General features: G+C 64.1%; 51 protein-coding genes, 1 pseudogene and 1 riboswitch. Of the genes and pseudogenes, 21 read left to right on the top strand and 31 right to left on the bottom strand.

From position 1 onward, the window contains the following. The coding region (locus EN990_RS17395; protein ID WP_164766120.1) for a DMT family transporter at window positions 1–869 on the bottom strand (869 nt) is incomplete at its 3' end. Between the two features lie 92 nt (window positions 870–961). On the opposite strand from EN990_RS17395, the gene EN990_RS17390 reads away from it, so the two are divergent. Further along, complete coding sequence (locus EN990_RS17390) at window positions 962–1,888, top strand: LysR family transcriptional regulator (RefSeq protein WP_127385314.1); 927 nt, start codon at window positions 962–964, stop codon at window positions 1,886–1,888. 39 nt (window positions 1,889–1,927) lie between these two features. Here EN990_RS17390 and EN990_RS17385 read toward each other — a convergent pair whose 3' ends face one another. Next, window positions 1,928–2,470, bottom strand: a complete 543-nt coding sequence (locus EN990_RS17385; RefSeq protein ID WP_245469190.1) for a hypothetical protein — start codon at window positions 2,468–2,470, stop codon at window positions 1,928–1,930. 170 nt (window positions 2,471–2,640) lie between these two features. On the opposite strand from EN990_RS17385, the gene EN990_RS17380 reads away from it, so the two are divergent. Then, window positions 2,641–2,874: a DUF2093 domain-containing protein gene (locus tag EN990_RS17380; protein ID WP_013532341.1), complete on the top strand. Its 234-nt coding sequence runs from the start codon at window positions 2,641–2,643 to the stop codon at window positions 2,872–2,874. Here the strand turns inward: EN990_RS17380 and lpxK are convergent. The 6 genes from lpxK to EN990_RS17350 form a co-directional block, all read right to left on the bottom strand. Then, a complete protein-coding gene (gene lpxK, locus EN990_RS17375; protein WP_127370300.1) occupies window positions 2,871–3,896 on the bottom strand; it encodes a tetraacyldisaccharide 4'-kinase in 1,026 nt (341 codons plus the stop codon). The two genes, EN990_RS17380 and lpxK, sit on opposite strands and share 4 nt — an antisense overlap. Window position 3,897: 1 nt before the next feature. Continuing rightward, window positions 3,898–5,214, bottom strand: a complete 1,317-nt coding sequence (waaA, locus tag EN990_RS17370) for a lipid IV(A) 3-deoxy-D-manno-octulosonic acid transferase (protein WP_013532343.1) — start codon at window positions 5,212–5,214, stop codon at window positions 3,898–3,900. Next, entirely contained in the window at window positions 5,211–6,002 is a 792-nt protein-coding gene (locus EN990_RS17365; protein ID WP_013532344.1) for a lysophospholipid acyltransferase family protein, read from the bottom strand. The genes waaA and EN990_RS17365 overlap by 4 nt, the downstream gene beginning before the upstream one ends. A 5-nt stretch (window positions 6,003–6,007) precedes the next feature. After that, window positions 6,008–6,253 (bottom strand): DUF4170 domain-containing protein, encoded by a 246-nt coding sequence (locus EN990_RS17360; protein ID WP_013532345.1) that lies wholly within the window; start codon window positions 6,251–6,253, stop codon window positions 6,008–6,010. Between the two features lie 103 nt (window positions 6,254–6,356). After that, the gene (locus EN990_RS17355; RefSeq protein ID WP_013532346.1) at window positions 6,357–7,160 is read right to left on the bottom strand and encodes a 3'(2'),5'-bisphosphate nucleotidase CysQ; all 804 of its coding nucleotides are present in this window, start codon (window positions 7,158–7,160) and stop codon (window positions 6,357–6,359) included. After that, window positions 7,147–8,490 (bottom strand): TldD/PmbA family protein, encoded by a 1,344-nt coding sequence (locus EN990_RS17350; protein WP_013532347.1) that lies wholly within the window; start codon window positions 8,488–8,490, stop codon window positions 7,147–7,149. The genes EN990_RS17355 and EN990_RS17350 overlap by 14 nt, the downstream gene beginning before the upstream one ends. Window positions 8,491–8,656: 166 nt before the next feature. Here EN990_RS17350 and EN990_RS17345 point away from each other — a divergent pair, with 166 nt between their 5' ends. Further along, entirely contained in the window at window positions 8,657–9,073 is a 417-nt protein-coding gene (locus tag EN990_RS17345; protein WP_127266861.1) for a VOC family protein, read from the top strand. A gap of 23 nt (window positions 9,074–9,096) precedes the next feature. On the opposite strand, the gene EN990_RS17340 is transcribed toward EN990_RS17345, so the two are convergent. Together EN990_RS17340 and epmA are read right to left on the bottom strand one after the other, a co-directional pair. Beyond that, entirely contained in the window at window positions 9,097–10,347 is a 1,251-nt protein-coding gene (locus EN990_RS17340) for an FAD-dependent oxidoreductase (protein WP_127388338.1), read from the bottom strand. Between the two features lie 112 nt (window positions 10,348–10,459). After that, window positions 10,460–11,500 (bottom strand): EF-P lysine aminoacylase EpmA, encoded by a 1,041-nt coding sequence (gene epmA, locus EN990_RS17335; protein ID WP_127369475.1) that lies wholly within the window; start codon window positions 11,498–11,500, stop codon window positions 10,460–10,462. A 117-nt stretch (window positions 11,501–11,617) separates the two neighbouring features. Here epmA and efp point away from each other — a divergent pair, with 117 nt between their 5' ends. Together efp and EN990_RS17325 are read left to right on the top strand one after the other, a co-directional pair. Next, complete coding sequence (efp, locus tag EN990_RS17330; RefSeq protein ID WP_013532351.1) at window positions 11,618–12,187, top strand: elongation factor P; 570 nt, start codon at window positions 11,618–11,620, stop codon at window positions 12,185–12,187. Between the two features lie 179 nt (window positions 12,188–12,366). After that, complete coding sequence (locus tag EN990_RS17325) at window positions 12,367–12,909, top strand: dihydrofolate reductase family protein (protein WP_064994145.1); 543 nt, start codon at window positions 12,367–12,369, stop codon at window positions 12,907–12,909. A 41-nt stretch (window positions 12,910–12,950) separates the two neighbouring features. Here the strand turns inward: EN990_RS17325 and EN990_RS17320 are convergent, their stop codons facing one another. From EN990_RS17320 to EN990_RS17300, 5 genes are all read right to left on the bottom strand, one after another. Continuing rightward, complete coding sequence (locus tag EN990_RS17320; protein WP_013532353.1) at window positions 12,951–13,820, bottom strand: patatin-like phospholipase family protein; 870 nt, start codon at window positions 13,818–13,820, stop codon at window positions 12,951–12,953. Beyond that, complete coding sequence (locus EN990_RS17315) at window positions 13,817–15,244, bottom strand: pitrilysin family protein (protein WP_127369476.1); 1,428 nt, start codon at window positions 15,242–15,244, stop codon at window positions 13,817–13,819. The genes EN990_RS17320 and EN990_RS17315 overlap by 4 nt, the downstream gene beginning before the upstream one ends. A gap of 74 nt (window positions 15,245–15,318) precedes the next feature. Beyond that, complete coding sequence (locus EN990_RS17310; protein ID WP_024504837.1) at window positions 15,319–16,707, bottom strand: pitrilysin family protein; 1,389 nt, start codon at window positions 16,705–16,707, stop codon at window positions 15,319–15,321. 134 nt (window positions 16,708–16,841) lie between these two features. Then, window positions 16,842–17,396, bottom strand: coding sequence for a 16S rRNA (guanine(966)-N(2))-methyltransferase RsmD (gene rsmD, locus EN990_RS17305; protein WP_013532356.1), 555 nt, complete (start codon window positions 17,394–17,396; stop codon window positions 16,842–16,844). Beyond that, a complete protein-coding gene (locus EN990_RS17300) occupies window positions 17,393–19,510 on the bottom strand; it encodes a pseudouridine synthase (protein ID WP_127388337.1) in 2,118 nt (705 codons plus the stop codon). The genes rsmD and EN990_RS17300 overlap by 4 nt, the downstream gene beginning before the upstream one ends. A 182-nt stretch (window positions 19,511–19,692) precedes the next feature. Here EN990_RS17300 and EN990_RS17295 point away from each other — a divergent pair, with 182 nt between their 5' ends. Beyond that, window positions 19,693–20,142: a nucleoside deaminase gene (locus tag EN990_RS17295; RefSeq protein WP_127368759.1), complete on the top strand. Its 450-nt coding sequence runs from the start codon at window positions 19,693–19,695 to the stop codon at window positions 20,140–20,142. Window positions 20,143–20,178: 36 nt separating this feature from the next. Here the strand turns inward: EN990_RS17295 and EN990_RS17290 are convergent, their stop codons facing one another. The 3 genes from EN990_RS17290 to EN990_RS17280 form a co-directional block, all read right to left on the bottom strand. Further along, the gene (locus tag EN990_RS17290) at window positions 20,179–20,850 is read right to left on the bottom strand and encodes a hypothetical protein (protein WP_013532359.1); all 672 of its coding nucleotides are present in this window, start codon (window positions 20,848–20,850) and stop codon (window positions 20,179–20,181) included. Window positions 20,851–21,057: 207 nt separating this feature from the next. Then, on the bottom strand, window positions 21,058–24,021 hold the full coding sequence (gene ileS, locus EN990_RS17285; RefSeq protein WP_127368760.1) for an isoleucine--tRNA ligase: 2,964 nt from the start codon (window positions 24,019–24,021) through the stop codon (window positions 21,058–21,060). Window positions 24,022–24,255: 234 nt separating this feature from the next. Beyond that, window positions 24,256–25,062, bottom strand: a complete 807-nt coding sequence (locus EN990_RS17280) for a MipA/OmpV family protein (RefSeq protein ID WP_024504841.1) — start codon at window positions 25,060–25,062, stop codon at window positions 24,256–24,258. A 194-nt stretch (window positions 25,063–25,256) separates the two neighbouring features. Here EN990_RS17280 and EN990_RS17275 point away from each other — a divergent pair, with 194 nt between their 5' ends. Further along, window positions 25,257–25,811: an HdeD family acid-resistance protein gene (locus EN990_RS17275; RefSeq protein ID WP_013532362.1), complete on the top strand. Its 555-nt coding sequence runs from the start codon at window positions 25,257–25,259 to the stop codon at window positions 25,809–25,811. Between the two features lies 1 nt (window position 25,812). Here the strand turns inward: EN990_RS17275 and EN990_RS17270 are convergent, their stop codons facing one another. Together EN990_RS17270 and EN990_RS17265 are read right to left on the bottom strand one after the other, a co-directional pair. Then, the gene (locus tag EN990_RS17270) at window positions 25,813–26,793 is read right to left on the bottom strand and encodes a bifunctional riboflavin kinase/FAD synthetase (protein ID WP_127368761.1); all 981 of its coding nucleotides are present in this window, start codon (window positions 26,791–26,793) and stop codon (window positions 25,813–25,815) included. A 6-nt stretch (window positions 26,794–26,799) separates the two neighbouring features. Continuing rightward, window positions 26,800–27,660 (bottom strand): TIGR01459 family HAD-type hydrolase, encoded by an 861-nt coding sequence (locus EN990_RS17265; RefSeq protein WP_063170199.1) that lies wholly within the window; start codon window positions 27,658–27,660, stop codon window positions 26,800–26,802. Between the two features lie 230 nt (window positions 27,661–27,890). Between EN990_RS17265 and EN990_RS17260 the strand changes: the two genes are divergently transcribed. Both EN990_RS17260 and EN990_RS17255 read left to right on the top strand, forming a co-directional pair. Then, window positions 27,891–29,876 (top strand): TadE/TadG family type IV pilus assembly protein, encoded by a 1,986-nt coding sequence (locus EN990_RS17260; protein ID WP_206526345.1) that lies wholly within the window; start codon window positions 27,891–27,893, stop codon window positions 29,874–29,876. Between the two features lie 131 nt (window positions 29,877–30,007). After that, complete coding sequence (locus EN990_RS17255) at window positions 30,008–30,640, top strand: LysE family translocator (RefSeq protein ID WP_024504845.1); 633 nt, start codon at window positions 30,008–30,010, stop codon at window positions 30,638–30,640. Window positions 30,641–30,648: 8 nt separating this feature from the next. Here the strand turns inward: EN990_RS17255 and EN990_RS17250 are convergent, their stop codons facing one another. After that, window positions 30,649–31,473: a DUF2189 domain-containing protein gene (locus EN990_RS17250; RefSeq protein ID WP_127369318.1), complete on the bottom strand. Its 825-nt coding sequence runs from the start codon at window positions 31,471–31,473 to the stop codon at window positions 30,649–30,651. Between the two features lie 300 nt (window positions 31,474–31,773). Between EN990_RS17250 and EN990_RS17245 the strand changes: the two genes are divergently transcribed. Next, window positions 31,774–32,997, top strand: coding sequence for a TadE/TadG family type IV pilus assembly protein (locus EN990_RS17245; RefSeq protein ID WP_127369317.1), 1,224 nt, complete (start codon window positions 31,774–31,776; stop codon window positions 32,995–32,997). Between the two features lie 251 nt (window positions 32,998–33,248). After that, window positions 33,249–33,758, top strand: a complete 510-nt coding sequence (locus EN990_RS17240; protein WP_032899511.1) for a CAP domain-containing protein — start codon at window positions 33,249–33,251, stop codon at window positions 33,756–33,758. Window positions 33,759–33,807: 49 nt separating this feature from the next. Here EN990_RS17240 and EN990_RS17235 read toward each other — a convergent pair whose 3' ends face one another. From EN990_RS17235 to EN990_RS17225, 3 genes and pseudogenes are all read right to left on the bottom strand, one after another. Beyond that, window positions 33,808–35,340, bottom strand: a complete 1,533-nt coding sequence (locus EN990_RS17235) for a DHA2 family efflux MFS transporter permease subunit (RefSeq protein WP_013532370.1) — start codon at window positions 35,338–35,340, stop codon at window positions 33,808–33,810. A gap of 305 nt (window positions 35,341–35,645) precedes the next feature. After that, window positions 35,646–36,827 (bottom strand): HlyD family secretion protein, encoded by a 1,182-nt coding sequence (locus tag EN990_RS17230; RefSeq protein ID WP_127385626.1) that lies wholly within the window; start codon window positions 36,825–36,827, stop codon window positions 35,646–35,648. Beyond that, a pseudogene (locus EN990_RS17225) lies at window positions 36,824–37,303 on the bottom strand (MarR family transcriptional regulator). The gene EN990_RS17230 and the pseudogene EN990_RS17225 overlap by 4 nt, the downstream one beginning before the upstream one ends. A gap of 195 nt (window positions 37,304–37,498) precedes the next feature. Here EN990_RS17225 and EN990_RS17220 point away from each other — a divergent pair. Genes EN990_RS17220 through EN990_RS17195 form a run of 6 tightly spaced genes read left to right on the top strand, consistent with a single transcriptional unit; the run spans window position 37,499 to window position 43,308 of the window. After that, the gene (locus EN990_RS17220) at window positions 37,499–38,107 is read left to right on the top strand and encodes a CDP-alcohol phosphatidyltransferase family protein (protein ID WP_127388335.1); all 609 of its coding nucleotides are present in this window, start codon (window positions 37,499–37,501) and stop codon (window positions 38,105–38,107) included. A 48-nt stretch (window positions 38,108–38,155) separates the two neighbouring features. Then, complete coding sequence (locus tag EN990_RS17215) at window positions 38,156–39,943, top strand: bifunctional alpha/beta hydrolase/class I SAM-dependent methyltransferase (protein WP_206519301.1); 1,788 nt, start codon at window positions 38,156–38,158, stop codon at window positions 39,941–39,943. 5 nt (window positions 39,944–39,948) lie between these two features. Then, window positions 39,949–41,274: a phosphatase PAP2/dual specificity phosphatase family protein gene (locus tag EN990_RS17210; RefSeq protein ID WP_127388334.1), complete on the top strand. Its 1,326-nt coding sequence runs from the start codon at window positions 39,949–39,951 to the stop codon at window positions 41,272–41,274. Next, a complete protein-coding gene (locus EN990_RS17205; RefSeq protein WP_013532376.1) occupies window positions 41,271–41,714 on the top strand; it encodes a hypothetical protein in 444 nt (147 codons plus the stop codon). Before EN990_RS17210 ends, EN990_RS17205 begins: the two co-directional genes overlap by 4 nt. Continuing rightward, window positions 41,711–42,373, top strand: coding sequence for a lysophospholipid acyltransferase family protein (locus EN990_RS17200; RefSeq protein WP_013532377.1), 663 nt, complete (start codon window positions 41,711–41,713; stop codon window positions 42,371–42,373). Before EN990_RS17205 ends, EN990_RS17200 begins: the two co-directional genes overlap by 4 nt. Further along, complete coding sequence (locus EN990_RS17195; RefSeq protein ID WP_027163212.1) at window positions 42,373–43,308, top strand: phosphatidate cytidylyltransferase; 936 nt, start codon at window positions 42,373–42,375, stop codon at window positions 43,306–43,308. Before EN990_RS17200 ends, EN990_RS17195 begins: the two co-directional genes overlap by 1 nt. A 25-nt stretch (window positions 43,309–43,333) precedes the next feature. Here EN990_RS17195 and EN990_RS17190 read toward each other — a convergent pair whose 3' ends face one another. From EN990_RS17190 to EN990_RS17180, 3 genes are read right to left on the bottom strand one after another with little or no spacing between them, the layout of a single operon-like run. Then, window positions 43,334–44,320, bottom strand: coding sequence for an iron ABC transporter permease (locus tag EN990_RS17190; RefSeq protein ID WP_081714386.1), 987 nt, complete (start codon window positions 44,318–44,320; stop codon window positions 43,334–43,336). 29 nt (window positions 44,321–44,349) lie between these two features. Beyond that, window positions 44,350–45,297: an ABC transporter substrate-binding protein gene (locus EN990_RS17185; protein ID WP_027163210.1), complete on the bottom strand. Its 948-nt coding sequence runs from the start codon at window positions 45,295–45,297 to the stop codon at window positions 44,350–44,352. Window positions 45,298–45,346: 49 nt separating this feature from the next. Further along, window positions 45,347–46,135 (bottom strand): ABC transporter ATP-binding protein, encoded by a 789-nt coding sequence (locus EN990_RS17180; RefSeq protein WP_064994132.1) that lies wholly within the window; start codon window positions 46,133–46,135, stop codon window positions 45,347–45,349. Window positions 46,136–46,299: 164 nt separating this feature from the next. Beyond that, a riboswitch (cobalamin riboswitch) is annotated at window positions 46,300–46,507 on the bottom strand. Between the two features lie 255 nt (window positions 46,508–46,762). Here EN990_RS17180 and EN990_RS17175 point away from each other — a divergent pair. Next, window positions 46,763–47,596, top strand: coding sequence for an AraC family transcriptional regulator (locus tag EN990_RS17175; protein ID WP_064994164.1), 834 nt, complete (start codon window positions 46,763–46,765; stop codon window positions 47,594–47,596). A gap of 5 nt (window positions 47,597–47,601) precedes the next feature. Here EN990_RS17175 and EN990_RS17170 read toward each other — a convergent pair whose 3' ends face one another. The 3 genes from EN990_RS17170 to EN990_RS17160 are packed head-to-tail and all read right to left on the bottom strand — an operon-like array spanning window position 47,602 to window position 51,218. Next, the gene (locus EN990_RS17170) at window positions 47,602–48,741 is read right to left on the bottom strand and encodes an alanine racemase (RefSeq protein ID WP_164766121.1); all 1,140 of its coding nucleotides are present in this window, start codon (window positions 48,739–48,741) and stop codon (window positions 47,602–47,604) included. Continuing rightward, the gene (locus tag EN990_RS17165; protein WP_127369382.1) at window positions 48,741–50,018 is read right to left on the bottom strand and encodes a D-arabinono-1,4-lactone oxidase; all 1,278 of its coding nucleotides are present in this window, start codon (window positions 50,016–50,018) and stop codon (window positions 48,741–48,743) included. Before EN990_RS17165 ends, EN990_RS17170 begins: the two co-directional genes overlap by 1 nt. Before the next feature lie 12 nt (window positions 50,019–50,030). Then, on the bottom strand, window positions 50,031–51,218 hold the full coding sequence (locus tag EN990_RS17160; protein ID WP_127369381.1) for an MFS transporter: 1,188 nt from the start codon (window positions 51,216–51,218) through the stop codon (window positions 50,031–50,033). 124 nt (window positions 51,219–51,342) lie between these two features. On the opposite strand from EN990_RS17160, the gene EN990_RS17155 reads away from it, so the two are divergent. After that, complete coding sequence (locus EN990_RS17155) at window positions 51,343–51,969, top strand: TetR/AcrR family transcriptional regulator (protein WP_027163205.1); 627 nt, start codon at window positions 51,343–51,345, stop codon at window positions 51,967–51,969. Between the two features lie 8 nt (window positions 51,970–51,977). Here EN990_RS17155 and EN990_RS17150 read toward each other — a convergent pair whose 3' ends face one another. Continuing rightward, complete coding sequence (locus EN990_RS17150; RefSeq protein WP_063167712.1) at window positions 51,978–52,829, bottom strand: hypothetical protein; 852 nt, start codon at window positions 52,827–52,829, stop codon at window positions 51,978–51,980. Between the two features lie 115 nt (window positions 52,830–52,944). Here EN990_RS17150 and EN990_RS17145 point away from each other — a divergent pair, with 115 nt between their 5' ends. Both EN990_RS17145 and groES read left to right on the top strand, forming a co-directional pair. Next, window positions 52,945–53,742 (top strand): class I SAM-dependent methyltransferase, encoded by a 798-nt coding sequence (locus EN990_RS17145; RefSeq protein WP_127370363.1) that lies wholly within the window; start codon window positions 52,945–52,947, stop codon window positions 53,740–53,742. Window positions 53,743–53,906: 164 nt separating this feature from the next. After that, window positions 53,907–54,203, top strand: a complete 297-nt coding sequence (gene groES, locus EN990_RS17140) for a co-chaperone GroES (protein WP_006203049.1) — start codon at window positions 53,907–53,909, stop codon at window positions 54,201–54,203. Window positions 54,204–54,343: the final 140 nt, after the last annotated feature.

Here is a 54,343-nt window from a genome sequence, read left to right as displayed (position 1 = left end):
ACACCGCCCAGCGCCAGCGCGCCGCCGATTATGCCGAGCAGCGTGGGAACTTCGCCCAGCCAGAAGAAGCCGATCAGCGCGGACATCGGCGAGACCAGATAGAGGAAGTTGGAGGCACGTGCCGCCGGCAGACGCGACAGCGCGGTCGCCCAGGCGGCATAGGCGATGAGGCTGGGCACGATGCCGAGAAAGATGACGGCGCCGAGGCCTGCTGTGTCGGCGACCGCCGCCTGCGAAAAGGCCGACGGCAGGAAGGGCGCCAGGCATAGTGCGCCGAGCACCATGTTCGAAGCCGAAATGGTCAATGGATGATGGCGGGCAAACAGCGGCTTCTGGACGATGGTGTTGACGGCCGAGCACAAGGCCGAACCAAGCACCAACAGAGCACCGGTGTTGAACGACAGGCCATGCCCGTCGGCCATGGCGATGATGCCTATACCGGCGAAGGAAATCACCGTACCGATCCAGGCCACGCCTGAGAAGCGCTCGCCCAGCAATGCCATCGCCATGATGGCGGTGAAGATCGGGCTGACATTGATGATGAAGCCGGCGGCACCGGCCGAGACGGTCAGTTCGCCGAAATTGAGCATGACGGTGTAGAGCGCGACGAAGATGGCGCCGCCAAAGACCAGGCGCCACGCTTCGTCGAGCCTTGGCAGCGCCGGGCGCTTGACGGCCAGGAAGATCGCCGCCGGCACAGCGGCGATGGCAAATCGCAACGCACCCAGTTCCAGTGGGCCGAAGGCGGCGAGACCGGCTCGGATAGCGGGAAAGGCGGAGGCCCAACCAACCACCGTCAGCGCCACCGCGATGGCTGCCGTGGTGTCCATTCGCTGTGTCGAATTCAACGTGCCCGTTATCTCGCTCATCTCACCGCCCTCGTATTTCTTCGGTCCTGAAAGGCAGAAAACGCCTTTTCACCCCGGTTGACAAACGACGAAATCGAGGATCACCTGTGACTATGGATCACAGCTCGGACACAATGGTGCCGCTCGAAACGCTGCGCGCCTTCGATGCGGCGGCGCGGACAGGCAGCTTTTCAGCGGCCGCCGAAAAGCTCAATATCACCCATGGCGCCGTCAGCCGGCAGATCGCCAAGCTCGAGGACTGGCTGGGATTGAAAGTCTTCGACCGTGGTGCGCGCGGCGTCTCGCTGACGATCGAAGGCAACAGGCTGCATCTGCGCACGGCGGAAGCCTTTGCGCTGATATCGACCCATTCCGACCGCTGGGTCGAGCCCCGTGGCACGGCGGTGGTGCGGCTGACCTCGATCCCCTCGGTCAGCGGACTGTGGCTGATGCCGCGCATGGCAGCGCTGGAAAACAATCCCTCGAAGCTGCGCATCGTGCTCGATGTCGACATCCGCCAGGCCGACCTTGCCGATGAAGGCATCGACCTCTCGATCCGTTGTGGACGCGGCGGCATTCCGGGCCGCATCTCGGTGCAGCTTTTCGAGGAACATGTCTTCCCTGTCGCGTCACCCGAGCTTGCCCGCGAGATCGGCCGCGGCGACCCTGCCCGGCTGCTCAAATATCCGCTGATCAACGATTCCGACGCGTCGGCCTGGCGCGCCTGGTTTGCCGCGCAAGGCATGGATTACCGCCCGCGCCCGCAGGACCGCCGCTTCGAAGACTACAATCTGGTGCTCGACGCCGCCGCCTATGGGCTCGGCATCGCGCTGGCCCGCCCGCCGCTGACCGGACATCAATTACAATCGGGCCGCATCACTCCCGTCGATGAGCGCACAGCCCTCAACCCGGTATCCTACTGGCTCGACCGGCCGATGGGGCGGCCGCGTGCCGCCGCCGCCGACCTCGCCCGCCGCATCGCAGCAGAGGCCGGGCTGGCCCAGGAAAAGATCGAGGCGTTTATCGAAGTCGAGCGATAGGCCTTCCGGACCTATATGTAAAACCGGCCGATTCGAAGCTCAGCGAAGCAACAACAAAACGAACCCAAGGATCACCGCTCCCAGCAAACCGGCCATTATCGAAACAAAGCCAATTTTCACCAGCAACTGCTCAGGGTTCGGCACCGCACCATGGGATTGATTGGCCGGCCTGTACCTGCCCGCCGGCGTACCCAGGGCGGCAGCGTTGCGCGGGATTGGAGCCTGCGGCGGGATAAGCGAAAGCAATGACAGCCCCGCAACCCTGGCGGAGGCATTGTCATTGGCGGTTGTCGAAGGCGGCAAGAAGGCTCGCAGCGTTTCGGCTTCGGGTTTTGCCTTTCTCGCCACGACTGTTGCCAACGCCGCCTCTTCGCCCGTCTCAAGCTGGGCAAGATAGGCCTCGACGATGCCAGCGGATGCGATCTGCTGCGATTTGACGGCCATCGGCGCCGCCGGCAAAATCAACAGCGCCGGCGCTGTCTGCTGCGCGAGCAGAGACGGCGCCGGCGGTTGGACCAGCGCCTTGACCAGTGCCGTCATCACGGGATCAGCCTGCCCCAAGGGCACGGCTTGCGGCGTCATCACTTCCCTAAGCAGGGCGGGAAGACGAGTGGAGGAAACGTCCATTGCGGCCCACCAACAACATTTTTCCGCTTCACAATAAGCGTTCAGCATTGTCTCAGGCTTGTCTCATGCTTGACCTCGCCGGGAATTTATGGCGATGAAATCCTCATGAACCCTGGCGTCCCCGCATGATGAACCGTTTCGAAGGCCCCGGCGGCAAGGAAGCCCGCATCCGCTATCTGGATGGCGACTTCCAGGTTACCAGTCCCGGCGCGTTCGTGCGCTGCGCGGTGACAGGCGAAAGCATTCCGCTCGACGAGTTGAAGTACTGGAGCGTCGCAAGGCAAGAGCCCTATATCAGCGCCACCGCCTCGCTGCGCCGTGAAATCGAGATGCATCCGGAGCTGCGTAAGCGCAGTTAACCCTTCAGCTTGCGCTGGCGCCAGGCATCGAGCGTCTCGTCGATGATGCGCTCGGGAACGTGATCGAGTTCGAAGACCGTGTCGATCTCCAGCACCTCGAGCCGGTCGAGAAAGTCCTGTGAGGCGCCGTGGCGCAGCCGGGCGGCGTCCTTGGCGGTGGTGATGAGCACCAGCCCCTCAGTGCGTGCGGTCGCCGCCAACTCGGCAAGTTCGTCCTCCGCATAGAAATGATGGTCCGGAAACGGCCGCGTCAATGCCAGTTCGCCGCCGGCCTCGCGCACCGTGTCGAAGAATTTCTCGGGATGGCCTATACCGGCGAAGGCGAGGAACCGCTTGCCGGCAAGCCCTGCCTTGCCGCGTGGCTCTGTATGGGCCTCGAAGATCGCCCGGCCGGCGCGTGCCGCCTGGCGGACCACGCTGTCGGCGGCAGTGCCCTCGCCCATTTTCAACAACCCGCTGGTGAAAACCAGCTGGTCGACGATTTTGGCCCTGAGCGGCCCCCCCGGAATGACGCGGCCGTTGCCGATCCCGTAGCGCGCATCGACCACGACCAGCGCATAGTCGATGTGGATGCGGGCGCTCTGGAAGCCATCGTCCATGATCAGGAAATCGCAGCCATTCCGTTCCAGCAGCAGCCGGGCGCCGGCGGCGCGGTTCGGCGTCACCGCCACCGGCGCGTGTTCGGCGAGCAGCAGCGGTTCGTCGCCGACATGCCGGGCGCTGTCGTGGTCGATATCGACCACGTGCGGCTCGGCGAAGGAGCCGCCATGGCCGCGCGACAGGAAGCCTGGTTTCAGATGCATGCGCTTGGCCTGCTTGGCGAGCGCGATGGCCACCGGTGTCTTGCCGGTGCCGCCAACCGTGAAATTGCCGATGCACAGAACAGGCGCTTCGATCTTCTCACGCTTGGCCCGCCGCATGCCGCGGCCGGCGGCAGCCGCATAGATGGCCGACAGCGGCAACAGTGCCAGGACCCGCCAGTCCGGCTCTTCCCACCAGAATGGTGGTGCTTCCGAGGCCACGCTAGCGCCCGTTCGCGCCCTTCAGGCGCGACTTGACGACCAGCGGCTGGATGTAGGGCTCAAGCGATTTCAGCGTACGCGCCAGCGCACCGCGCATCTCGTCGACGGTCGCAATGCCTGCCGCCATCATCTCGTGGCGCGCCACTTCGTTGGTCAGGAGGAAATTGACGGCGCCGGCCAGCATGTCGCGATCGCGCACCAGCTTGGCGCCGCCGCTGTCGAGGAGACGCTGGTAGGCCTCGCGAAAATTCTGCACATTGCGCCCGGCGAGAACCGCCGTGTCGAGCATGGCCGGCTCCAGCGGGTTCTGGCCACCCTCGGAGGTCAGCGAGCGGCCGACGAAGGCTATTTCCGTCAGCCGGAGATAGAGCCCCATCTCGCCGATCGTGTCGCCAAGCAATATGTCGGTGTCGGCCGTGATCCTGTCGCCCTTGCTGCGCCGCGCGACTTTCAGGCCCATGCCGGAAATCTGCGCCGCAAGCGCCTCGGCTCGATCGGGATGACGCGGAACGACGATCGTCAGAAGACCATGGTGGCGCTTGTGCAGCGTCGCGTGGACTTCAGCCGCGACCACTTCCTCGCCGTCATGGGTCGAGATCGCCGCCCAGGTCGGGCGCGTGCCTATCTGCCGCCGCAGTGTCGCCAGCGCCCGTTCGTCGACCGGCGGCGGCGACGTGTCCACCTTGAGGTTGCCCGACACCGTCACCGGCCGCGCGCCGAGCGCGAGAAACCGCTCGCCATCGACATCCGACTGCGCCACGACATGAGCCAGGTTCTCGAACAGCGCCTCGGCGATGTTGGCCCGTTTCTTCCACGATTTGAACGAGCGGTCGGACAGCCTGCCATTGACCAGCACCTGCGGCACACGGCGCGCGCCAAGCTCGAGGATGGTCATCGGCCAGATCTCGGATTCGGCGATGATTGCCAGATCCGGCTGCCAGTGATCGAGGAACCGGCTGACCGCCGGCTTGAGATCGAGCGGTACATATTGATGGATGATCCGGTCACCGAGCCGCTCGTCGGCGACCTGCGCAGAGGTCACCGTGCCGGTCGTCAGCACGATGTTGACGCCATAGTCGAGAATGCTTTCGACCAGCGGCACGACGGCTATGGTCTCACCGACGCTCGCGGCATGGATCCAGATCACCGGCCCGTCGGGGCGCGCGCGGCCGGCGACGCCATAGCGCTCGCGGCGGCGGTAGCGGTCTTCCTTGCCGCGCGAGGTGCGCCAGGCAACGTAGGGCCCGACCAGCGGATAGGCTGCCGCACCCGCGAATCGGTAAGCCGACAGCATGGCCCGTGCCCAGCGGCCGCTCATCGCGGAGCATCCACGAGACGGTAAGCCTCGGCGGTCGCGGCATTGAGCGCTGTCGTCACTTCCTGGCGCTTGCGCTCCATTTCGGCGTCATCGGCGCCGGCCGCCACGAAGATCGGCTGGCCGATGACGATCGACGAACGGCCGAACGGCAGGTTGATGGTGGTCTTGTCCCAGCTCTTCTCCAGCACCTTGCGGCGGCTGGTGGTGATGGCGACGGGCACAAGCGGCCGGCCCGAGAGGCGAGCCAGGAGAACGATGCCAAGTCCTGCGTCTCGCGGCGTGCCGTGCGGAATATCTGCGATCATGGCGACGTTCTTGCCGACGGCGAGCGACTTTTTCAGGGCGATAAGCGCTTTTGCCCCACCCTTGTCGAGGTGCCTGGCATTTTCCCGCCCGCCCGAGCCGCGCACCGCCTCAATGCCGAATTTTTCCAGCATCAAGGCGTTGAGCTCGGCATCGGCGCTGCGCGAAACCATGGCGACCAGCGGCTTGCGCTTGGGATAATAGGCAGGCGTCAGCAGATGCTGGCCGTGCCACAAGGCGATGATGCCAGGCTCGAACTCGGTATAGGCACCGCCCGAAAACCGTGCCGATCCCTCGACGACGCGATTGGTGAGGCGCACGAAGCGGACGAACTGGGCGAACAGGCTGGCGATGGCGTTCTTGACGAATCGCGACTGCGCAAGCGGTTGGCGAATCTTGCGCCAGAAGGCCTTGGTCGTGCGGCTGCGTCCCCTGCCCGTGGGCGCGGCATCGCTTGCTGGCCCTTTCGCCAGGTCATGCTCCATCGAAGTCAACCGGCAGCCTTGTTGTCGGGGTCCAGCAGCCGGTGCAGATGAACGACGAAGTAACGCATGTGAGCGTTGTCCACGCTGGCTTGCGCCTTGGCTTTCCACGCCGTGTGCGCGGATTGATAGTCGGGATAGATGCCGACGATGTCGAGCCCGTCGAGATCGCGGAATTCGGTGCCGCCAAGCTTCTTCAGTTCGCCACCGAACACCAGATGCAAAAGCTGTTTCTTTCCGTCTTCCGCGGCCATGTCGGTCCTTCACATATCGTGAGTTTGTCACAGGTCTAGACCAAAGCCGCCGACTTTGGAACCTTTAGGGCGAGATGAATTCATCTCGCCGGGGAAAACGCTTTCACGTGTCCAGACCGGCGATGACGCCGGCGAGCACGGCCAGCAATTCACCGCTGCCGGCAGCAAGGGCGCCGTGACGAGTCACCTCGCCGGCATAAAGTGGAGCGCGGCCATGCTGGTCGAGCAGCTGGCCGCCGGCCTCGCGCAGGATGAGGTCGGCCGCTGCAATGTCCCAGTCATGCGCGTTCGGCTTGACGAAAGTGGCGTCCAGCGCGCCATTGGCGATCATGGCCAGCCGATAGGCGAGCGAAGGGCTGTAAGGCGCCCGCTTCAGCCGCGCCTGCCATTCGGCAGGCATCAGGTCGGTCAACTGCTTCAGCCCGGAAATCTCGGCCGTTTCCGCCAGCTTGCGAACCGCAATGCGCTTGCCGTTGCGGAAAGCACCCTGGCCGGGCAGCGCCCAATAGGTCTCCTCCATCGCCGGGCATTCCAGCACGCCGGCCAGCGTGCGGCCATGTTCGACGACGGCGACGCTGACGCACCAGGTGCGCTGGCCTTCCAGGAAACCGCGCGTGCCGTCGATCGGGTCGACGACGAAGGTGCGGCGTGCCGAAAGCCGGACCGGATCGTCAACTGTCTCTTCCGACAGCCAGCCATAATCCGGCCGCGCCGCCAGCAATGTTTCGCGCAGATAGGCGTCGGCCGCGTGGTCGGCCTCGCTGACCGGTGATGTGCCGCCCTTCATCCAGACTTGCGGGCTGTTGCCGAAGTAGCGCATGGCGATCACCCCCGCCTCGCGGGCGGCATCGCGCAGCAGCGGCAAGTCTTCGGTGGCTCCGGCAGTGGTCAGGTCATGCTCCGGCAAGGGTCATGCCTTCGATCAGGAGCGTCGGCGCCGCGGTGCCGAAATTGCGGTCGAGGTCATCGGCCGGCACCATGTTGAGGAACATCGTCTTCAGGTTCGAGGCGATGGTGACCTCGGCGACGGGATAGGCCAGTTCGCCATTCTCGATCCAGAAACCGGAAGCGCCGCGGCTGTATTCGCCGGTGACCATGTCGACGCCCTGGCCGAACACCTCGGTGACGTAGAAGCCGGTCTTGAGCGATTTGATCAGCTCTTCCGGCGACCGCTCGCCGGGTTCGATGGCGAGATTGGTGGAGGATGGCGTAACGGAGGAGCCGCTGCGTGCGCCGCGGCCGTTGGTGACGAGGCCCAGCTCCCTTGCAGCCGAGGTCGACAGGAACCAGTGGTTGAGCACGCCCTTCTCGACCATCAACAGCTTTTCGCCCTCGACGCCTTCGCCGTCGAACGGACGCGAGGCCTGGCCACGTCGCCGGAGCGGCTCGTCGGTGACGGTGATGGCGGAGGCGGCCACCTGCTTGCCCATCATGTCGCGCAGGAACGAGGTCTTGCGCGCGACCGAGGCGCCGTTGATGGCGCCGGCGAGATGGCCGGCGATGCCGCGCGCGACGCGTGGGTCGAACACCACGTCGACCGGCCCGGTCGCCGCCTTGCGCGCGCCGATGCGGCGCACGGCGCGCTCGCCGGCCTTGCGGCCGATGTCCTCGGGCGCATCGAGATCTGCAAAATGCTGGCGCGAGGAGAATTCATAGTCGCGCTCCATGCCGGTGCCCTCGCCGGCGATAACGCTGGCCGAGCGCGAAAAACGCGAGCCGACATAGTGGCCGAGGAAGCCGTGCGAGGTGGCCAGCACCAGGCCGCCCAGCCCGGCACCGGCGCTGGCGCCGGCCGAATTGGTCACGCCCTTGACGGCAAGCGCTGCCGCTTCCGCCGCCAATGCGGCTTCCTTCAACTGGTCTGCCGACACTTCGGTGGCGTCGAACAGGTCGAGATCGCGCGTCTGTTTGGCGAGCAATGCCGGATCGGCCAGCCCTTGATAGGGATCCTGCGGCGACACTTTCGCCATCGCCACGGCGCGCTCGGCCAGCGTTTTCGGGTCGGACGCCGCTGTCGCCGAGACACTCGCCACGCGGCCGCCGACGAAAACGCGCAGCGCCACATCCTCGCTTTCGGAAGCTTCGGTAGCCTCGACCTTGCCGAGACGCACCGACACACCGGTCGAGCGGCCGCGCACGGCCACCGCGTCGGCGGCATCGGCGCCGGCCTTTTTGGCAGCCTCGACCAGGGCCGCGACGCGGTCGGTCAATTTTGCTGCGTCTGATATGTCGGTCATGCCTGAAATCCTGCTGGTGCGGCCGGTGTGCGGCCGTTGCCCACCCATCTATTGTTCCGGTCCGGCTTGTGCAATGGCATAGGCTTCAATCAAAATGCAGGGCGGACGGTTCAAACCGCGAACCCTGTGACGCAAAATCGGTTCGCAGCCTGCACGGAGCATTTCGATGACGCCTTTCCATCTCGCCTTCCCGGTCCGTGATCTCGATGAAACCCGCGTTTTCTATGGCGAGGTGCTGGGCTGCGCGATCGGCCGCTCGTCAGCGACCTGGGTCGACTTCGACCTCTACGGTCACCAGATGTCGGCGCATCTGCGGCCGCAGGCCGCACAGGCACCCAGTGACGGCAGGGTCGACGGCATTGTCGTGCCGATCCCGCATTTCGGCGCGGTGCTCTTGATGGACGACTGGCAGCGCCTGGCGACACGGCTGGAGGCGCGCGACGACATCGACTGGCTGGAACGGCCGATGGTCCGCTTCAAGGGCGAGCCCGGCGAACAGGCAACGCTGTTCATCCGCGACCCCTCGGGCAATGCCTTGGAATTCAAGGGCTTTCGCTCGCTGGAGCAGGTTTTCGCGCACTAGCTCAGATCGAGGGCATCCATCGATCAACGGCCGAAACGGCCCGCCGCGAAAGGTGCGAGCCGAGCCGGATCGCCGCGTCCGCCGATCAAGTTGGCGACCAGCCGCGCGGTGATCGGAGCCAGCGTCAGGCCGAGATGGCCGTGCCCGAAAGCATGAATTACGCGGGAGCTGCCGCGCGAAGCGCCGATGACCGGCCTGGAATCCGGCAGGGACGGCCGGAAGCCGAGCCATTGCGAGGCAGGCGAGCCGAGCCTGGGAAAAATTTGCCTGGCGCCACGGTCAAGCAGCGCCAGCCGGCGCGGATTTGGCGGCGCGACCAGGCCGCCGAGTTCGACGGTGCCGGCGACCCGCAAGCGGCCAGCCATCGGCGTCAGGTAGAAACCAAGATCGACGGGACAGACAGGTCGGTTGAGCAGCGGCGCGTCGGTCTGGAATTCCAGATGATAGCCGCGCTCGGTCTCGAGCGGAATCCTGTCGCTGGCCTGCGCGGCCAGTGCGCGCGACCGTGCACCGGCGGCGATCACCACCGTGCCAGCCTTGATGCGAACGCCGGGTCCGCTGAGCTGCACACCGTCAGCCTCGACCTGCAGCCCGGTGATCTCTGCCTGCTTCACCGATGCACCACGGGCACTCACCGCGCCCAGCAACCGCCGCATCACCATTGCCGGATCGGTGACATTGATCGAGTCGGGAAAATACACGCCATGCGCTGCTGTCGCCGGCAGGCCCGGCTCAAGCGCCGCCACCTCTTCGGGAGTCAGGACCTCTTGGTGGATGCCAAACGCAGCGCGCATTGCCCGGCCGCCGGCGCCAGCGGCAAAATCGCTCAAGCGGCGATAGAGGTAAAGACAGCCATTGCGGCGCATCTGGTCCTCCAGCCCGGCCTCCCCGACCATGTCTTCCCAGGCTGGAAGGGCGTCGGCCAGCAGTCCGGCGAGCGCCAGTGCATTGGCCCGGGTGGCCGCCGGCAGCGATTGCCGCATGAACCGAACGAGCCATGGCGCCAGCTGCAGCAGCGCCGGCCAGCGCAGCGAAAACGGGCTGTCGGGATCAAGCAGCAGCTTTGGCAATGCCCGCAGCACCGCAGGAGTGCCGACCGGCATGCAGGCATATTCGGCGATCGTTCCGGCATTGCCGAACGACGCGCCTGAGCCCGGCTCGTTCGGATCGATGAGCAGGACTTCGCGGCCGTCCGCGACAAGGCGAAGTGCCGTCGCCAGCCCGACAACTCCGGCGCCGACAATGGCGATTTCGACCGTTTCAGAAGCAGCCACTGTAGATCTTCCCGATTGACCTTGAAATCCAGTACCGATCATGTGGTCTCTTGGTTCGGGGTCACGGTCCAGTCTTGATCCCTGGAATCGAATAGGCCAGATCTTTCCGCCCTCAGGCGACAGGCGTCCAGATCACGTCCTCGATTTTTTGCGCGCCGGTCGCCAGCATCGCCAGCCGGTCGAAGCCGAGTGCGATGCCGCTGGCCGGCGGCATGATGGCAAGGGCTGAGAGAAAATCCTCGTCCAGCGGATAGCGCTCGCCATAGACGCGCTGCTTCTCGTCCATCTCGATAACAAAGCGCCGGCGCTGCTCGTCGGCGTCGGTCAGTTCGCCAAAGCCGTTGGCGAGTTCGACGCCGCAGCAATAGAGCTCGAAACGCTCGGCGAGGCGCGGGTCGCGCTGGCTCGGCCGCGCCAGTGCCGCCTCGGCGACGGGATATTCGCACAGGATGGTCGCGCGCCCCTGCCCGAGGAATGGCTCGACCTTTTCCACCATCACCCGGCTGAACAGATCGGCCCAGCTGTCGTCGGGCGCGGTGCGCAGGCCGGCATGGGTCAAGGCGGCGTGCAGCGCGTCGCGGTCGGTGCTGCCGTCGGCGGCGACCGTGGCCAGCAGGTCGATGCCGGCATGGTGGGCGAAAGCGTCCGCCACCGTCAGTCGTTCCGGCTCGGCAAACGGATCGCAGTCGCGGCCCCGGAAAGAGAAAAGAGTCGCCCCTGTCCTTGTCGCGGCCAGCGCCAGAAAGGCCGCACAATCCAGCATCAGGCTCTCATAGGCCTCGCCCACCCTGTACCATTCGAGCATGGTGAATTCGGGATGATGCAAGGGGCCGCGCTCGCGGTTGCGATAGACCGGACCGAAGCTGAAAATCCTGGTTTCACCGGCGGCGATCAACTTCTTGCAGGCGAATTCCGGCGAGGTGTGGAGATAGAGTGGCGCCCTTGCACCGTCCGGCCCGACCGCTTCCGTGGCGAAAGCCGCCAGATGCGCCTCATTGCCGGGCGAGACCTGCAGCGCCGCCGTTTGCACCTCGACGAAATCATGGGCGGCGAACCAGTCGCGCAGGCCGGCGGCGATGCCATTGCGCAGCATCAGCCGCGGGCGGCGGTCGGCGTGAACGTCAGGCGTCCACCAGGGCGAAGCTTCGGTCATGCGGCTCGGAACATGGTGGAAGGGGGCTGGCGGCGGCGGCCAAGATGCGGTAGGCCCCCATCCAGCGCCGCACTAGCCGGCAAACGCCAGTCAACTCTTCTTGCAGGATTTAAAACCGTGGTGAAAGTCATCGCCAGTTCGCTCCGCAAAGGCAATGTCGTCGACAAGGACGGCAAGCTTTATGTGATCCTCTTTGCCGAAAACATCCACCCAGGCAAGGGCACGCCGGTAACGCAGCTCGACATGCGCCGCATCGGCGACGGGGTGAAGGTTTCGGAACGCTACCGCACCACCGAGCAGGTCGAGCGCGCCTATGTCGAAGAGCGCGAGCACACCTTCCTCTACCGCGACGGCGAAGGCTTTCACTTCATGAACCCGGAAACCTACGACCAGGTGGCGGTGTCGGAAGCCGTGGTCGGCGACATGGCACCTTACCTGCTGGAAGGCATGGCCGTGCAGGTGTCGCAGTTCAACGGCATTGCCATTTCCCTGGTGCTGCCGCAGCGCGCCACCTTCGAAGTGGTGGAAACCGAGCCGACGACCAAGGGACAGACGGCCTCGTCGTCCTACAAGCCGGCCGTGCTGTCCAACGGCGTACGCACCCTGGTGCCCCCCCACATCGCGCCGGGCACCCGCGTGGTGGTGATGACGGCTGATGGGGCTTATGTGGAGCGGGCGAAGGACTGAAGACGAGCGGTGGGGTTACGGGTTTACCGGCCAGCCCTGCGTTTCACCAGGGCTCACCCTTGTCCTCTTCCGCTGTCTCCCCTTGAACGCGGCGCCTCCGCCCGCACAGCGATATTTTTCACGAAGCATGTCGCAAACACCCTGCGCGGTCCGTCCTTTGAGCGAAGAAGGAGAACGCCATGCGAAAACTTATCGTCACCGAATTCATTAGCGTTGATGGTATTGCCGAGGTCGAGAAGCTGCCAAGCGTGACCTGGAACGACGAGATGAACAGGTTCAAGGAGGACGAGCTTGCCGATAGCGGCGCCATGCTTTTGGGGCGCACGACCTATGAGATCTTTGCCGGCTCCTGGCCGACGGAAACCGGAGATTTTGCCGAACGGTTCAACGCGCTGCCGAAATATGTCGCGTCGAACAGCCTGAAGGCGCTCGACTGGAAGCCTGCCGAATTGCTGAAGGGACCGCTGCCGGAAGCGGTCAGGACGCTGAAGCAAGGCAGCGGCGGCAACATCTATGTGCATGGCAGCCTCAGCGTCGCGCAGGAATTGCTGCGCCATGGCCTGGTCGACCGCGTCAGGCTGCTCAGTTATCCCGGCACCGTCGGCCAGGGCAAGCCGCTGTTCCCAGGCGGCGAACCGGTGGCGCTGGAATTGATTTCTGCGATGCCATTCAGCAACGGCGTTGTGGCGCTGGAGTATGCGCCGGTGGCGGCGAAGTCGTAAATCGGTTGGAGCCTTTCAGATCGAATGGGGAAGATGCATCCTCACCCGACCTGCTTGCCCCGTCTCCCCTTGATGGCGGCGCTATTCCTCGCCTCCACCGCCTTCTCCACCTGCCGCTTCAGTTCGTCCTTGATATCCACCGTCTCGTTCATCAGCGCGTCGATCTTCAGGAAATCGAGGACGCGGTATCTCGACACTGCCGGGCGGACCAGGATGTCGGGGCGGCATTGCTTCAGCTTGTTGGCGATGATCGACTGCATCATCAATTGCGTGGCGCCGAACATCAGGTCGACGGAGGTCGGCTGTTTGCGGTCGGCCTCTTCCGGTGCGCCGACGACGTCGACGCCGATGATGATGTCGGCGTCGTTCTCGATCAGGTCGAACGGCACGGGGTTGTAGATGCCGCCGTCGATCAGCAGCCTGCCGTCTCGCATCACCGGACGGAACACGGCGGGAATGGCCGCTGACGCCGCCAGCGCGGAGTGCAGGTCGCCGTCTTCGAAGACGGCCAGCTTGTGACCGAAATAGTCGGTCGCCGTCACCTTCAGCGGGATTTTCAGCTCGGCAAAGGTTTCGGGGATGGCCTCGGGCAGAAAGGCTTTCAGGATGCGCTCGACATTGAACTGGCTGACGCGGATGCCGTTCTGCATGGCTTCGGCTATCGTGCCCGGCCGCGCCCGCCACATGCGGCTGGCCACCTCGGCGCGGCGGCCGAGGATCGAGCGGGCGTAGTCGTGGATGTCCTTGCCGGCCATACCCGATGCCATGCCGGCACCCATGATGGCGCCGATCGACGAGCCGGCTATGGCCACCGGCTTGATGCCGAGCTCGTCCAGCGCCTCGATGACATGGATATGCGCCAGCCCGCGCGCGCCGCCGCCGCCGAAGGCGATGCCGAAGGTGGGGCTCATCCCTTGCCGGCTCCGGCCAGTTTCGGGCCGATGACCATGATGGTCGGCTCGGTGGTCAGCAGCTTTTTCGCCGCGGCCTTGACCTGTTCGAGCGTCACCGCGTTGATGTAGCCGGCGCGGCGCTGCATGTAGTCGATGCCGAGATCGTCGAGCTGCAACTCGACCAATGTCGAGGCGATGGCGCTGGACGAGTCCAGATTGTTGATGGCGTAGGCGCCGATCATGTATTTCTTGGTCGCCGCCAGTTCCGCTTCGGTCGGGCCTTGCTCGGCCAATTGCTTGACCACATCGCGGACGATGCCCAGCGTCTCGGCCGCGCGGTCGGAGCGGGTGCCGGTGCTGACGATCAACGCGCTGGCGTGGTCCTGGTTGATCAGCGAGGAGTTGACGCTGTAGGCCAGTCCGCGCTTTTCGCGCACTTCCTGGAACAGGCGCGAGGTGAAGGTGCCGCCGCCGAGGATCTCGTTCATCAGCACGGCGGGGAAGAAATCCGCCGCCTTGCGCTTCACGCCGGGAAAGGCGAGCTGCAGGGAGGTCTGCGGCAGGTCGTAGTCGACCTCGATATGCTGCGCCAGCTTCGGGTCGATATCGGCCACAGGCCTCAGCGCCTGGTTCTGCGGCAGGTCGCCGAACACCATGTCGAGCTTCTTCTTCAGCGTCTCCGCGTCGATGGCGCCGACTACGGCGACATGCAGGCCGCCGCGCGCGAACACCGCTTTGTGCAGGGCTTTCAGATCATCGGACGTGATGGCGGCGATGCTTTCCTTGGTGCCCTGATCGGAGCGGGAATAGGGATGGTCGCCATAGAGGGCGCGCGCCCATTTGTTCTGCGCCACCGTGTCCGGGTCGTTTTCGCCGGCGATGATGCCGGACAGGATCTGGGAACGGATGCGGTCGATCGGCAACTGGTCGAAGCGCGGCTCGTTGACCGCCAGCCGCAGCAGGTCGAAGGCCTGGTCGCGCTGCTCGGCCAGCATGCGCATCGAGCCGTAGATGCCGTCGCGGCTCTCGTCGAAGCTCATCTCGGCGCCGGCATCGTCGAGCTTGATCTGGAAGTCTTCACTATCGAGCGGGCCGGCGCCTTCGTCGAACAGGCCGGTCATTAGATTGGCCAGCCCTTCCTTGCCGACAGGATCCTGCGTCGAGCCGCCGCCAAAGACGAAGCGGATGGCGACGACCGGCACGGAATAATCCTCGACCAACCAGGCGGTGATGCCCTTTGGCGAGGTGACGGACTGGATCTCCATGGCCCGCGCGGTGAGCGCCGGCAGGATGAGGAAGAGGATGGAGAGGAAAAGGGTGGTGAGTGCGGCGAGCGCCCTTCCTTCTCCCCTTGTGGGAGAAGGTGGATCGGCGCGCAGCGCCGAGACGGTTGAGGGGTGGGTGACGGAGCGCCGTCGGCGCCAAGCTGGAACACCCCTCATCCGACCTCGCTTCGCTCGGCCACCTTCTCCCACAAGGGGAGAAGGGAGAGAGCGGCGGTGCTGGTTCGTCATCATCAATTCCCCGCCTGTTGCTGCGGCAAGAGATAGCCGGTCGTCGACCGGGCGAGCACCAGATAGCGCGCGGCGACCGCCTTGACCTCGTCTGCGGTGACCTTGCGGATGCGGTCCGTCCATTGCTGGACGTCCTGCACATTGCCGCCGGTGGCCAGCGTCGAACCGTAGATGTTGGCCATGGAATCCTGCTTGTCGCGGGCAAAGATCATCGACCTGACATAGCGGTCCTTGGCCTTTTCCAGTTCCGATGGCGTCACGCCATCCTTGACGATGCGCACCACCTCCGCATCGACTGCCGCTTCGACGTCGGAAATCCTGGCATCGCCGCGCGGCGCGCCGTAGACGGTGAAGTTGGTGTCGTCGAGCATGGTGCCCTGGAAAAAGGCGCCGGCGCTGGATGCGATACCTTGCTGGACGACAAGCGCCTGGTAGAGCCGGCTGCGATTGCCGCCGCCGAGGATCTCCGCCAAGAGGTCGAGCGCTTCCGCCTCGCCCGGCTTTCCCGAATGATAGGACGGCACCACCCATTGCGTGGAAAAGCTCGGCACGCTCACGCGGGCATCGGAGAGCGTGACCGTGCGCTTGGTGTTCTGCTCCGGCTCGACCGGGCGGATGCGGGGCGGCAGATCGGGGCCGCGCGCCACCTTGCCATAGGTCTTTTCGGCCAGCGCCCGCACCGTGTCCGGTTCGACATCGCCGGCGACGATCAGCACGGCGTTATTGGGCCGGTAGTATTTGTCGTAGAAGGCGGTGGCGTCGACGCGGTTCAGCTGCTGCATCTCCTGCATCCAGCCGATGACCGGAATGCGATAGGGCTGGTTCTGCCACAGCGTCGCATCGACCTCCTCGTCCAGCACAGCCTCGGGGCTGTTGTCGATACGCGAGCGGCGCTCCTCGAGGATGACGTCGCGCTCGGTCTTGATGACATCGTCGGTGAGGATGAGGTTGCGCATGCGGTCAGCCTCGAAGCTCATCATCAGCTCGAGCGCCGACGGCGCCACCGTCTCGTGGAAAGCGGTGTAGTCATAGGAGGTGAAGGCGTTGTTGGAGCCGCCGATATCGGAGACGGCGCGGTCGAACTCGCCGGCCGCATGGTTGGTCGTTGCCTTGAACATCAGATGTTCGAAGAAATGCGCGATGCCGGATTTGCCGGGCGGCTCGTCGGCGCTGCCGATCTTGTACCAGACCATGTGGGTGACGATCGGCGCACGGTGGTCGGGAATGACGACCACCTCCATGCCGTTGTCGAGCAGGAAATCCGTGACCTTGAACTCGGCCGGAACCGTGTTGGGCAAGACGGGGCTCTCGGCCAGCACTGGGCTGGTCACGACAAAAGCCAAGGAGGTCGCCAACAGCGTTCCCCGCAGCCATTCAATCCTGGATGTCATCAACGGCTCCGGTTCTGTCGACAGACGATAGGCAAGGTGCTGGCGACAAGCAAAGTGATTTGTTGATCATGTTGCCGGCAAAGGCGGCGGCAAAGAGGCCGGCCCATGGATGCCGGCCAAGGATACGAGGCGTATCAGGACGCCTCGATGAAGCGGATGACGGTCTCGCCATAGTTGCGTTCGTCCAGCACCGAAAAGCCGGGGCCTGGCTCGAAGGACGCCACCGCGGCCTCTTCGACCACGCACAGCGCGCCGGGGCGAAGCCAGCCGCCGGCTTTGGCCGACTGCAAGGCGCGCTCGCCAAGGCCCTTGCCATAGGGCGGGTCGGCGAAGACAAGGCCGAACGGCGCCAGCGTGCCGGCCTCGCCGAGGCCGGTGGCATCGCGGCGGAAGATCTTGGTGCGGCCGGTGAGCCCGAAGGCCTCGACATTGTCGCGGATCAGGCCACGGCCTTCCGCCGATTCCTCGATGAAGACACCGTAGGAGGCACCGCGCGACAGCGCTTCGAGTCCCAGCGCGCCGGTGCCGGCGAACAGGTCGAGCACGCGTGCCCCGTCCAATTGCTCGGCAAAGCGATGCGCCAGCACGTTGAAGACCGCCTCGCGGGTACGATCGGTCGTCGGACGGATGGCGCTCGAGCGCGGCGTCGCCAACGGACGCCCGCGAAACTCACCACCGACGATTCTCATCTCGCTTTGGGGCCTCGGGGACCGTTGCGCGGACGCTCACCGCCGCCAGCCCCGCCCGGACGTTCGCCGCGCGGCTTGCCGAATGGCTTTGCACCGGCCGGTTTGCCATAGGTCGGTTTGAACGAGGCCTTGCGCGCCTTGGCGTCAGCCGCCTTGGCGGCGTCAGCTTCGGCCCTGCCCTTGCCGATCGGTCGCGCGCCTGGCGCCATCCAGACATTGGCCTTGCGCTGGCCGGGCGGCTCGATCGGCCGCTGCTCGCGCTCGGACTTTTTGCCACCGCCCGGCTTGCCACCAAAAGCACCACGCGGCTTGTCGCCGAAGCCACCGCGCGGTTTGTCGCCGAAATTGCCGCGCGGCTTGTCGCCAAAGCTGCGTTCGGGACGCGGGGCGCGTTCGCCAAAACTCTTCTCAGCGTTTCTGTCGGGGCTTGTCGACAGTTTGCCCAGAGCCTCATCGCGGCTGCCTTCGCGGCGCTTGCGGTTCTTGATCAACCCGCCCTCGCCGATCGGGCGGCGCTCGCCATCGCGGGTGAATTTCGGCCGTTCCGGCTCCGGCTCGCGAACTTCGGTGCGCCGCACCGGCTTGTTGGAAAACGGCTTGGTGACATCGGCGTCGAAATTGGCGCCGGATTCCTCGACCAGGCGCTCACCAAGCTGGTCGCGCAACACCCTGCCCTTGATCTCCAGCACATGGCCCTCGGCGAGGTCATCGAGTTGGAACGGCCCATAGGAGATACGGATCAGCCGCGTCACGTCGAGGCCGAGCGAACCCAGGATGTTCCTGACTTCGCGGTTCTTGCCCTCGCGCAGGCCGATCGTCAGCCAGGCATTGGTGCCTTGCTCGCGATCGAGCGTCGCTTCGATGGCGCCGTAAAAGACGCCGTCGACGGCAATGCCTTCACGCAGGCCGGCAAGCGCGCTTTCCTCGACCTTGCCGTGGACGCGCACGCGGTAGCGGCGCAGCCAGCCGGTGGCCGGCAGTTCGAGCACGCGCGACAGGCCGCCATCATTGGTGAGCAGCAGCAGGCCTTCGGTGTTGATGTCGAGCCGGCCGATGGTCATCAGCCGCGGCAATTCAGCCGGCAGCACGTCGAAGACGGTCTTGCGGCCCTCGGGATCGCGGTTGGTGGTGACGACGCCGGCCGGCTTGTGGAACAGGAACAGCCTTGTGCGCTCGATCGGCGGGATTTCCATACCGTCGAGATGGATGATGTCATCAGGCATCACGTTGAAGGCCGGTGAAGTGAGGGCGCGGCCATTGACCTTGACGCGGCCGGCGGCAATCAGCTCCTCGGCATCGCGGCGCGAGGCGAGGCCGGCGCGGGCCAGCCGCTTGGCGATGCGCTCGCCTGCCTCTTCCGCAGCCTCGGCGGGACGCGGGCGTGGCTTGAAGCCGCCGCCTGACGCGCCTTGCGGCCGATCGTTGAAATCCCGCTTCGGGCGATCGCCGAAGTCACGCTTGGGGCGGTCGGCGAAGTCACGCTTTGGGCGATCGACGGCGTCACGCGGGGCGCGGTCACTGAAATCGCGCTTGGGACGGTCGAAGCGCTTTTCGCCGCCCGCTGCCGCCGCAGCCGGCCGGTCGCCCCGCGGTGCATAGGGTTTGCGTGGCCCTTCGCGCTTCTCGTAGGGCTTGCGCTCGCCTTCAGCGGCCACCGGGCGGTCGCCGCGCGGTGCGTAGGGCTTGCGCGGTCCTTCGCGCTTTTCATAAGGCTTGCGCTCGCCTTCGGCGGCCATTGGGCGATCGCCGCGCGGTGCGTAGGGCTTGCGCGGTCCTTCGCGCTTTTCATAGGGCTTGCGCTCGCCTTCGGCGGCCATTGGGCGATCGCCGCGCGGTGCATAGGGCTTGCGCGGCCCCTCGCGTTTCTCAAAAGGCTTGCCTTCGGGACGCGGGCCTTTGCTGAAAGGCTTGTCGCCGCCCTTGAAATCGCGCTTCGGCCGCTCGCCATCGGCAGCCATCGGCCGGTCGCCACGCGGTGCGTAAGGTTTCTTGGCGCCAAAGGACGGTTTGCCGCCCTTGCCCGCGGCGCCATCGCGGCTGCGCGGTCCCGCGGCTTTCGGCCCACTCTTGGCCGGACCCTTCCTGGGTCGGAATTTCTTGTCGTTGTCGTCCATGTGGCCTTTATCCGTTTGCGCTGCTACAGCGTGGCGCATCCTTTCGGGCGCGCAACGAACGCTGTAGCACTTTTGATGTGGCGCATGATCATTTTCGAAAACCGAGTCCCGATTTTCGAGGTCATGCGCTCCATAACAGGATCACCGTCAGGTGGCGAGGAGATAATCGGAGTGGAAATCGCGTGAAGCGGCCCGATTTCATGGCGCTGGCGCTGAAGGAGGCCGAAGCTGCCGCCTTGCGAGGCGAAGTGCCGGTCGGCGCCGTCATCGCCAATGGCGCTGGTGTTGTCGCCAGCGCCGGCAACCGCACACGGGAACTTGCCGACCCGACCGCGCATGCCGAGATGCTGGTCATCCGCGAAGCCTGCCGCAAACTGTCGGCCGAGCGGCTGACCGGGCATGATCTGTATGTGACGCTGGAGCCTTGCGCCATGTGCGCCGGCGCCATTTCCTTCGCCCGGCTGCGCCGGCTCTATTTCGGCGCCGCCGACAACAAGGGCGGTGCGGTGGTCAACGGCGTGCGTTTTTTCGCCTCGCCGACCTGCCACCACGCGCCCGACATCTATCCGGGCATGGGCGAGACCGAAGCAGGCCTGCTGCTTAAAGGATTTTTTCGGGAGCGGCGCGGCTGAAGCGGGCGCTACGCCCGGCGACACAATTCGGTGTTCTTACAGCCAATCGAACCAGCCGCTGCCCTTCTTGCCTTCCGCCTCTTTCTTGAGACGGCGTTCCTTCTTGTACTCGTCCTCGCCAAGCTCGTTCTGCGGCGCGGTGCCGGCCGCGACACGATACTGCACTGGAGGCTCGCTCAGATATTTGCGGGTGTTCGGATCGCCCTGCTTGCTGTCGGCGAGGCGACGCTGGATCTCGGCGGCACGGCCCTTGTCGGAATCGGCCGGTGTCCATGCCGGCGGGTGGCTCGAGCCTGACTCCGCCATCGCCCTTTTCACCGAGGCCGGATCGGTTTGCACGTCGTCGACGATCTCCGACTGATAGGCCGGGTCGTTCTGATGGGCGGTGGCATCGGCGCGCAAGCGGGCGCGGCGCTGCTCGGGCGATTCGGGCCATTCGGCGCTCGCCGTCTCGATGCTGTCCTGCGGGGCCGGCAGCGCTTCCTTCTGGCCGGGCGCCGGCTTTACAAGCGTCGGACGCGGCTTGTAGTCGATCTGTTCCTTGCGCTTCGGCGCAAATGAAAAGGCGCCTGAAATATCGCCGGCCAGCTGTTCGCCGGCGGTCTTGTCGGTGCCGTAGGTCGGAGAGCCCATGCAGCCGGACAAAGCGAGGCCCGACGCGACAAGCGGCGCCAGCAGCGCCAGGCGCGCATTATATCTCTCGGTCATGCCAAAAAGTCCCACTCTAGACAGCCTCTCGATTGCCACCAGCCTTCTGGCCGGTCCCCATCGTCCAAGCACTTGCGACGGAAATCCGGCGACAATTTGTCTTCCGGAGTTTCGCGTGTTTACCTCAACCACTCGTTAAGGGCAACGCGCGGGCGGTTTTCACCCGCCCGGCGTGGCATTTGTGCACCGATCAAGCTGGCCGGCCTGTCAAAGCCGGCCAAGCGCCTTCAATTCATGCAGCACCGCCGCATCCCTGGCCGAAACATCCGGGAATTCCGGATCCTGGCCGATATCGGCGGTGTAGCGCCATGAGCGTGCGCATTTTAACAGGCCGCGATCCTCGGCCTTCTCGACCACCACGGCGACACCCCTGACGTCGTCGATCGCGAAGGCACCAGCCGGTGCCTCGCCATGAGCGATGACCAGATCGCTGGTGATCGCCATCTCGGCCATGTCGACATCTGAAATCGCCGCTTCGAGCGCTGCATCGTTGATGGTGACGACCGGCACCGCTTCCAGCGACGATCCGATCACCTTCTGGGCCCGCGCGATCTCCAGCGCGCCGGTGACGACGCGCCGCACCTGCCGCACCTGGCGCCACTTTTCCGCCAACGCCTCGTTCTGCCAGTCCGCCGGGATTTGCGGGAACTGGTCGAGATGCACCGAGACCGCGTCGGGATGACGATCGAGCCAGGCCTCCTCCATGGTGAAGGGCAGCATCGGCGCCAGCCATTTCACCAGGCAATCGAAGAGATGGCGCACCACCTGCACAGAAGCCTTGCGCTTCAGGCTCGAGGGCGCGTCGCAGTAGAGCGCGTCCTTGCGGATGTCGAAATAGAACGCGGACAGCTCGACCACCATAAAATCGAGCAGCATGCGGGTGATGCGCTTGAATTCGAAGGCGTCGTAACCCGAGCGCACGACCTCATCGAGCTCGGCCAGCCGGTGCAGCATCAACCGCTCCAGTTCCGGCATCTTCTCCAGCGGCACCTCTTCGCCATCGTCATGGGCGAGCGTGCCGAGCATCCAGCGGATGGTGTTGCGCAGCTTGCGGTAGGCATCGATGTTGGTCTGCAGCACGTTCTTGCCGAGCCGCTGGTCCTCCCAGTAGTCGGTCGTCACCACCCACAGACGCAGGATATCGGCGCCCGACTGCTTGATGACGTCCTGCGGCACCACGGTGTTGCCGAGCGACTTCGACATCTTGCGGCCATCCTCGTCCATGGTGAAACCATGGGTGACGACAGTATCGTAAGGCGCCCTGCCCCTGGTGCCGCAGCTTTCCAGCAGCGAGGAATGGAACCAGCCGCGATGCTGGTCGGAGCCTTCGAGATAGACGTCGGCCGGCCATTTCAGGTCAGGGCGATCCTCCAGCGTGAAGGCATGCGTCGAGCCCGAATCGAACCAGACGTCGAGGATGTCCATCACCTGCTTCCATTTGGAGGCATCGTGATTGCCAAGGAAACGCTCCTTGGCGCCAGCGGCGAACCAGGCGTCGGCGCCCTCCTTCTCGAAGGCGTCCATGATGCGCTGGTTGACCGCTTCGTCCTTCAGCACATTGCCGTCGACATCGGCGAAGACGGCGATCGGCACGCCCCAGGCGCGCTGGCGCGACAGCACCCAGTCCGGGCGCTCCTCGATCATGGCGCGGATGCGGTTCTGGCCGGCGGCGGGCACGAAACGGGTGTCGTCGATGGCCTTGAGCGCCCGGCTGCGCAGCGTCGAGCCGTCGCCGAGGTCCTTGTCCATATAAACGAACCATTGCGGCGTGTTGCGGAAGATGATCGGTTTTTTGGACCGCCACGAATGCGGATAGCTGTGCTTCAGCCGGCCACGCGCGAACAGCGCGTTGCGCTTGATCAGCTCGTCGATGACGGCCTGGTTGGCGTTGCCCTTCTTGCCGTTGTCGTCGATGACGCGCGCCGGTCCACCCTCGCGGTCCGGTCCGAAACCCGGCGCGTCCTTGGTGAAGAAGCCGCCATCGTCAACGGTGAACGGGATGGCGGGATCGATGCCGCGTGCGCGCAGATCCACCGCCGCGTCCATCCAGGCGTCAAAGTCCTCGCGGCCGTGTCCGGGCGCGGTGTGGACGAAGCCGGTGCCGGCATCGTCGGTGACATGGTCACCGGCGAGCATCGGAACGGCAAATTCGTAGCCGCCGCCCAAGCCCTTGAGCGGATGTGAAAGCGTAAGGCTTCCAAGCTCTTGCGCCGAAACGCTGCGGAGACGATTCAAGGTGACCTTGGCCTTGGCCGAGGAGTCTTCGGCCAGTGCGTCGGCAAAGATCAGCTTTTCGCCCGGCTGCGGGCCGAACGCGTTCTCGGCTGCCGTGACCTCGTAGAGGCCATAATTTATACGCGGCGAATAGTTGACGGCGCGGTTGCCTGGGATCGTCCACGGCGTCGTCGTCCAGATGACGACGTGGGCCTGCAGCAGATCGAGGGCGCCCTCCGTCAGCTTGGTCTGGCCATCGTCAATGGGGCGGACAAGGCTGGCGACCGGAAACTTCACCCAGATCGTGTCGCTCTCATAGTCGTGGTATTCGATCTCAGCCTCGGCCAGCGCCGTGCGCTCGACCACGCTCCACATCACCGGCTTGGAGCCGCGATAGAGCTGGCCCGACATGGCGAACTTCAACAGCTCGCCGGCGATGCGCGACTCGGCATGGAAAGCCATCGTCGTATAGGGGTTCTTGAAGTCGCCGATGACGCCGAGGCGCTGGAATTCGGCCCCCTGCACCGTGATCCAACCCGCGGCGAATTCGCGGCATTCCTTGCGGAATTCGTTGACCGGCACCTCGTCCTTGTTCTTGCCCTTGGCGCGGTACTGCTCCTCGATCTTCCATTCGATCGGCAGGCCGTGACAGTCCCAGCCGGGCACATAGTTCGAGTCGTAACCGCGCATCTGGAACGAGCGGGTGATGACGTCCTTGAGGATCTTGTTCAGCGCATGGCCGATATGGATGTTGCCATTGGCGTAGGGCGGGCCGTCATGCAGCACGTATTTCGTGCGGCCGGCAGCGCTCTCGCGCAGCTTGCGGTAGAGATCCATGTCCTGCCAGCGCTTGACCAGCAGCGGCTCCTTCTCCGGCAAGCCGGCGCGCATCGGGAAGTCCGTCTGCGGCAAATAAAGCGTCTTGGAATAGTCGATCGTTTCAGTTGTGTCGGTCATTGGTCTGCCATGTGCATTGCCCGGCGGGCGTACAAGCTCGGGCGTGAACTATCATGTTATGAAAAAAGCGCGAGGGGCGCGCAGAAACTCCCGGCGGCTCCGGCGGCGCTCAGGCCACCCGGAACACCGGGCCTGTAATTCGTATCGCGATCGCGAAAAGGCGCGAAAAGCTGGTCATGGCTGGGCTTTTAGCCGAAGCCACGGCAGGAATAAAGCGTCTCTCGTTCGATTCACCTACATCGTGAAATCGAAGCGGTAGGTGGTCGACACGCCGACCGTGAACTGGTTGCGGTCGCCACGCTCCTTGACCAGGCTGGAATCGGCCGCCGGTCCCATCAGGCGCGAATATTCGCCAAACAGGCTGGCGGTCATCGGCTCGGTCACCTTCCAGGTTATGGCGCCGCCAAGGCCGGTCGATTTCAGCCCGCCACCGGGATGGTATTCGCTCAGGCCGGAGGCCACCGCTTCCTGCGCGTTGACGCCATAATAGGCGTCGAAATAGTTGCCAGAGGCGAAGGAAACACGCGGTCCTCCCGAAATCCTGACGGTCGGCGTCACGTCGTAAAAGGCATCGGCGGCGATGTCGGCGACAAAGCCGTTGTGGGCGCGAATGCCGTGGCGCAGCTCGGCGCGGGCGCGCAGCCAGTCCGTCGGATAGAATTCGAAGAAGCCGCCGACTTCGCCGCCCCAGCGCACCGGATCGAGGCCCTTCAGTTCATCGGCGTTGTCGTCGTCGCGGGAAAACAGGAACTTGCCGGTCAGGCCGGCGCGGACACCGCCATCGTCGACCAGCGCCAACGAGATGTTGTCGTTGCGCGAGACAAAGCGTGCCGCCGGTCCGGCCTTGCCCAATGAGATGATGGGTTGGGCGCTCAGCATGTATTTCCTGCCGCCCTCGAAATTGGGCGCGACCAGGCCGGTGGCGCCAACGGTCAGATACCAGTCGCCGGACAGCCAGCTGCCCTCGCCCGCATTGGCGGCGCCCGCCCCGCCCAGCACCGCAGCGGCCAACACCAGAGAGATTCTTCCGACCGGACTCATGGCCACTCCACTAACACGACACACACGATTACCAATGACAGCTTTGACGGCCGTTTGGTAAAATTTGATTTAAACCCGAGACATACGCTCGCGCTTTGCCGCGATGCCGCTGCCGGTCATCGACTGGACGTTGGCCCGCGCCCGGATTACCTTCCATCCGCAGTATTCCGCAGCCCTCGATGGAGACCGCGACAATGACCCTGCATGGCGACGCCCTGAAAATCGCGATCGAACAGACACGGACAAAATGGGGATGGTTTGTCGCGCTCGGTGTGCTGCTGCTCATCTTCGGCGGCATTGCCTTCGCCAACCTGTTCGTCGCCACGGTGGCTTCCGTCTACGTCGTGGGATGGCTGATGCTGATGGCGGGCATCATCGAGATCGTGCACGCGTTCGGCGTCAAGACCTGGAGCCGCTTCTTCTACTGGCTGCTCAGCGGACTGCTGTACGCCGTTGCCGGCTTCTTCGCTTTCGGCAATCCGTTGCTTGCCTCGGCGGTGCTGACATTCCTGCTGGCGATTGCGCTGGTCGCGTCAGGGGTGCTCAGGGCCTGGGTCGGCTACAGCCATCGGCCGGAACGCGGCTGGGGCTGGATCGTCGCTGCCGGTGTCATCACCGCGCTTGCGGGCCTGATCATCGCCATGGGCTGGCCGGTCAACAGCCTGTGGGTGCTCGGTCTGTTCCTGGCGATCGATCTGATCTTCCAGGGCTGGACCTTCATCGCCGTCGGCCTGGCACTGAAGAAGTAGCTTAAAATGCCATCGCAGCGTCGAGGTCGGAGAGCGGCCTGACGCCGGCAAGCAGCGCGCGTGCCTCGGCTTCATCGCGCTTCATCTGCGCGACCAGCGCGTCGAGCCCCTCGAACTTCACCTCCGGACGCAGGAAACCGAAGAAGGAAACCTGACAAACCTCGCCATAGAGGTCGCCGGAGAAATCGAAGACAAAGGTTTCCAGCAGCGGCGCGCCGTTGTCGTCGACTGTCGGGCGTCGGCCAAAGCTGGCGACGCCGTCGTGAAGCGTGCCGTCGGCGCGGCGGAAGCGGACGGCATAGATGCCCTCCCTGAGTGCGGCTTCAGCCGACAGCCTCATATTCGCGGTTGGAAAGCCAAGGGTGCGGCCAAGCTGCTGTCCGCCGACCACCTCGCTTTCGACGGTGAACCGGTAGCCGAGCAGACCGGCGGCTTCAGCCACCTCACCCTCGCCCAGCAATACGCGGATGCGGCTGGACGACACCACCTCGGCGCCCTCGTCCCGGAACGCGTCGACGAGCGTGACGCCGAAGCCGTGACGCTCGCCGGCCGCCATCAGGTAGGCCGGGCCGCCCTGACGATCCTTGCCGAAATGGAAGTCGAACCCGGTCACGGCGTGAGTAATGCCGAGGTTCGTCTCCAGCACATCCGTCACGAACGCTTCCGCCGACAGCGAGGCGAAGTCGCGCGTGAACGGCTGCTCGACGAGCGCGGCAAAGCCCAGCAGCGACAGCAGCCGCGCCTTCATAGGCGGCGGCGTCAGCACGAACAACGGGATATCAGGCCTGAAGATCTTACGCGGATGCGGTTCGAATGTCAGCACCAGGGCCGGCACGCCGCGCCGTCCTGCCTCCGCCGAGGCTCGCTCGAGCACCGCCTGATGGCCGCGATGGACGCCATCGAAATTGCCGATCGCCACGACGCCGCCGCGCAGGTCGGCGGGAAGCGGCGCGGTTGCCAGGATGCGCTGGAAGGCTGCCATCGTCACCTACCGAAGTCTGGGAATGACGGCCACCGGACCATAGCCATGCTTTTCCAGGAAGGCCGCCAATCTTGCCGGATCCGGTTGCAGGGCATCGCCATAGTCGCGGGCATGGATACCGCCGGAGACATAAAGAACATCGAAGCCATTGTCGGCGGCGCCCTTCACATCGGTCATCATGCCGTCGCCGATGGCCAGCACCTGGCCGCGCTCGACCGGCTGGCCAAGAATCTCGGCAACCTCCTTCATCGCGAGATTGTAGATCGGCGCGTAAGGTTTTCCAGCGATCAATGTGCGGCCGCCGAGCTGGGCATAGTCACGCGCCAGCGCGCCGGCACACCAGATGATGCGTTCGCCACGTTCGACCACGATGTCGGGATTTGCGCAGATGAAAGGCAGGTTCCTGGCGCGCAGCCGCCGCAGGAGCTCCGCGTAATCCTCGGGCTTCTCGACCTCGTCGTCGAACAGGCCGGTACAGACGACGCCGGACGCCTCGAACTCCTCGACAAGCTCGACGTCGAGACCTTCATAGAGGGTGAAGTCGCGGTCGGCGCCGATATGGAAAATCTTGCGCGGCCCTTCGGCGATCAGATCCCGGGTCACGTCGCCTGAGGTAACCACCCGGTCGTAGGCTGACGGTGGAACACCGATCGCGTTCATCTGCGCCACTACATCGGCACTTCTGCGCGGCGAATTGGTGATCAGGACGACGGGGATTTTCGCCTCTCGAGCCCTTGCCAATGCGGAGGCTGCCACAGGGAAATGCGTTTCGCCATTATGGACCACCCCCCAGACGTCGCACAGGATTGCCGAATAGGCCTTCGACACGTCTTCGAGCGAGCCGATGATTTCAGGCGAATCCGCCATGCCGTTTCCTTCAGTCATGATCGTTGCGACCGCCACGACAGACGGTTCGCCGCAGCCGGTTCGGATTAGCCGAACCATTCCGGCCTGTCACCAGCTTTCGCCAGGCACGATTGGTTAGCGGTTGGTGAAGCGCTGCCCCGGCAATAGAGCGATTTGCCAAACCCGGCCTTCAGCGTTTTGTGGAAAGCTGGCGTCGATCGAGAATCCGCCGGCGGGGGCCGCTCCAAGACATGCATGGACTTTGGCGTCAGTTCTGCCGCGACCAACGCGGCAACTATGCTCTCATGACGGTCGTCGCGATGGTTCCGCTGATGGGCGCCCTGGCAATGGCCGTCGACTTCACCGAGATGAGCCGCGAAAAACAGGCGGTTTCGAACGCGCTCGATGCCGCAAACTTCGCCACGGCGCGCCGGCTGACGGAGGGTGCCACCGACGACCAGTTGCGGGCCTATGCGCTCGACTTCTTCAATGCCAACCTCAACAAGATCAATCCCGCCAATACGACGCTCACCGTCACCTTGCCAAGCAACACCACCGGCGGCGGCTTGCTCAAGATGACCGCGCGGCTTGACTATAAGCCCTATTTCTATCCGGTCTTCGGCCAGCTCGTCGGCAAATCCGAAACCGACGCCAACCAGAGGATCAGCTTCAACATCACCTCGGAAGTGCGGCTGAAGAACACTCTTGAAGTCGCCCTGGTACTCGACAATTCCGGGTCGATGACCAAGACCGGAACGGGCTCGGGGCAAACGCGCATCGACCTTCTCAAGACCGCGGCAAAACAGCTGGTCGACACGCTGGCCCAGCAGGCGGCAATGATCAAGCAGGTCGACAGGCCGGTGCAGTTCGGCCTCGTGCCGTTTGCCGCCTCGGTCAATGTCGGGCCCGGCAACGGCAATGCGCCCTGGATGGATACCGAAGGCCTGTCGCCGGTATCGAACGAGAATTTCGACTGGTCGACGCTGAACGCAGCCGACAAATACGCCCAGCAGACCAACGGCATCTGGTACAAGCGCGGCACCGGATGGGGAACCGACGAAGGCCAGATGCTGACCCGGTTTTCGCTCTATCGCGACATGAAGGTCGTCACCAACCATGAGCGTGTCGTCAACAGCAAGCGCGTGGTGTGCGACGAATACAACCCGAACAACACCTGCAAACGCGACCACGACGAATACGACTACATCGACACCTATGGCCCGTTCGCCAGTTGGCAGGGCTGCGTCGAGGCCAGGCCTTATCCCTACAATGTCAACGACGCGGCGCCTTCCGGCGGCTCGGCGAACACCGGCATAGGGGTCGGCGATCCGGCGACGATGTTTGTGCCGATGTTCGCCCCGGACGAACCCGGCAACCATTGGAGGCTCACCCAGGATCCCGACGAGGCCGCGCCGACGACCTATGGCGCCATCAACAGCTGGTGGAATGACGACCCGACGAGCAGCACCGGCCAATCCCGGCTGCGCAACATGTCCAAATATTTCCAACCGAGGCCGATCAATGCGCCGGCGCTGGCCGCCGGCAACGGGCCGAACTACAGCTGCTCCACCAACCCGATCACGCCGCTGACCGATGTCAGCGTTACCACTGGGCTTACCGCGATCAAGGCCGCGATCGACCTGATGAAGCCCGATGGCGGCACCAATGTTCCCGAAGGCATGGCCTGGGGTTGGCGGGTGGTTTCGAGCGGCGAGCCGTTCACGCAAGGCCGCCCGGAAACCGAGAGAGGCAACGACAAGGTCGTCATCGTGCTGACCGACGGCGCCAATACCTACTACACGCCGTCCTCGCTCAGCCATTCCGACCCCGCCGATTCGAAATCGACCTATGCGTCCTTCGGCTATCTCAACCCAGGCTACAACGGCACTTCGGTGGGCCGCCTGTTCATGGGCACATCGAGCGCCATTGGCCAGTTCGACTATTCGAACGGCAACTACACCAACGCGCTCAACGAGCAGATGGCGACGCTTTGCAACAACGCCAAGGCAGCCAATATCATGGTGATGACGGTGGCGCTCGACCTGTCGACGACCAAAACCGCCGATCAGCAGGCGATCGAGGCGCTGAGATCCTGCTCGTCGAACTCGCGCTTCCGCAAGGATCCAACGGACGCGAGCAAGCCGGCAAAACTGTTCTGGAATGCCACCGGCGCCAGCTTGTCGAACGATTTCAAGGAAATCGGCAACGAATTGTCGAACCTGCGCATCGTCGGCTGATCCTCAGGCTTCGGGGGCTGGCTGGAACAACGGCTGGCGCCGCCATGCACTTGCGCGCGCCTCCCGGGACAGGCACATCTTGGCCGCCTGCCGGATCGCGCGTCCATTCGCGGCGCGCTGGGGAAGAACAGATGCCCGAAACAGCCAATCATCTCGCCTTCGCGCTGGTCTGCCTCGGCATGGTGCTGACGCCTGGCCCCAACATGATCTATTTGATCTCGCGTTCCCTGTCGCAGGGGCCGAAGGCGGGGCTCATCTCGCTTGGCGGCGTGGCGCTCGGCTTTGTCTTCTATGTACTGGCGGCGGCATTCGGCATCACCGCGCTGCTGCTCGCAGTGCCCTACGCCTATGATGCGCTGCGCTTTGCCGGCGTGCTCTATCTCCTGTGGCTGGCCTGGCAGGCGGTGAAGCCGGGCGGACGCTCGCCATTCGAAGTGCGCGAATTGCCGAGGGACCGGCCGCGCAAGCTTTTCGCCATGGGCCTGATGACCAATCTGCTCAATCCGAAGGTGGCCGTGCTCTATCTGTCGCTGTTGCCGCAGTTCATCAGCCCTGGCAAGGGTCACGTCCTGTCGCAGCTCCTGGTGCTCGGCGCGACACAGATCTCGATCAGCCTCAGCGTCAATGCCGTCATCGCGGTGACGGCCGGTTCAATCGCCACCTTCCTCGCCGGACGGCCCTTGTGGCTGGTCATCCAGCGCTGGATGATGGGAACCGTGCTGGCGGCTCTCGCGCTGAAGATGGCGACCGACGCGCAGCGCTGAGAGCTAGCCTACATCGGTCGCCTTATCTGCTGTGCCCGCTCCGGCTCGACCACCTTGCGGTAGAGATGCCAGGTGGCATGGCCGAGCACCGGCATGACGACGGCGAGCCCGGCAAACAGCGGGATCGAACCGATCACCAGAAGCACGGCGACCAGCAAGCCCCACAGCGCCATTTGCAGCGGGTTGGCCATCACCGCCCGGGCCGAGGTCTCGATGGCTGAGACGGCGCCGACGTCGCGGTCGAGCAGCAGCGGGAAGGCAACCACAGTGGTGGCCAGCACGATTACGGCAAAGACTAAGCCCGCGGCATTACCGGCAAGGATCAGCGTCCAGCCCTTACTGGTGGTCAGCACGTCGCGGATGAAGCCGCCGATCGAGGCCGGCGGCTGGTCTCCGAACAGGCCAGTGTAGATCGATTGCGCGGTGTAGAGCCACAACAGGAACAGCGCCACCAGCATGACGCCAATGACGGCGATCGACGGGATCGCGGACGAGCGCCGGACATCAAACGCGTGCCGCCAGGAGGTGTTCATGCCGAGCTCGCGCCGGCGGCTGATCTCGTAAAGGCCGAGCGCCGCAAACGGCCCGACCAGCGCGAAACCCGACATCAGGGGATAGATGAGCTGGATGGCATTGGCGCCGGACGTCCACTGCGTCAGGATCAGGCCGACGATGGGATAGATCAGGCACAGGAACACGTAGTGCGATGGTTTTGCCCAGAAATCCTCGAACCCGAGACGCAACGCATCCCAAAGGTCCGACGTGGTGATGCGGCGCACCGCCGGCTGCACATGCATTCCACGTGCGTCCGCCATGACATGAAAGCCGGCCATAACCTTCCTCCCGTGTGTCGGGGCGGTCACCGCCTGGATGGCCGCCAGCGCTGCCATTTCAAGATCGAGAAGCATGATAGCAGAGTTGGCGGCGATTGTCGCCGGGTCAATGGCCTGGGGAGCAACTCCTCGTTGTGTTCAACTCTCCGTATGGCCTCTCATATGGCGTACCTTGGCAGACCTTCGTTTTGGCCAATCATTGTGCTGCATTTTAGCATTTACGCATTTTAGCATTTACTTAAATTACTCGTAGGGATCCCTGGCGTATCACCTGAGCTTTACGAGTTTCGGTGAGGGACTATGTTCGCATTGAAAGCCTTCTGGTCTTCGGAGCGCGGCAACTTTGCCATAACGACCGCCGTCGCTATGCTGCCACTAATGATTGGTTTGGCCGGCGCCGTCGATCTGATCGGCACGAGCCATGACGCCTCGCAACTCCAGAACTCGCTGGACGCGGCTGGGCTCGCCATCGGCACGAAGTTCTCTCCCGATATGGCGGCTGGCGATGTCCAGCAGCTTGGGCTGCAGTTCTTCGCCGCCAATATGAGCGCGGCCGACCAGCAGGAATATTTGGGCAGCGTCTCCGCTTTCGCGGCAACGGCAAGCGGCAGTCCAAGCGCCTACTTTATCTCGCTGTCGTCCAGCATAAGCCGCCCAAGCTTCATCAGCGCCTCGGCCCCCTGGCAGGCCTACCGCTCGGCCTCGGTCAAGATAAAACCTGGCGCACAGGCCTGCGTGCTGGCGCTCGATCCGCATGCGTCCGCCGCCGTGAACCTGCAGGGCTCAACCAACGTCTCGATGGACAATTGCGTGATCGCGGCGAACTCGGACGCGTCGGATTCCGTCAACAGGGGTGGTTCCGCACTGGTTTCGGCCGGCTGTGTCTCAACCGTCGGCGGCACCAGCGGGCTGTTGCCACCCAGCGCCAGTCTCGCCTGCGGAACGCCGCACGAACATAGGTACGCGTCCTTTGATCCATTGGCCGACGTCGTTCCTCCCCCTTACACATTGTGTTTGCCTGTCCCGAACGGCAAAACCTACACGCTGTCGCCCGGCACTTATTGCGACAAGACATTATCGGGGAACATCACGCTTAATCCGGGCGTCTACATCATGCGCGGCACCACCATAAAGCCAGGGGGAAACGGCAGCCTGACTGGCCAGGGCGTGACCATTTTCCTCATGGAAAGCGCTCAGATCTACATAAATGCCAATGAGAAGGTGAACCTTTCCCCGCCCACCAGCGGCCCTTATGCTGGTATCACCATTTTCCAGGATCACGGCAACACGTCTGCCCTGACATTGAATGGTGGCGCAAATTCCGTGCTCAGCGGTTTCATCTACGCGCCGGACGCGCCCATTTCCTACGCCGGCAACTCTGATATGAGCGCCCAGGGCGACTGTCTCAGGCTTGTCGGCAATACGATACAGATGACCGGGAACTCGTCCGTCAAGTCCGACTGCGCGGCGGCGCTTGGAAATCGCACAATGTATGCCGATCGGATGATCACTCTGGTGAAATGAGAGACAACCTGACGTGCGGCGGCGCCAGCGGTAGCGTTGAGAAAAATGGCGATAACGCACGGCCGGATCGGTTTCGATGCGAGGCGCAATCCGGCCAGCCTGGGATAGGCAGCGCCGTCGATCGCCTGGTGAAACTCCGCCCAGCATGCCACGCCGATCAGCGTTGTACCGGCCAGCGTCAGTCTGTCGCCCCCTCTCCGATTTTCGCCGCCCTGCCCGGCAAAAGCCATGATCGCCATTATCTCAGGGGCATGACCATAGCGAAAATCGAAACCCACCCGATCCCGAAGCTGAACAGGCGCATGGTGCTGACCGGCCTCGCAGCCCTGGCGGGGCTCGCCGCCTGCAGCACCGTTTCACTGCCAACCGGTGAAGGCGCCGGGGTCTCCTCCTCCGCCACCAGCACGCTGGCCAGCATCCGCGCCTCGGCCGGGCTCGCGCCGCTGGTCCCCGACCGGCAGCTCGAACAGGCCGCCCTGCAGCAGGCAGGCTATATGGCGCAGCGCCGCCGCATGAGCCACACCACCGGCTGGGGCAAGGATTTCGCCTCGCGCGTCAGGGACAATCGAATTTCCGGTGCCGCGGCGGAGAACATCGCCGAGGGTCGTTTCGACCTCGAGAAGCTGTTCGACATCTGGGTGCATTCACCAGGCCATCGCCGCAACATGCTCGACCCGCGCTTCACACGCTTCGGCCTTGCCTATGTGCGCGACGGCAGCGACAGCAAGCTCCGTTACTGGAGCCTCGTGCTCGGAAAATAGGAAAACGTGCCGGTTCGGTGCGCCACACCCAAGACGATTTGATGGAAAGCTAGTCCATATGCGCCGCCGGCGCGCCGCCGGCTGGTGCCTGCTTCGGCTTGCGCAGCAGGAAAACAAACGGGATGGCAAGCAGTGTCATCACCATGAGTATTTTGAAGTCGTTGACGTAGGAGATCATCATGGCCTGGAGATTGACCATGCGATCGACCTGCGAGAGCGCCGTTGGATCGCCGCCTGCGGCCGCCGGCGAAACAGCCCACAGATTGGGGTTGAACGGATTGATGAAGGCCGAAAGCTCGGCATGGTTGATCTGCGTGTTGCGCACCATCAACACCGTCACGACCGACACGCCGATCGACGAGCCAAGATTGCGCACCAGGCTGAACAGAGCCGTGGCATCGGTGCGGAAGCGCACGTCAAGCGTGGCGAAGGCGACGGTCGACAACGGCACGAACACCATCCCCATGCCCAGGCCCTGGATGACGCCGGAGCTGATGATCAGCCAATTGTCCATCTGCGGGGTGAAGCTGGACATGGTGTAGAGCGACTGCGCGGTCAGCAGGAAGCCGATGACGACGAGGATCCTGGCGTCAATCCTGCTCATGAGCCGCCCGACGACGAGCATCGAGATCATGGTGCCGACGCCGCGTGGCCCCATGACGATGCCGATGGTGACGGTCGGATAGCCGAAGATGGTCGACAGCATCGGCGGCAGCAGCGACATGCTCGCCAGGATGAGCACACCCATGACGAAGATGAATGCCAGCCCGGTCACGAAATTGCGGTCGAGGAAGATCTTGGGATCGATGAAGGGGTGCTCGGCCGTCATGGTGTGAATGATGAACACCCAGAAGCCGGTGAGCGAAAGACCAAGTTCGATCCAGATCTCCACCGAGGAAAACCAGTCGACCTCGCCGCCGCGGTCGAGCAGCAGCTGAAGCGCGCCGACGCCGAGCGATATCATGGCGAAGCCGAAGAAATCGAAGCCGCGCACGCGCCGCGCGATAGCCGGCAAATAAGCGGCCATACCGAGAAAGGCGACGATGCCGACCGGCAGATTGATGAAGAACACCCAACGCCAGTTGAAATTCTCGGTCAGCCAGCCACCGAGTGTCGGGCCCAGAATCGGACCCAGCATGATGCCGGCGCCCCAGATGGCCATCGCCTGGCCATGGCGTTCCCTGGGATTGATGTCGAGCAGGAAGGTCTGCGACAGAGGCACGATCGCGGCGCCGAACACGCCTTGCATCAGCCGGAAGAACACCATGGTCTCCAGGCTCCAGGCGATGCCGCACAGCATCGAAAACACGGTGAAGCCGACCACCGCCGTCAGGAACAGTTCCTTGCGGCCGAAGCGATCGGCCAGCCAGCCGGTGACCGGCGTCATGATGGCGGCGGCAACGATGTAGGAGGTCAGCACCCAGTTGATGTTGTCAGGCGAGGCGCCGAGATCGCCGGTCATGGTCGGCAGCGCGACGTTGGCGATCGTCGTGTCGAGCGCCTGCATGATCGTCGCCAACATGAGCGCGACCGTGATCAGGCCGCGATGCGGCACTTCTTTGAAGGGTTCGGGCGTGCTCATGGCGTGGAACTTCCAGCAGGTAACAAAAACGTGTACAAGGGGTTTCCGGGCGGCAACGCCTTCGGTTGAGAGACCCTCGTCGCGGTGGGACGCGATTGTCGATGTGGGGGTTACATCGACTGAAAGTCTCTGATGAGCGGATGCCTGCCGCCCGGAAACATGAGGACCGACGGGTCCGCGTCGGAGATTTCAGATTCGGCCAGGCCGCACCGCGGCAGCACCCAAACGCTGATCCTTCCAGCTCCTCCCATCAGACCAATCCTGCTATTCACCTCTGCCGCTGGTCCTGCGGCATTCTGTTGACGTTACTGCGCGGCCTCGCCGGCCGTGGCGTGACCGAAGATCGAAGGCAGGCCACGCGCCACGCCGGTGTCGACGGTAACGGTGGCGCTCATGCCGGTGCGCAACGCCATCTTGGCGTCCGTATCGGTCAGTTCGAGACGAACCGGGATGCGCTGTGTGACCTTGACCCAGTTGCCGGTGGCATTCTGGGCCGGCAGCAGCGAGAACTCGGCTCCCGTGCCGGCGCCGATCGCCTTGACCGTCGCCTCGAAGGTGCGCCCCGGATAGGTGTCGACCACGATCTCGGCCTTCTGACCGGGCTTCATGTGGGTGAGCTGCGTTTCCTTGAAATTGGCATCGATCCAGGTGTCGCCGGTCTCGACCAGCGAAAACAGCGGCGTGCCGGAACCGACATATTGGCCGACCTTGAACGACGAGGCCTGGCTGACGATGCCGTCAGCCGGCGCCTTGACCGTGGTCTGCGCCAGGTCGTAGGCGGCCTTGTCGCGCGCGGCGAGCGCGGCCATCACGGTCGGATGTTTGTCGGTTTCGATGTCGGGATTGCCGCCAAGGGCTGCCTTGGCGCTGATGATGCCTTGCTCGGCAACGGCCAGCTGCTGCTTGGCCTTGTCGAGATCGTTCTTGGCTTCGTCCAGCGACGATTTGGCGTTGATGCCCTTCTGGGCAAGATCGGCGGCGCGGTCGAACTGCGACTGGGCGAAGGCGACCTGGCTGGCATCGGACTTCTGCTGAGCCATCGACTGGCCATAGGCGGCGCGCAACTGCTCGACATTGAGACGCGCGCCCGCCACCGCCGCGTCGGCCTGAGCCAACGCGATCCGGTAGGGCTCGGGGTCGATGGCAAACAGCTCGTCACCCTGCTTGACCAGCTGGTTATCGAAGATATCGACCTTGACGATGCGGCCGGCCGTGTCGGAAGCGATCGATACCTTGGCCTGCTGCAGATTGGCGTTCTCGGTCTCCTGATAGCGGCCGCCGGTAACCCAGACATAGCCGCCGCCAACAGCCAATGCCGCAGGCAGCGCGACCATCAGCAGGAAGCGGCCCAGCCGGCGCTTTTTCTTCACCGGCGCCGGAGCCGGCTGCACCGGGGGAGCAACGGTCGCCGGGGCCGCGGCCGGCTGCGCCGGCGCTTCCATTTCCAGTTCGGTCACTTTCTCGTCTATCTTGGCTACCGCGTTCATGCTGCTGCGCCCTCTGTGTTCTTCACTTTTTCAATGGACGGCGTCTCGTCGTCGGTCAGGTTGCGGACCATCGCCTCAAGTCCCTCGACGAGGACGCGACGGGCTTCCGGTTTCACGCCGACCAGCGATTCCTCATAGACTTCTCCGGCAATGCTCTTGATCACGGCGTAGGCATCGCTTGCCTTGGGCGTCAGGAAGATCATGCGGACGCGGCGATCGGCAGCGTCGGAACGACGCTCGATCCAGCCTCACTCCTCCATGCGGTCGACCAGGCGCGAAACGCTGATCGGCTCGATTTCGAGAAGTTCGGCCAGCCGCGCCTGCGCGACACCGTCTTCCTTGGCAACGCGGACCAGAAGCCGCCATTGCGCCGAAGAAAGCCCCAAGCCACTGGCCCTCGCCTCGAAGCGCTTGCGCATCAGGCGCTGCACGTCGTGGATCAAGAAGCCCAATCTGTCGATGCCATCGGAAACCATGAGCGAGATATATAATAAGCGTGCTCACTATTCAAGATGCCGCAGTGCACACAAAGCCGACAAATGTGCATGACAGCTTTGCCGGGCAAATCATGGTTATCGATTTGCGAACGCATGATGGCCGCGCCGCCTCTCCGCTGGTCGCGTCTGGCATATTGATGTACAGCCGCTGAACAGGATCGGGGGATCAACGCAATGCCGACGCTTTACGCTCTCAAGCCGGCCTTCCAGGGTCGACTGCGGCCGCTGGTCAATCGGCTGGCGGCTATCGGGGTCACCGCAAACAGCATAACCATCCTGGCGGCCGCGATGTCGATAGCCGCCGGCGCGGCCATTGCGATCCGGCATGAATGGCGCTGGCTGCTGTTGCTTATCCCCGTGGTGATGTTCGTGCGCATGGCGCTGAATGCCGTGGACGGCATGCTGGCGCGCGAGCATGGCCAAGCCTCGACGCTCGGCATGTATCTGAACGAGTTGGGCGATGTCGTTTCGGACCTCGCGCTGATTCTGCCTTTTGCCGTCTTTCCGGAATTTGGCGCATGGGGCGTCGTCGCCTTCGCAATATCGGCGGCGCTGACCGAGTTTGCCGGCGTGCTCGGCATCGCCGCCAAGATCGGCCGCAACTATGCCGGGCCGTTCGGCAAGAGCGACAGGGCGCTGGCGCTTGGCGTCGTCGCCGTGCTGTGCGCCGCAGGGCTGTGGCCGGTATCGATCGCGCCATTTGTGTTTCCGGCCATGGCAACGCTTTCGCTGCTGACCGCCATAAACCGGATACGCGCCGGGCTTATTGGCAGCGCCAGCTGAGCATCGAGGCTCGCAATGCCGCCAGTGGGGCCGCCAGAGGGAAAGACCATGATGCACGAACCCATCGCGGCCGCGGTCACGGAAAGCCTTGCGCGGCAAGCGCAGGAGCGGGTCTTCCGCAGCCATGACGGGACGGAGATCTTCTACCGCTTCTGGCCGGCGGCTTCGGCCGATGCCAAAGGCGCGGTGGTGCTCTTCCATCGCGGCCACGAGCATGGCGGCCGCATGGCCCATCTCGTCGATGAATTGCGGATGCCGGACCACGCCTTCTATGCCTGGGATGCCCGCGGCAATGGCCGTTCGTCCGGCGAGCGCGGCTATGCCCCGTCCTTCTCGGCGCTGGTGCGCGACATCGACTGCTTCATGCGCGAGATCGCTGAAAGGGATGGCTTCGCCACGCGCGATATCGCGCTGATCGCGCAGTCCTTCGGCGCCGTTCTGGCCGCCGCCTGGGTGCATGACTATGCGCCGAAGCTGCGCGCCATGGTGCTGGCCTCACCGGCCTTCTCGGTAAAACTCTACGTGCCCTTCGCCAAGGAGGGCATAGCGCTCTGGCAGAAGATCAAGGGCGGCTTCTTCGTCAATTCCTACGTCAAGGCGAAATTCCTGACCCATGATCCAGTGCGCATCGCCTCTTTCGAGAGCGATCCACTGATCACGCGGCCGATCGCTTCCAACATCCTGGTCGAACTCTATCAGCACGCAGCCCGCATCGTCACTGACGCCCGCGCCATCACCGCGCCGACGCAGCTTCTGCTTTCGGGCAGCGATTGGGTCGTGCGCCACGGCCCGCAGCACGAGTTCTTCGTCAATCTCGGCAGCCGCATCAAGGAACGTCATGTGCTACCGGGCTTCTTCCACGACACGCTGGGCGAACGCGACCGGGCAAAGGCCCTCGACCTGATCCGGCCGTTCCTGGCCAGGCAGTTCGCGGCACCGGATGCGCCGGTCGACCTGAAGCAGGCGGACATTGCCGGCTACACACGCGACGAGGCCGACCGGCTTGCTTCACCGCTCGCTTTGATGTCGCCAAAGGGTCTCTATTGGGCATTCAGCCGCGCCTCCATCCGCATGGGCGCCTGGGTTTCCCAAGGCATGAAGACCGGCATTGCCACCGGCTTCGATTCCGGCTCGACGCTGGATTATGTCTACGAAAACGACGCGCGCGGACTTACGCCCCTTGGCCGCGTCGTCGACCGTGTCTTCCTGGAAGCTATCGGCTGGCGCGGCATCCGCCAGCGCAAGCTGCATCTCGAAGAACTGATCGGCTCTTGCCTGGCAACGCTCAAGACCACTGGCCGGCCAGTGCATATTCTCGACATCGCCGCCGGCCACGGCCGCTATGTTCTCGATGCCATCGTGAAGAGCCCCGACCAGCCGGCGAGCGTGCGTCTGCAGGATTATTCCGACCTCAACGTGCAGCTTGGCCGCAAGCTGATCACGGAGCGGCAATTGCCGGCTGACGTCACGTTCCAGCGCGCCGACGCTTTCGATGCCGACATGCTCGCCAACGCCGATCCGGCGCCGGACCTCGCCATCGTTTCCGGCCTCTACGAGCTATTCTCGGACAATGCGATGATCGCCCGCTCGCTCGGTGGATTGGCCAGCGCCATGCAGCCGGGCAGCCTGTTGCTCTACACCAACCAGCCTTGGCACCCGCAGCTCGAGTTGATCGCCCGCAGCCTGACCTCGCATCGCGGCGGCGAGGCCTGGGTGATGCGCCGGCGCACGCAAGGCGAAATGAACCAGCTCGTCGAAGCCGCCGGTTTCGAAAAGCTCGACCAGCGCATCGACCAATGGGGCATCTTCACCGTCTCGCTCGCGCGGCGCCGCTGAGCAGCATGGTGTCATCGCCTGCATCCGTGGCGCGTGCCGAACCCTATAGCCGGGTGGTCGTCAGGGCAGCCCTGTGGCTGGCCTTCCTGGCGCCGTTCTTCTATCTCAGCTACGGCTTCGCCAACTGGCTGGCGTCGCGGCGCGACGATGTCGGCAGTATCGTGTTCTCGTGGGAGCACGGCATCCCGTTCCTCGCCTGGACCATCGTGCCCTATTGGTCGATCAACCTGTTCTACGGCCTGTCGCTGCTGCTCAACAACGACAGGCAAGGGGTCGACCGTCTGGCCGGACGCTATCTCACCGCGCAAATCGTCGCCGTTATCTGCTTCATCCTGTTCCCGCTGACCGCTACATTCGTGCGACCGGCGACGACCGGCCTGCCGGGCTTCCTGTTTGCCGTGCTCGGCGGTTTCGACAAGCCGTTCAACCAGGCGCCCTCGCTGCATATCGCCCTTTTGGCGATCATCTGGGATCATTGGCGCCACCGGCTCGGCGGGTTGCTCCTGCCGCTCTGGCATGGCTGGAGCTTCCTCATCGGCGCCTCGGTGCTGACGACCTGGCAGCATCACTTCATCGACATCCCGACCGGCGCGCTGCTCGGGTTCTTTGCGCTGTGGCTGTTTCCGCGCAGCGGCGCATTGCCGTTTGCAGGCTTCCGGCTGACCAACGATGCGAAAGCGCGGCGGCTGGCGCGGTTCTACGCGCTGGGCGCCGTCCTCGCGCTGGCCGGTGCCGCGCTCGGTGCCTTCCTTTGCGCTGTCGCGCTCTTCCTGCTTTGGCCGGCGCTGGCGCTGGCCATCGTCGCCTTCGCCTATGCTGGCGCAGGCGAAAAGGTGTTCCAGAAATCCGCCGATGGCACCATGACGCTTGCAAGCCGTGTCCTGCTCTTGCCTTATCGCCTCGGCGCCAGGGCAAACATATGGGCCTGGACGCGCAATCTTGCCCCCCAGGTGGCGATTGCCGAAGGTGTCTTTCTCGGGCGCTTTCCCACGGCAAGCGAGGCCAACAGCTTCGGCACGGTCATCGACCTCGCCGCCGAACTCGAAAAGCCGGCGACAACCGATTGCCGCTGGATCAGCTTTCCGATGATCGACCTGTTGCCGCCGCCACTGGCGATACGGCAACAGGCAGCCGGCGCGCTGGAGAATGCACGCCGCGACGGCACCGTCCTGGTGTGCTGCGCGCTCGGCTTCCAGCGCAGCGCCGGCGTCGTCGCCGAATGGCTGGTGGCGACCGGCAGGGCCGGGACGCCAGCGCTCGCCCGCGAGATGCTCGCGGCCGCCGGCCGGCCGATTCATCTTGCAGAGGCTACGGGGCGGGCGGCGTCATGACAGGCAATACCTATCAGGACCGCACCGACCGCTTCGCCGGCATGCTGATGCGACAGGCCGCGTGGCCGGCCGCAATCGTGCTGGCCGCAAATGTCCTTGCGCCTCTAGCCGCATCGGCGCGCGGTGCCTTCGAGACCTTGCCCGCGGCCATCGCTTTGTCGATCGCCGCCGCGAGCGCGGTTGCGGTGCTGGCGCTGTCGGCATTGCTGGCATTCGACGCGCTGCTGTTCCGACTGATGGCGAGCCATGACGACGAAGCTTCCGGCGGTGCCGCGGTGGATGACATGTTGGCGCGCATGCGCCTGAAACCGGCTCCGTTCGCGACACGCTTGCTCGATGACCGCATGGCCGGCACAAGCCGCTTGCTGTTCAAGCAGCGCGCTGCCCTGGCTCTGTTCGCCGCAGCGCTTCTGGCGGCAGGGTTTTGGGCGCCGCGATGAACAAGCTTTCGCTCAAGACCTTCACCTTGCTGCAGACGGTAACCTCCGTCGGCCTGTCGGCTCTGGCCCGGATGGTGACCGGGGTGCGGCCGATCTGGAACGGCAGCCTGCCCTCCGAGCGGCAGCGCATCTATTTCGCCAATCACACCAGCCATGGCGACTTCATCCTTTTGTCGGCCTGTCTCAGCGAAAGGGAGCGCGCGATCACCCATGCTGTTGCCGCAGGCGAATATTGGGGGAAGTCGCGGCTGCGCCGCTTCATCGCGCAGGACATGTTGTCGTCCGTGCTCATCAACCGGCAATGGACGAGACCTGAGGAAAACCCCATCGAGATCATGCTGTCGGTTCTCGACCAAGGGCACTCGCTTATCCTGTTTCCCGAGGGCACCCGCAACATGACAGACGAGCCGCTGCTGGCGTTCCGCTCCGGGCTCTACAATCTGTCGACGGCGCGGCCTGAGGTCGAGCTGATCCCGTGCTGGATCGAGAACATGTCGCGCGTGCTGCCCAAGGGCCAGTTCCTGCCGGTGCCGCTGCTGTGCCGCGTCGTTTTCGGCGCGCCTGTCGCGGTTGGCCCGGGCGAAGAACGCCGCGCCTTTCTCGAGCGCGCCCACGCCGCGCTTCTGGCGCTCAACCCGCGTCCCGAGCGAGACGATTGATGCGCCACGAGATCTCCATCCTGATCATCGGCCTGCTGGCGGTTTTGACCACCGCCAGCATCGTCGCCACCATCCTTTCGGCGCGAGCGCCGAAGCCGCTGAGCTCGACGCTTGTCAATCTCACGCAGCGCATCAACGCCTGGTGGGTGATGGTGGCGCTGATGACGGTCGCCTTCTTCTTCGGCCGTTACGGGATGACCATCCTGTTTGCGCTGATTTCCTTCGCCGCGCTGCGCGAATTCGTGACGCTGACGCATACGCGCCGCAGCGACCATTGGGTGCTGCTCGGCATGTTCGGCATCATCATCCCGTTTCAGTACTGGCTGGTGTGGACCGCCTGGTATGGGCTCTTCGTCATCTTCATTCCGGTCTACTGCTTCCTCTTGATGCCGGCCATCACGGCGCTGCATGGCGACACCGAACGCTTCCTCGAGCGGATCGCCGCGCAGCAATGGGCGGTGATGATCTCGGTCTATTGCGTCAGCCACGTCCCCGCCCTGCTGACACTCGACGTGCCAGGCTTCGAAGGCCGCACCTTGCTGCTGATCGCCTTCCTGATCATCGTCGTGCAAGGCAGCGACGTGCTGCAGTACATCTTCGGCAAGCTGTTTGGTAAACACCGGTTTTCGCCGAACGTCTCGCCGTCGAAAACCTGGGAAGGGCTGATCGGCGGATTGGTGTCGGCGAGCCTGCTCGGCGCGCTGTTGTCGTTCGTGACGCCCTTCTCGCCGCTGCAGGCGGCAGCCGTGGCCTTCGTCGCCTGCTCGATGGGATTCCTAGGCGGGCTGGTCGCCTCGGCCATCAAGCGCGACCAGGGCGTCAAGGACTGGGGCCATCTCATCGAAGGCCATGGCGGCATGATGGACCGCACCGACAGCCTGGTCTTCGCCGCCCCGGTGTTCTTCCACATCGTGCGCTATTTCTGGACCGTGTGATCCGGCGACCGGTTGCCAAACGCGCTCAAAGCCGGTTGCGGATCAGCATGGTGACGACGAAGAACGCACCGACCGAGCTGGTGATGATGCCGATCGGCAGTTCCTGCGGCGGCAGCAGCGTTCGGGCCAGAAGATCGCTGGCCAGCAAAAGCACCGCGCCGAAGACGGCGCAGCTGGCAACCAGGCGCAGATGCAAGGGGCCTGCCAGCGGCCGCGACAGATGCGGGATCATCAGCCCGACGAAGCCGATGACCCCGGCGACAGAGACCAGGATCGCCGTCGAGAAGGCGGCGACGAGAAACGTCATTCGGCGCATGCGCGCCACTGGCACGCCAAGGCTTTCGGCGGCGTTTTCGCCGGCCAGGAAGGCATCGAGCCGGCGGTGGTTCCACAGCGCGTAAGCCAGAATGGTGCCCGCACCCAGCGCGCCCAACCAGATATTGTCCCAGCGCGCCAGGCCAAGGCCGCCCATCGTCCAGAACAACACGGAGTGGGCGGCGCGCTGGTCGCCGGCAAAGACCAGGTAGTTGGTCAAGGCGGTGAACATGAAGGACACGGCAAGGCCGGCGAGGATCAGCCGCTCCGGCCCTTGGCCCCTCACCCGCGCGACCAGCAGCAGGACGACGCCGGCGGCCAATATGCCGCCGGTGAAGGCCGCGACCGGCAACGTCCAGATGCCAAAGCTGTCGCCGAAGACGGTGATGACGGAAACAGCACCGGCGGCGGCGCCCGACGACAGGCCGAACAGGAACGGATCGGCGAGATCGTTGCGGGTCACTGTCTGCAGCAGCGCGCCGACGACGCCGAGGCCCGCGCCGACGCAGATGGCCAGGATCGTGCGCGGCAGCCGCAGATCGACGACGATCTTGCCGACCGGCCCGGACACGTCGTGCCCGCCTAAGCCGATTGCGCGGCCAAGCGCTGCTACAACGTCGGCCAGCGGGATCAGCGTCGAGCCATAGGCGATCGACAGCAGAGCGAGAGCGGCGATCGCCGCCGCTCCCGCCAGCATGGCCAACGCAAATGCCGGATGGCGCAAGCTCAAAATGCTTCCGGGTGCATGGCCTTGGCGATCTTGTCGATCGCTTCGATGTTGGCGGGTCCAGGCGTCAGCTCGGCGTAGCGGAGGGCAACGAAGCGCTCGTTCTTGACCGCGTCGGTCTCCTTCATGGCCGGATGCGCCTTCAGGAAGTCGAGCAGCTTCCTGTAGCCGCCACCGTCCTGGTAATCGAGCAGGATGAGGAATTGCGGATTGCGCGACGCCACCGTTTCCCAATCCGTGTTGCCCCAGCTGGTGTCCATGTCAGCCATGATGTTGTCGCCGCCGGCGGCAGTGATCATGGCGCTGGGGATGGCGAACTTGCCTGCGGTGAACGGCTTGTCCTCGCCGGAATCGTAGAGGAACACCCGCGTGCCCTTGGCGCTGCCGACCTTGGCGGTGATGTCGGCGAGCTGCGCCTTCCAGCCAGAGACAAGCTTTTCCGCCTCTGTCTCCTTGCCGAAGATCTTGCCCAGCTTTTCGACGTCGCCGTAGAGCAGGTCCATCGAGGCGGCGGGGCGCCTCTTGTCGAGATGGACGCAGCTTTCCGCCAGAACCAGCGTCTTGATGCCGTGCGGGGCAAGCGTGTCGGGCGTCACCTCGCCACCCGGCTTCATGCCGTAGTACCAGCCGGCGAAGAAGAAATCCGGCTCCACGGCCACGAGGTTTTCGAGCGTCGGATATTTCGGCGCCAGCTCCGGGATCGAACCCTGCTCTGCCTTGAATTCGGGACCGACCTTGTACCATCCGGTGATGCCGGTCAGGCCGACGATTGACGGCTGCAATTTCAGCGCGAAAGCCATCTCGGCCATGTTCAGATCATGGATGACAGCGCGCTTCGGCGGCGCGTCGAAGGTCAGCGGCTTGCCGCAGCTGTCGACGGTTACCGGGAAGGCGAAGGCGGTCGAGGTCAGCAGCGAGACGGCAAGCGAAAAAGCGAGGCGTTTCACGGGTATGCTCCTTGTGGGTGGGATCGGGTCGACTATGGAACGGCTTCAATCACGACGGCGGCGCGGCACGGTTCGGAACCTCGAACACCGTCAACTCTCGATCCTCGGTCGGATGGCGCAGGCGCAGCACATCGATGCCGAAAATCTCGCGGATCAGCTGTTGGGCCAGCGCTTCGCGCGGTGCGGCGAGCGCTTGCAGGCGGGCATGATTCATCACCGCAACCCTGGTGGCGAAGGGTGCTACCAGCGCCAGATCGTGCAGCACCGCGATCACCGTCATCTCGAAGCCTGCCACGAGGTCGAGCAGTTCGCCGCGGGCGCGCGGGTCCAGATGGTTGGTCGGTTCGTCGAGGAACAGGATTTTGGGCTGCTGGGCGATGGCGCGCGCCAGTTGGGCGCGCTGGCGCTCGCCGCCCGACAGCGAGCCGACGGTGCGGCCAAGCAGCGGCAGCAGGCCGGTCCGGCGCAGCGCCTCGACGGCGATATCGCGTTCCTCGCGCCTGCGCCGCAGCCCGGCGTGCGGGACCCGGCCAAGCTCGACATAATCGATCACCGCCAGCCGCGGATCGGGCTGGTCGGTCTGGCCGACAACGGCGATATGCAACGCCCGCTCGGCGGCCGAAATCCTGTCCAGCCCGCGTCCGCCAAGCTTCACCTCGCCGGAACTTGGCCGCAGCATGCCCGACAGCATGCGCAGCAGCGTCGTCTTGCCGGCGCCGTTGGGACCGATGATGGCAAGGCGATCGCCAGCGGCCACCGAGAAGCTGACCGCCTGGACCAGATTCCGCCCATTCGCCATGGCACAGAGGTCATGGGCTTCGAGAAGCACTGCGCTCATCGGCTGCTGCCCGCCGGATTGCGGGGACGGCAAAGCGTGCGCATGGTGATGCGATGATCGATGGAGCCGTCCAACTTTCCGTCACTTTCCAAAACTGGCGACGGAAGGAAGCTGGCGAACCGGCCGACAAGACCGGGACTCGCGTTTCCTCCCGGCACACCCCGTCCGGTCAACTCAGTGATGGCAGGTCTCCTGGCTCGCGGGTCGTTGCGCCATCCTGCCTTCCCAGCCTTGCCGGCCAGTGGCATTCACGGATTTTGCTCGCCGCTTACAGTTGCGGGGGCAGCCACGGCCTCGACCTGAACAGGCCTCACCGTGTTCCCTTTTCACCCCTCGCCTTTCGGCTCGGGGACCATCACCACTTCAGCGTAGATTTCCACCAAACGCTTCGCAATGGATTTCTCGGACGAAGTGGTGGGCCAGCTAAGGGAAACAGGCATTGCACGCTCACTTTATGTAATAACATAATATTTTATGTAATAACATAACATTCTTAGGAGATGACGCGGCCCGCTGTCAAGCGAAAGCCCATGGGATCGGCGCAGATTGCACGGGATGCGCAATTTCGATCAAACTGGCCGCGCCAGGAAACGCCAAGATGATCCGGCCAATGCGAAAAGGAGCCCCATGAACCCGACCGAGAAAGCGCTGTGGTTCGTCGAGAGCCATCTGCCGGAGGCGATCTCGCTTGACGATGTCGCGCAAAGCAGCGGCGTGTCGCGTTTTCATGTGACGCGCGCCTTCGGCGCCGCAACCGGCCGCTCGGTGATGGGTTACATGCGCTCACGCCGGCTGACCGAGGCGGCGCGCAAGCTGGCCGGCGGAGCGCCCGACATCCTCGCCGTCGCGCTCGACGCCGGCTACAACTCGCATGAGGCGTTCACCCGTGCCTTCCGCGATCAGTTCGGCACCACGCCGGAACTGGTACGCGCGCAAGGCTCGACCAACAACCTCGACCTCGTGGAGCCGATCCTGATGGACCAGTCCTTCCTCACCAATCTCGAACCACCGCGCTTCGAGACCAGCCGGCCGTTCCTGATCGCCGGCCTCGGCGAACGCTACAGCTGTGAAACCAGCGCCGGGATTCCGATGCAGTGGCAGCGTTTTGCACCCTATATCGGCAACATCCCAGGCGAGATCTCAGGCGTTTTCTACGGCGTCTGCCTTAACGGCGACGACGCGGGCAATTTCGACTATGTCGTCGGCGTCGAAGTGTCCGGCTTTGCGGATCTGCCGAAGGACTTCTATCGGGTGCGGGTGCCGGCGCAGAAATATGCGGTGTTCTCGCACCGCGAGCACATCTCATCCATCCGCCGGACGATCAACACGATCTGGAACAGTTGGCTGCCCGACTCCGGTCACGAAATCGCGGATGCACCGGAATTCGAGCGCTATGGACCGGAGTTCGATGCCCACAGCGGCAATGGCGGGCTGGAGATCTGGGTACCGGTGAAGGCGTAGCTCGATCACGCCATCGGCAGCGCCGGCCAGCGATCGATGACCTTTCCGCCGGAAAACACGTCGATCGACCCGAATTGCTGCAGCACGGCCTCGCTCTGCGTCGGCCTTAGAAACGCGTAGTCGCCTGGCCTTGCGGTCGCATCGGCGGGCAAGCCCATGAATTGCTGGTTGGAGGACAGGCCGAGCAGGCCGTTCGTCTTCATGCCTTGGGGGAAGACCGGCTCGGCCATCCACTTGCCGCCATAGAGATAGCAGCCCTTGCGCGGAAACCGGCCGAGCGCCTGCAGCAGGCGGGTAACGGCCGGCGGGCCAGGCAGCATCGGCTCGACCACTTTCAGGATCGGCGTAGCGATGAAAGCCGCCGGCTGGAAGCCGTCGAGGCCTGGCGTATCGAAGTCGCTGGGCAGCACGAAGGCCGAGCCCATCGACACTTCATTGGCCGCGCCGCCACGATGAAGCAGCGCGGTCTTGCTGCCGCCGATGTTGAGGATGCGGCGCTGGTCGGCACCGAGACAGGCGACGAACGCCGCAGCCTGCGCCGACGCCTCCGCCAATGCCTTTGCCGGTCCGCCGAAAAGGCCGGGAATGAGCGGCGCATGCGCCTCGTAGGCCATGACGCCTTCGCAATGCAGCCGGACCGGCAACGCGCTCAGCGCCTTCGACAAGGCCGCGGGATCAGCAAAGCCGCCGCGATGCAGCCCGACATCGATCTCGAAAGCGATGCGCAGGCCGATGCCGAGTTCGTCAGCGAGAGCACCGTATTCCGCCAGTCTCTCCTCGCTGTCGATCAGCCAGCAGACACGCGACCAGTCGGCATCACCCTTCACCAGCGCAGCCCTTGCCGCACCGATCGGCATCGGCTTGCCGTAGAGCAGATCGGCATCCGGAAACGCCTTCAGCACCGCCTCGCTGATCGGCGGGTGGAAGGTCATGAAGCGCTCATGGCGAAGCGCCTTGCCTATATGCGCAAGCAGCGGCAGGCAGGCGAGCGATTTGTCGACCAGCCGCACGGCCAGGCCGGGATCCAGCCTCCCTTTTACCAGGGCAATGTTTCCGTCCAGCCGATCGCGGTCGAGCAGCAGGCAGGGTCGGAAGATGCCGGCGGTCTTCAGCGCATCCGAGAGGGTGGAAAAATAGGTGCTCATCATTCGATGCCGAACAGGCCGGCCATGTAGGGCGACACGAAGCGGTTTTCCGGATCGATGTCGCGGCGCACCGCCATGGCATCGTCCCAGCGCGGGTAGAGCTTTTTCAGCTCCGCCGCTTTCAGGCTGTGCATCTTGCCCCAATGCGGCCGGCCGCCATGTCTGCGGAAGATCGGCTCTGCCGCCCGCATGAACGGCAAAGGATCGTTCGCGGCGTCATGGTGGATGGCGATGGAGCAGGTCAGCCTGTTGTAGAATGGCGAAAGCCAGAACTGGTCCGGCGCGACCGAGCGCACCTCCATCGGGAAATAGACCTCGGGAAAACGCTTCTCGGTCAGCTCGATGATCTCGGCCAGCGCCTTCGGCCCTTCCTCGAACGGCAAATGATATTCCATCTCGTTGAACTTGGTCTGCCGGTCGCTGGCATAGACGTTGAGCCAGTCCTGCACGTAGTCCTCGGCGGGAAATTTGGCGGCCGCCGATCGGATCAGGCGGCCACGCAGCGATGGCAGCCAGGCAAGTGAAGTGCGCAGCCTGCGCAGTGTCCTCAAACCCGCCTCGTCCTCTTCCGGCGGCCGCGTGGTGGGTGCGGCATCGCTGAAATCGCTGGCGATGAACTGCGCATAGCCGGAAAACGGAATGTAGTAGAATTCGGCCGAGCGATGCGCGGCCATCATCGCCTCGAAATCACGCAGCATCTCGGTGATCGGCAGCACATATTTGCGGCGGCGCAACCGGTAGGTCGCGATGTTGTTCAGCGTCACTTCGGTGAGCACGCCGAAAGCGCCGAGCGCGACACCGATGGCGTGGATCATGTCCCGATCCCCTGCCCGCTTGAAGTCGCGGACCTTGCCAAGCCCGTCGACGATCTGCACCGTCTCCAGCTGCGTGTGATAGGCGCCGAGCGTCGGCCCAGAGCCGTGCGTGGCTGTGCCCAGCGCGCCGCCGATCGCCTGGCGGTCGATGTCGCCCATGTTGGGCAGGCCCTGGCCAATGCCTTGCAGGATGTGCATGAGCGGGCCGAGCCGGGTCCCTGCCCGCACCCGCGCCTGATGTTTTTGCGCGTCGTGCGAGACCAGCCCTTCCAGTCTCTCCAGGGACAGGATCGTGCCCTGCGATTTCACCAGCGGTGTGAAGGAATGACCGGCGCCGGCGACGCGCACCGGGCCAGGCGCGCTCCGGACGAGATCACCGAGTTCACCGACATCGCTGGGGCTGGCGATCAGCTTGGGCTCGGCACTTACGAAGCCCGACCAGTTGCTCCAAGTGTTCGACATGGCGCTCCCCGCTCAGGCAACCGCACGACGGCGACGTGACACAAGAACGAAGAGACCGAGCAGCGCCACGCTTGCCACCGCGCTGGCGGCGGCGAATTCCGGCACCGGCCGGAAATCCTTGCCGTCGATGAGCAGCGACGCCGCAATCGGCCCGATCGCCAGGCCGAACAGTTGGGCTGCCGGCACCAGCAGCACGGCGGTGCGCGTCTCGTCGGCGGTGATCGCCAGACGGATCTGGTAGGGCACGATGAACAGCAGGATAAAGCCCATGGCCAGGGCAGCGACCCAGAACGTCGTCAGGCCGGGGCTGCTGGCAAGAACCAGGGAACTGACAAGCGCCACGACGCCGATCGCCGCGATGGCAAGGCGATAATCGATGCGCGCCTCGAACGCGGTCGCCGTCATCGCCCCCAGGACCTGCACCGCGAGGCTGGCCGAGACGATCAGGCCGACGGTGCGGCCATCGATGCCGTATTGCGCGCCTAGCGGCTCCAGGAAAGCCCAGACCGCGCCGAAGAACATGAAGTAGCAGAAGACCGACAACAGCGCGGTCATTGAGGGAACCGTCAGCACATTGGCCAGATTCTCTTCCTTGGGCAGGTCGGCATAGTCACCGGGCACGGTGAAAGCGACCGCCAGCGACACGACGCAGACGACGGCAAGAACGATGAAGCCACCCTCCGACCCTGCGGCCGGAATGACATAGAGCGCCAGCAACAGGGCGAGCGCGCATTGCGCCAGCGTCTGCATGGTGACGAAATAGCCGCCGATGCGCTCGGCACGCCGCGAGCGGGCGATCAGTTCGGTGGCGATGGCGACCAGACCGCCCTCGGCGAGCCCGGCAAGGGCGCGGGCCGCAATCAGCATGTTGGCGCTCGCGGCATAGGCCGTCCACACATTGGCCAGCGCCAGCAGCAGCAGAAGGACGGCACTTTTCCAGCGCATATTGTGGGCCGAAAGCAGCATCGCCACGACGGCCGAACCGATGGCAATGGCGATCATCTCGGCGGTGGCGACCAGCGCCAGTTCGTCGCCGCTGACATGGCCTTCGGTGTAGAGAGCTCCGAGCAGCACCGGCTGCAGGCCGAGGATGAGCAGGCCGACCGAACCGATCCACAGGGCCGAGGCGAGCTGCCAGCCGGTCGGATTGCCGACCAGCCAGTCGCCACTGCCTGCGTGGCCGATATCTGTCGAAGCCAAAGGCGCCTCCCCAACGTCCTTGCCGCGCGGCAAAAAAGCTGACAACCTGTCAGTATTTCAGAAACTGATACTTGATCATATTTCTTGTCAACCGGAATCTAAAAACCGTGCGAAAGATCGGTGCATGACGGAATTGAAGAGAATGGCGACCGAGCCGAGGCGCAAGCCCAAGCAGGAACGCAGCCGCGAGCGCATCGACGCGATCCTGTCGACGACCATGCGGCTGATCGGGGAAAAGGGTATCGACGCCGTCACTATGAAGGAGGTCGGCATGCTGGCGGGCGGGCCAATCGCCACCGTCTACCACTACTTTCCCAACAAATCGGCGATCCTGGCGATGCTCTATGAGCGGTTTTCAGAGGTCAGCCGGGCACGGCTGACGACGATCATCGCCGAAATCCACGAGGCGAAAGATGTCATCGTGGCCGCTGACCGGCTGCTCGATGATTATCTCAGCCGTGTCGCCGGCGATCCGGCCATCCAGGATCTGCAGAACGCCATCCAGGCCGACAAGGCGCTCAAGAACCTCGACCTCGCCGAAACGCGGCACCAAGCCAAAATGTTCTGCGACCATGTCATCGCCTTGCTGGAGCCCGAGAGGCGCGAGCAGTTCGAACGCATGGTTCTGCTGATCTTCCAGCTCGCCGGCGGCGTGGTGCGCCTGGCGCTTGCCGAGGGCGAAGCGGAAAGCCGCCGGACCATCGAGGATTACCGGTCTATCATTCACACGCAGCTGCGGCTGTTCCTCTAGAGCCGCGCCTATTTCGCCCGATGGACGAGGCCTTCGAAGCCGTGTGTCAGATCCGAAGCGCCGGCCGCGAACATCTTGACGAGATTTTGCGGACGGCCGGGAGTCTTGTTCGCATCGAGGAGGATGGCCCTGCCCTCATGCATGACGAAATCGAATTTTCCATAGTCGAAGCCGAGTTCACGCCGGCGCTCACGCAGTTCGTCGGGCACCGGGACGGGCTCGCGCCGGATCGTCTCCGATGCCTTGACCAGGCCGTTCGGGGAGACGTAGCGGGTGCAGCGCTCTCGCTCTCCGCAAAACACCCAGAAACGAACAGCAAAACCGTCGGGTTCTCTCTCCGGAATGAACTTTTCCACGACGAGATCGTCGCAATCAAAGACGCCGTCTGGAACGTCGCCGAGAGATCCGTGGATCTCATAGGGGTGCAAGATTGGCAAATGCGGAAACGGCGGCTGTTTGCCCGCGCGCTCGGATCGCCGGTTGAGGAGCGTCTCCGGGATTCCCCGATTGTTGAGATTGCTTTTGACGATCACCTGACCTTGCCAGCTGTCGGTTTTGTCGATCAATGCACCACTGATCCGCCGTTTGGATATGTCGGCGGCGCCGATGTTGAGGCAGAATGCAAAACACCGGGCATAGTCGACATAGTCCGTTGGCGTCACCGTGGCATCGACATGCAATACCGCCATATCGGCGCTGACCGGCTTCGACAGGCCTTGCTGAACCCGAACCGAATGGCCGCGCCTTTTCAATTCCGCAAGAATGTCGAACAGCATGTATGGGCTGCTCCTGCGCAGCAGAATATCGCGCCTGCCCAGGAACCTGTCATGCTCATGCGTTATCACGGCGATACGCGCCACTATCCACCTCCTGGACTGTCTGTAGATGCCTTGAAATGTCTTGGCTTGTCCAACGACCTCTATTAAGCCCCGGTGATATCCAAAATCCAGGCGTGCAGGGGGCCAATGGAATTGCATGACAAATCATTGGGACGATTACCACCGCCATTGGAAACTTCTGGAAGCGCCGCTCCGGCCGACAGCGGAAACCGTCGCTATATTCGATCGCGAACTTGATCTCGGAAATGCCGATGTCCTTCTCTTGGGGGTTACCCCGGAATTGGCAGTTCTGGGCAAGTCGATGTTGGCGGTCGACCAGTCGGCGGCCATGATTTCCGGCGTATGGGCTGGCGACGACGGCTCGCGACGGGCAATCGCCGGCAACTGGCTTAACCTGCCCGTGGACCGCGCAAGCATCGACGCCGTCATCGGCGACGGATGCCTGTCGGCGGTCGCTTCCCAGGCGGCGCGCAGTTCGTTGTTTGGCGAGGTCGCCAGGGTGCTGAAGCCTGGCAGGCGCGCAGCGATCCGCGTCTTCGCACGACCGGAAACGGCGGACGATCTGTGCGGCATCGAAGCTCTGGTTCTGGCCGGCGGGATCGAGAATTTCCACGCGCTCAAATGGCGGATTGCGATGGCGTGTACGACCGACGACCGCGATTTTACCATCAAGGTGGCAACGATCCGCGATGCATTCGGCAGACTGTTTCCGGACCGCGAAGCTCTTGCCGCGCGAACAGGATGGAGCATGACCTCGATCAACACGATCGACGTCTATGCAGGCTCGGACATAAGCTACAGCTTCGCGACGCTGGCCACGCTGACCAACGAGGCAGCCAACTGGTTCGGCGACGTGCGCGTCGTGCCGAGCGGAAGCTATCCGCTGGCGGAACGGTGCCCGCTTCTGGTGCTCGGTTCGGCCAGGCACCGGTAAGTTCATCATCATGCGCCAAGAGGCGCTCCGAGCGCCTTGACTCCGGCGCGCCGCCAGCCTATTTCAGCGCCACGTTAGCACTCGCCTTTGGTGAGTGCTAACCACATGTCCGGCGCCGCCGGATGGAGGAACTGTTTCTCACCGTTCTCATCGAGGAAGAAAAAATGGCAAAGTCGAAGTTCCGCCCGCTTCATGACCGCGTGGTCGTTCGCCGGGTCGAATCCGAATCCAAGACCGCTGGCGGGATCATCATCCCCGACACGGCAAAGGAAAAGCCGCAGGAAGGCGAGATCATCGCTGTCGGCTCCGGCGCTCGTGACGAAGCTGGCAAGCTGGTCCCGCTGGACGTCAAGGCCGGCGACCGCATCCTGTTCGGCAAGTGGTCGGGCACCGAAGTCAAGCTCAATGGCGAAGACCTTCTGATCATGAAGGAATCCGACATCATGGGCATCATCGGCTGATATCAGGCCTTTCCGTCAACTGAATTCCCGGGCTCGATCGAAGCCCCTGCCAGGAGCTAAAAATGGCTGCCAAAGACGTAAAATTCTCCCGTGATGCCCGCGAGCGCATGCTGCGCGGCGTCAACATCCTCGCCGACGCG

The organism is Mesorhizobium sp. M7A.F.Ca.US.005.03.1.1, from assembly GCF_003997975.1.
In the GTDB taxonomy this organism is placed as follows: domain Bacteria; phylum Pseudomonadota; class Alphaproteobacteria; order Rhizobiales; family Rhizobiaceae; genus Mesorhizobium; species Mesorhizobium ciceri.
This window is presented reverse-complemented; position numbering and strand designations above follow the sequence as displayed.

Excerpts from the sequence above, each read along its gene's own strand:
- EN990_RS17275 (WP_013532362.1), top strand. The coding sequence starts at position 25,257 with ATGACCCTGCATGGCGACGCCCTGAAAATCGCGATCGAACAGACACGG.
- EN990_RS17310 (WP_024504837.1), bottom strand. The coding sequence starts at position 16,707 with ATGACATCCAGGATTGAATGGCTGCGGGGAACGCTGTTGGCGACCTCC.
- EN990_RS17345 (WP_127266861.1), top strand. The coding sequence starts at position 8,657 with ATGACGCCTTTCCATCTCGCCTTCCCGGTCCGTGATCTCGATGAAACC.
- EN990_RS17315 (WP_127369476.1), bottom strand. The coding sequence starts at position 15,244 with ATGAGGGGTGTTCCAGCTTGGCGCCGACGGCGCTCCGTCACCCACCCC.
- EN990_RS17265 (WP_063170199.1), bottom strand. The coding sequence starts at position 27,660 with ATGGCGGATTCGCCTGAAATCATCGGCTCGCTCGAAGACGTGTCGAAG.
- EN990_RS17260 (WP_206526345.1), top strand. The coding sequence starts at position 27,891 with ATGCATGGACTTTGGCGTCAGTTCTGCCGCGACCAACGCGGCAACTAT.
- EN990_RS17325 (WP_064994145.1), top strand. The coding sequence starts at position 12,367 with ATGCGAAAACTTATCGTCACCGAATTCATTAGCGTTGATGGTATTGCC.
- EN990_RS17280 (WP_024504841.1), bottom strand. The coding sequence starts at position 25,062 with ATGAGTCCGGTCGGAAGAATCTCTCTGGTGTTGGCCGCTGCGGTGCTG.
- EN990_RS17360 (WP_013532345.1), bottom strand. The coding sequence starts at position 6,253 with ATGGCCGCGGAAGACGGAAAGAAACAGCTTTTGCATCTGGTGTTCGGT.
- EN990_RS17320 (WP_013532353.1), bottom strand. The coding sequence starts at position 13,820 with ATGAGCCCCACCTTCGGCATCGCCTTCGGCGGCGGCGGCGCGCGCGGG.
- EN990_RS17170 (WP_164766121.1), bottom strand. The coding sequence starts at position 48,741 with ATGAGCACCTATTTTTCCACCCTCTCGGATGCGCTGAAGACCGCCGGC.
- EN990_RS17180 (WP_064994132.1), bottom strand. The coding sequence starts at position 46,135 with ATGAGCGCAGTGCTTCTCGAAGCCCATGACCTCTGTGCCATGGCGAAT.
- EN990_RS17155 (WP_027163205.1), top strand. The coding sequence starts at position 51,343 with ATGACGGAATTGAAGAGAATGGCGACCGAGCCGAGGCGCAAGCCCAAG.
- EN990_RS17175 (WP_064994164.1), top strand. The coding sequence starts at position 46,763 with ATGAACCCGACCGAGAAAGCGCTGTGGTTCGTCGAGAGCCATCTGCCG.
- EN990_RS17195 (WP_027163212.1), top strand. The coding sequence starts at position 42,373 with ATGCGCCACGAGATCTCCATCCTGATCATCGGCCTGCTGGCGGTTTTG.
- groES (WP_006203049.1), top strand. The coding sequence starts at position 53,907 with ATGGCAAAGTCGAAGTTCCGCCCGCTTCATGACCGCGTGGTCGTTCGC.
- EN990_RS17270 (WP_127368761.1), bottom strand. The coding sequence starts at position 26,793 with ATGGCAGCCTTCCAGCGCATCCTGGCAACCGCGCCGCTTCCCGCCGAC.
- EN990_RS17210 (WP_127388334.1), top strand. The coding sequence starts at position 39,949 with ATGGTGTCATCGCCTGCATCCGTGGCGCGTGCCGAACCCTATAGCCGG.
- EN990_RS17215 (WP_206519301.1), top strand. The coding sequence starts at position 38,156 with ATGATGCACGAACCCATCGCGGCCGCGGTCACGGAAAGCCTTGCGCGG.
- EN990_RS17220 (WP_127388335.1), top strand. The coding sequence starts at position 37,499 with ATGCCGACGCTTTACGCTCTCAAGCCGGCCTTCCAGGGTCGACTGCGG.
- EN990_RS17250 (WP_127369318.1), bottom strand. The coding sequence starts at position 31,473 with ATGGCCGGCTTTCATGTCATGGCGGACGCACGTGGAATGCATGTGCAG.
- ileS (WP_127368760.1), bottom strand. The coding sequence starts at position 24,021 with ATGACCGACACAACTGAAACGATCGACTATTCCAAGACGCTTTATTTG.
- EN990_RS17245 (WP_127369317.1), top strand. The coding sequence starts at position 31,774 with ATGTTCGCATTGAAAGCCTTCTGGTCTTCGGAGCGCGGCAACTTTGCC.
- EN990_RS17205 (WP_013532376.1), top strand. The coding sequence starts at position 41,271 with ATGACAGGCAATACCTATCAGGACCGCACCGACCGCTTCGCCGGCATG.
- EN990_RS17350 (WP_013532347.1), bottom strand. The coding sequence starts at position 8,490 with ATGACCGACATATCAGACGCAGCAAAATTGACCGACCGCGTCGCGGCC.
- EN990_RS17385 (WP_245469190.1), bottom strand. The coding sequence starts at position 2,470 with ATGACGCCGCAAGCCGTGCCCTTGGGGCAGGCTGATCCCGTGATGACG.
- EN990_RS17145 (WP_127370363.1), top strand. The coding sequence starts at position 52,945 with ATGACAAATCATTGGGACGATTACCACCGCCATTGGAAACTTCTGGAA.
- EN990_RS17200 (WP_013532377.1), top strand. The coding sequence starts at position 41,711 with ATGAACAAGCTTTCGCTCAAGACCTTCACCTTGCTGCAGACGGTAACC.
- rsmD (WP_013532356.1), bottom strand. The coding sequence starts at position 17,396 with ATGAGAATCGTCGGTGGTGAGTTTCGCGGGCGTCCGTTGGCGACGCCG.
- EN990_RS17290 (WP_013532359.1), bottom strand. The coding sequence starts at position 20,850 with ATGACCGAGAGATATAATGCGCGCCTGGCGCTGCTGGCGCCGCTTGTC.
- EN990_RS17190 (WP_081714386.1), bottom strand. The coding sequence starts at position 44,320 with ATGCTGGCGGGAGCGGCGGCGATCGCCGCTCTCGCTCTGCTGTCGATC.
- EN990_RS17235 (WP_013532370.1), bottom strand. The coding sequence starts at position 35,340 with ATGAGCACGCCCGAACCCTTCAAAGAAGTGCCGCATCGCGGCCTGATC.
- EN990_RS17255 (WP_024504845.1), top strand. The coding sequence starts at position 30,008 with ATGCCCGAAACAGCCAATCATCTCGCCTTCGCGCTGGTCTGCCTCGGC.
- EN990_RS17365 (WP_013532344.1), bottom strand. The coding sequence starts at position 6,002 with ATGGAGCATGACCTGGCGAAAGGGCCAGCAAGCGATGCCGCGCCCACG.
- EN990_RS17390 (WP_127385314.1), top strand. The coding sequence starts at position 962 with ATGGATCACAGCTCGGACACAATGGTGCCGCTCGAAACGCTGCGCGCC.
- EN990_RS17230 (WP_127385626.1), bottom strand. The coding sequence starts at position 36,827 with ATGAACGCGGTAGCCAAGATAGACGAGAAAGTGACCGAACTGGAAATG.
- EN990_RS17165 (WP_127369382.1), bottom strand. The coding sequence starts at position 50,018 with ATGTCGAACACTTGGAGCAACTGGTCGGGCTTCGTAAGTGCCGAGCCC.
- waaA (WP_013532343.1), bottom strand. The coding sequence starts at position 5,214 with ATGAGCGGCCGCTGGGCACGGGCCATGCTGTCGGCTTACCGATTCGCG.
- EN990_RS17380 (WP_013532341.1), top strand. The coding sequence starts at position 2,641 with ATGATGAACCGTTTCGAAGGCCCCGGCGGCAAGGAAGCCCGCATCCGC.
- EN990_RS17240 (WP_032899511.1), top strand. The coding sequence starts at position 33,249 with ATGACCATAGCGAAAATCGAAACCCACCCGATCCCGAAGCTGAACAGG.
- EN990_RS17300 (WP_127388337.1), bottom strand. The coding sequence starts at position 19,510 with ATGGACGACAACGACAAGAAATTCCGACCCAGGAAGGGTCCGGCCAAG.
- epmA (WP_127369475.1), bottom strand. The coding sequence starts at position 11,500 with ATGACCGAAGCTTCGCCCTGGTGGACGCCTGACGTTCACGCCGACCGC.